This window comes from Bacillus fungorum (assembly GCF_002746455.1).
GTDB lineage: Bacteria > Bacillota > Bacilli > Bacillales > Bacillaceae_G > Bacillus_A > Bacillus_A fungorum.
In genome coordinates this window covers 57,672-115,342 of record NZ_NWUW01000013.1, presented here as the reverse complement: position 1 = coordinate 115,342, position 57,671 = coordinate 57,672, and the positions used below count along the sequence as shown (strand labels likewise).

Sequence of the window (57,671 nt, the reverse complement as noted above, 5' to 3'; positions counted from 1 at the left end):
AACAAATAATTTTGTAAGGGAGTGAAAGAGATGTCACAAGCGAATATCCCTAATATTACACCAACTATCACTATCGGATTGGAAGACGCTATTAACTTATTATTAGTTTCTGTTGCACTTGAGGAGTTAGGTGTAAGTCATATCATTAACGCAGAAGCGGAAAAACTTCAATATACACTTGGAACGATACCTGGAATAAGTACACCTGCTACGATAAGTGATTTGCTTGCAATAAATAGTAGTATTAAAGATACAATTGTAGAATCTATAAAATTAGAAATCGTTTTAGAGAAGAAATTAGAAGCAGTATTAAATACCCCATTAAAAGGAGCAACGGGAGCAACTGGGGCAACCGGGACAACAGGAGAGACGGGTGCAACGGGAGCGACAGGAGTAACAGGGGTGAGTGGAGCAACGGGAGCAACGGGAGCAACGGGAGCAACGGGAGCAACGGGAGTAACAGGAGCAACGGGAGCAACGGGAGCAACGGGAGCAGCAGGAGCAACAGGAGCAACGGGAGCAACGGGAGTAACAGGAGCAACAGGAGCGACAGGAGCAACGGGAGTAACGGGAGTAACAGGAGTAACAGGAGTGATAGGAACAACGGGAGCAATAGGTCCAACCGGAGTATGTCCTTGTGTAACGGGGCCAACGGGCTCAACGGGTGTAACAGGTGTCGGAGCAACGGGAGCGACGGGAGCAACGGGAGCAACGGGAGCGGCTGGAGCAACGGGAGCAACAGGAGCAACAGGAGTAACGGGAGCAACGGGAGTAACTGGAGCGACAGGTGTACAAGTAACTTTCAATAATGCTTTTTTCCGAACACCAGGTACTACTTTGGTAGATTCTGGAGCACCGATTCCTTTTGCTGAGAATTTTACGCTAAATGGAAATGCGATTACTCATCAAGCAGGATCTCCAGATATTTTACTTGCACCAAATCAAACCTATTACATCACATATCGTACAAAAGACGAATTGTTAACACCAGGGTCTATTACTGGTCACGTACAATTACAATTGAATGGTGTGCCAATTCCTGGTACAGATTCACTCATGGATTCTTTACCGGGAGCACCACAAGCGATTACATCGCTCATTTCAAATACAATTATTAATACGACTGGTAATACACCAAGTGTGTTAAACTTAGTAAATCTAGATCCGACAGCACAAAGCTTTGATCAAACTACTTTAACAGTCGTTAAATTACAATAAATTTTATGTTGATTACAAGACAATTTTTTAGATAGAAAGGTGAGAATTATTATGGCAAGTAATGCTGATTTTGGATGTGCTGGAGGTTGTGGCTCTATAGCCTCAGGTGGATCACCAGCAATACTTTCTACGATTGTAAGGAATGGAACAACGATTAGTTTGCAGGGGGGATCAAATATTTTACTCGCCCCAAATCATACCTATTTTGTGGAGTACAATGCTGAGTTTGGTTTGCCAGCCCCAAATCAAGTCGTGTCTGTATCACTCCGCTTAAATGGAAGGACTGTTCCAGGGTCTCAAACAACGTCCTTCCCGTCAGAAACAGGTAATCTTGTAACGGGTGTGTCTGGTGGTGCTATATTTAATACCCCTGCTAGTTCTAATCCTAGCATCATGCAGCTTTTTGTATTTCCCCCCTCTGGTGTAAACGGTGTGAACTTTAATAGTGCTAATATTCGAATCTCGGATTTAAGTGATATAGGAAATCTTCCAATTACAAAAAACAACGCTGCTGTAGCTGGTTATGGATATGTAAACGTTGAATTTGATAAACCTGTTCCTTTTGTAGAGGATGAAGTAAATAATGGTAGTGGTATTATTTTCTCTTCAGTTAACCCCACTTATATTGAATTAGCCCCTAATGCCACTTATTTTGCCTCCTATAATTTTATTGAATGCCCATTGGAAGCTAATTTACCTGTTTTAGTACAATTAACCTTAAATGATGTGCCTTTAGAGCAAAGTTTATCAGTCGCGCCTCCTCTTACGGATGGTACATCTAGATCCGGTGGTGCTGGATCTGCTGTGTTTAATACAGGAACTGGTCCTAATTATTTAAAATTAGTAAATAAAACACTAAAGGAAATCAAATTTGTTGCGGCAAACATTAATATTATGCAGATTGGGTAAAGAGCGGTCTGGTTAAAAATGGATAAGGAAGAGTGAGGAAATAGAGAATATATATTGGATATGGAAGATTAACTTTCGAACTAAGAGTAACAGTAAATTATGAAGCCGAGGAAATTGTTTAAAAAATAAACGTAACCGCTCAGCCACCTTATGAAAACGAAAGGTAACTATATGTACCTGCTACTAAACTGCTAAATTAAGGGTATGGCTGAGTAGTTACAAAAATTTAAGGTAAAGATAATATTTATTTGTATTATTGAGTGCAGTACCTAAAGACAAAACAAAAAAGCCCACCTCGATTCGTGTAAAATAGAAGTTACCACACAACCTTTTACAAGGAGGATAAGTATGAGCTAATTCCATTTTACTACTTTTGAACGTGGACAAATAGATAACTAGTAACCACTTGAATCTGAATAATGTAAACTTTTACAACATACAATTGTTAAAGTTCGATTACTTTTCACAGTTTGATCAAGGCAAAAGGTAACTTCTGCTGTATTCGAAATAAAACACTAGTTACCTACATCTTTAACATTGAATTGAACGGTACGAGTTTCACTAACAGCGAGTGTTTCAATGTCTATTCTCGCATTTGGGTCGGCTCCCGGCTGTAATATACCACCAACAAAGACATTCGGAATCCCAGGTTCACCACGATTTAATATTCCATTACCGTTGAAATCATTAAATACAGTTCCTGATATGGAAGCTGGCATATTCTCACTCCTTTTTTGTATGAAATCATAAACGAATAACAAAATATACATATGGTGTTGTATGAAGAGGCGAGTATCTTAATCTGTTAGGTAGTATTAGGATATTAGTAGTATGTTGGACAGCACTTTAAAAGATATGTTCCTTGCGTAAAAATATCTCCTTCTTGTTTTATAATAATTCTGGTCATATTTTCAAGAACACGTGTGACTGTGTTTCCAGGGGGAACGATAAATTCAATAGGTGGGCATTCATGTCTCGTAAATCCCTCTGTTATTTTTTAATCATAATTAGCGAAAGCGATTTAAGAAGTTATCTTGGTCACAATTCAGAACGATGCTTGTGTACAAGGGACAGTGATATAGGAAAAAGTGGTCGTGGTGTCCAAAACCTTCGCTAGCTCTCAACTTTGTTCACAATGGGGCAATAAAAATAAAGACGTGAAAAATCTGGACCTCTGTGAATAGAAGTCCTCTTCTTGTGGTATGTATTATGATAGAGATGTGAATGCAGGGGGAGATTTGAGAAAAGAGGCCTTAAGGCTTCTAACCCTAGGGGCTACGGAAATTGCCTACTTATAAAGCTGAGGAATGCTTCGGTCTTTCTCCAACTTTAAACAGTTCGTTAGCATGTTAAGTGGGGGGAGCTCAAATCTAGCTTTAATAAAATCTGTTAGTAATTAATACAATAATAGAAGTTAGCTTCAAATGAACTTGAACAAAATGTAGCAGGAGTATCTCCTAAGCAATTATACTAAATGAGCTAGACATTATTTGCAGCTACAGCGATAGAACAATTCGGTGAAATGGTATATGGGAGTAAGGTTCCTCGCTCATCTGTTACAAATAAGTTTATGGTACATGTTGCACTTATATTAATAAATTTTTATATATTAAAATCTCATGTGATTATATATTTTAATTATGTATGGGTTCCATCATAAGAGTTCTACAAATTTTTAAATGTAGATAAAAGCTTTTCTATTCTCTAAGATTTTAATTCTCTTTTACTCCTCACAAAAGCAATAAATTCGATTATTTCATCAGTTGAAAGTGACTCCCCGTCTATTGAGAGTGTTTTGTCTGGATTTTTCATGAGTTCTGTAATCTCGATAATATCCTTACTCCGTGCATCATCAGTCCGACCTAAAATATAATCTACCGATGTATCAAATAAATCTGCTATCTTTGACAAAGATTGTAATGAAGGCCACCTGTAACCAGTTTCATATCCAGCATAGGTACTTTTGGCAATCCCAAGTTGATCTGCTGTATCTTGTAAGGACCACTTTTGATTTTTTCTTAATTCAGATAATCGTTCCAACATTTGTCTCATACCCCATCTTTTTTATTGAATTAATTATAACATAGAGAAATAGATAAGAATAGGTAAAAGAGTACGCGTATTGAATACAAAACCTTGATTATTATAAATTTAGTTCTATAATAATTAATATAAATACGCATTTAGCGAATGAAAGTCGAGTATGCACTGTATGGAGGTGTTGTGAATGAAGGACTTGTTCCGGGGTTATCTGCTGAAGAATTATTACATTATTTCCCTAAGTCATCCCTAAATATAGAAATAGATTGCAAAATTTTAATGAATATGGACAGTACTAATATGCAGCCTGAGCACTGGATAGAAATGGCTAATGCAGTTTTTAATCATTATGATAAATATGATGGCTTTGTAATTACACATGGTACAGATACCTTGGCTTATACATCTGCCGCGCTGTCCTATATGCTACAAGGTCTAAGTAAGCCAGTTGTTTTAACAGGATCCCAAGTTCCTATCAGTTTTAAAAAAACGGACGCAAAGAAAAATGTAGCTGATGCCCTTAGGTTTTCTTGTGAGGATATTGGTGGTGTGTTTATTGTTTTTGATGGACGGGTCATAATTGGGACAAGAGCCGTTAAAATGCGAACAAAAAGTTATGACGCGTTCGAAAGTGTGAACTCGCCATATGTTGCTGAAGTAAATGAAAATGAAGTTAAATATCATTGGAAGCCAATGTCTACTAGTGATAAACTTTCAATAAATACTAGCTTATGTACAGATGTTTTTCTTCTGAAATTGTTTCCAGGTACAAAGCCAGAGATATTTGATTGTCTAAAAGGTTTGTATAAAGGGATCATTATTGAAAGCTTTGGTAATGGCGGATTACCTTTTGAAGGAAGGAACTTGCTTTCTAAGATGCAAGAGCTGACTGAAGAGGGAATTGCTGTAGTAATTACTACTCAATGCTTGGAGGAGGGGGAAGATATACTTCTTTATGAAGTGGGACGGAAAGTGGCGCAGCATCAAGTCATATTATCAGGTGATATGAATACGGAAGCCATCATGGCTAAACTGATGTGGACACTTGGACAAACCAATAAATTAAAAGAAATCAAAGAAATTATTGAAACTCCTTTAGCAAGTGATTTAACGATTCTATCTGATAAGGATAGGTAGAAAAAAAGTGTGGGGTTCGTTAAAGAGGTTAATCTTTATATTGAATAGGAACTTACTGTTAGAATTGCCAGAGGAGCAATTCTGAATAAGCTTCGATAAGAGAACGGTTCCTAAAATATAATTTGTTAACTGAGTAGGCGTTAGTTTTATTTTAGACTCATACGTAATCCTACAGGTTGCGGATAGAGTTCAATAACATATAAGAATAATATTGAAACGATGAATCAATTTAAGTGTCTGCAAAATTACATTCCTATATGTAAAAGTATAAAATCTTGTTTTAAATTCAAAACATTTATATTATACTAAAATAATACTTAATACATCAAGGAGATAACATAATGGATTTAGAAGAAAAAAACAAAATTATTCAGAGTATTCCACAAAAAGGATTTTTAGGCCATCCTAAAGGTTTATTTACTTTATTTTTCACAGAATTTTGGGAGAGATTTTCTCATTATGGAATGAGAGCCCTTTTACTTTACTATATGTATTATTCGATCTCAAAAGGTGGATTAGGCATTGATCAAGCTACTGCCACTTCAATTATGGCAATTTACGGATCCTTGTTATTTATGTCCAGTGTTATTGGAGGTTGGATATCAGATCGTCTACTTGGTGCAAGTAAAACCGTATTTTGGGGTGGAGTTTTAATTATGATTGGCCACCTGATTCTAGCGTTACCTGGTAGTATTATTACTTTATTTATTTCTATGTTATTTTTAATACTCGGAACAGGTTTATTAAAACCAAATATCTCAAGCATGGTTGGGAATTTATATAGTGAGTCAGACACGCGTCGAGACTCTGGATTTAGTCTTTTCTATATGGGTATTAATTTAGGTGCGCTTGTGGCTCCTTTGGTTGTCGGTACATTAGGTCAAGAATATAATTTCCATCTTGGTTTTGGAGTCGCGGCAATTGGTATGATAATAGGTTTAACGTTATTTGTTTTTACGAAAAAAAAGAATCTTGGTTTAGTTGGTACCCAAGTACCGAATCCTTTAACGGATATCGAAAGAAAAAAAACTGTTAAACTTTTTAGCATAAGTTTAGCCGTAATAATTATTTTATGTGCTATTACAATACCGACAGGTTTATTGACTATTAATCGTTTCACTTTTTTAATTAGTATCTTAGGAATTATTATTCCTACTTGTTACTTCATTTACATGTATCGTAGCCCAAAAACTACTAAAGTTGAACGTTCTCGTCTTCTTGCTTATATCCCGTTATTTATTGCAGCTACCATATTTTGGGCTATACAAGAACAAGGTGCAATTATTTTGGCAACTTATGCTGATCAAAGGACTCAATTGCAATTTGCAGGATTTAAGATACATTCTGCATGGTTCCAATCATTAAGCCCTATATTCATAGTTACACTTGCACCAATATTTGCATGGATTTGGGTAAAGCTGAATAAAAATCAACCTTCTACTACTAAAAAATTTGCTATTGGATTATTATTTGCTGGATTCTCGTTTTTAATTATGATTTTACCGGCTTATATAAATGGCACGGATTCTCTTGTGAGCCCTATTTGGTTAGTTCTTAGCTTTTTATTAATAGTAATTGGTGAAGTTTGTTTATCACCTGCAGGGTTATCCATAACAACAAAATTAGCTCCGGCTGCTTTTTCAGCACAAACAATAAGTTTATGGTTTTTATCTACTGCATCTGCACAAGCTATAAATGCACAGGTTGTGAAATTATACGATCCTGCTACAGAAATAATTTATTTTGGCGTTATTGGAACTTTATCTATATTAGTAAGTATAGTCTTATTTATGCTATCAACAAAAATTCAAAGTTTTATGAAAGGACTTCAGTAAGAAGTTTTTACGAAATTCTGGTAGTGTCAATCTAAAAAAGATGTTTATTTTATAAAAAGCAAGAAGCTTGTATTATGAAGTGACCCTGTCAAGTAGACAGTATTAAAAAAGCGCAACTAAGCAACCTGAGTTCTATACTTACATGGACTCAGGTTATTTAATTTAAAGGGACAAGTAGTGTGTGTTTCATAAGAAAATAAGCTTATGTCAAAAAATCTTGAATTATATATTCTTGTTATGTTGTTCCAAAGAATTATTATTTTGATGGGCGTTTTTTAAAAATTTTATTATTATATTTATCAATCCAATTTCGATCTTTGTTCTCCACAAATTGGAGTAATTCATCAGCTGATTTTTTCATATTTTGTTTAGGCCACATTAGGTCACCATAAGCACTTTGAGTACCTTGAGTAATAGCGATTCCTCCATCAACAAGAGGAAGAAGAGTTACTTGACCAAAATGCTGTGGCGGAGGAGTCTGGGGGCAACTGCAGTTGGTACAGGCTTAAATGCAGATCCAGAATATATTGAAGCCGTTGTAACACATTTTAGCTACAATTAGTGGATTACCGCTTGTTGGTGCAGAAGATTTAGTAGATGCGACGCAAAATACGGATGCTTATACAGAAGTATCAGCAGCACTTAAAGTATGTATGATGAATATGTCTAAAATTGCGAATGACCTTCGCTTAATGGCATCAGGTCCACGTGTTGGTTTAGCAGAAATTATGTTGCCAGCTCGTCAACCAGGTTCGTCTATTATGCCAGGGAAAGTAACCCCTGTTATGCCAAAAGTTGAAGAGTTACGTAATATCTCGGAAATGGTTGCAATTGAAGTAGCGAAAGTTGCCGTTGCAGAAGGTGTTGCAAGAGAGAACTTAAATGATCACGATATTATGTACGATGGCAGTGAAAGAAGCGATGTGGAAGCCGGAGTATCGCCAAATAAAAGCGATAGAGAAGGTTAGAATAAAAAATAAAGCCCGTTTATAATTATAAGCGGGTTTTCATTTATACTATTGAAAAAATGCATAGGAAGTGGCAACTTTGAATTGGAATCAATTATGGAAGAATGATATGTCCCTTTTAATTATATTAATGGTCGTTGTTCCGATTGCTGGAGAGCTTAATTTTCATCCTTTTAACGACACGTTTCGTGTTAGCTTTGGGACACCGCTATTTTTCTTTTTATTACTATTTTTAAGAAGAGTACCAGCAGCAGCTGCAGGTATTCTTATTGGTATATCAGTAGTCTTATTCCGAGTATGTCTTGACTGGGTATTGCAAGGTTCATTCCATATGACAGAATCATTTTATTTGCGTTATCCTGTATTCTTTTATTATTTTATTTATGGAACTCTTTTTTCGCTTTGTAGGGTAAATAAATTTCACCAGAAGCCAATAGTCGTTGGATGTCTTGGAATTTCAATTGAAATTATCGCAAGTATGTCAGAGCTAACGTTTTATCATATGTTAGTCCTTGGGACAACGATAACAGTTTCTGAAGTAAATAAATTAATTATTATTGCTATTTTTCGCAGTTTCTTTGCACTTGGATTTTTAAATATGATGAACTTATATGAAACAAAATTAAAAGAATCCCAAGTTCGAAAAGAAAATGAAAATATGTTAATGCATCTTTCTAATTTATATGTAGAATCTGTTCATTTGAAAAAAACGTTACAAAATGCGGAATTAATTACACAAGAAGCGTATCAATTATATCGGAATTTACAAGTAATCGATGATTTGAATGGTAAATCAGCATTGAAAATAGCAGGGGAAGTACATGAAATAAAAAAAGATAATCAAAGAATTTTTGCAGGGTTGTCCAAATTATTATTAGATAAAAATGTGGCTGAGTACGTAGAAGGACATGAGCTTACGGAAATGATTGTGAGAATTAATGAGAAGTATGCTGGAATGTTAGAAAAAGATATACGATTTTCTAAATATATAGAAGGTGAGCACGCTGCATATCACGTCTATACAGTCTTATCAATCTTTAATAACTTAGTTGCCAATGCAGTTGAAGCAATTGAGGATAGAGGTCTCATTAATATTAAGTTATATAAACGAGATCAACATGTAATCTTTGAAGTAATTGACGATGGCCCTGGTATTACACAAAAGTATAAGAAATTAGTGTTTAAGCCCGGATTTACTTCAAAGTATGATCAAACGGGAACACCGTCCACAGGAATTGGACTTTCTTACATACACGAAATGGTAACAGAGCTCGGCGGAGAAGTAAGATTAGAAGACAATGAAACTGGAAAAGGGTGTAAGTTTATCGTTTGTTTACCGGAGTGCAGTTTAAAGCGGGAAGGGGAATAGGTTTGTTTTATTATATCGTAGATGATGATGAAGTTTTCCGTTCGATGCTTTCGCAAATTATCGAGGGTGGCGATCTTGGGGAAGTAATTGGAGAATCAGAAGATGGAGCGTTTATTGAAGCAGAACAGTTAAATTATAAAAAAGTGGATATATTATTTATTGATTTATTAATGCCGATGAGAGACGGCATTGAAACAGTTCGTCATATAGCGTCTTCATTTACTGGGAAAATTATTATGATTTCCCAAGTTGAATCGAAACAACTCATTGGTGAGGCGTATACACTTGGTGTGGAGTATTATATTACGAAACCATTAAACAAAATTGAAGTTGTATCTGTCGTACGAAAAGTAATGGAACGGATTCGCTTAGAGCGTTCCATACATGATATTCAAAAATCATTGAACAACGTATTTCAGTGGGAGCAACCGCAAATGCGCAATGAGCCAGTGAAAGAAGGAAAAAAGATATTAGATTCAGGACGCTTCTTACTATCAGAACTAGGTATTGCGGGAGAGAACGGAAGTAAAGATTTACTTAGTATGCTGGAATATTTATATGGGCAAGAAAAGGTGCAAACATTTGAATTTGGATTTCCTGCGTTAAAAGATATCTTTCACCAAATTACACTGAAAAAATTAGGTGATATAGCTTCAGATGCAGATATAGATAAGGAGAGAAAAGCGTCTGAACAACGTGTAAGAAGAGCGATTTATCAATCATTGAATCATTTAGCTTCCCTCGGACTAACAGACTTTTCAAATCCGAAATTTGAAAGCTATGCTCCGAAGTTTTTTGATTTCACTGTAGTTAGAAAACGGATGACAGAAATGACAAAGGATGAAATAGCAACTTCTGGTCATATACGAATTAATACGAAGAAATTTATTCAAGTGTTGTATTTTGAGGCGAAACGGCTGATGGAGATAGAGTGAAAAGGTGCTTACAAATAAGCATCTTTTTTTGTTAAATCTACATTTTATATTTTCTTGTAGAGCATGTAAAATGTTAGTTAAGAGAAACTGGTTTTAAATTAAGGAAGTGTAAAAAATGGGTTTTGCATTAAATAAATCGATTATAAAAGAAGTATGCGGAGAGACCTCATATAAAAGAGGAGAAGCTTATTATAAAGCAAATAAAGTAATCGTGAATCATTATGATGAAACTAAAGAAATTTGTGAGGCGACGGTAAAAGGAAATGAAGATTTTCATGTTACAGTAGAAAAAGCTAAAAAAGGTGATGTTGTTGCGAGATGTAGTTGTCCTTCATTAGCATCTTTTCAAACGTACTGTCAACATGTTGCGGCCGTACTTATACAAATAAATTATAATCAGCAAACGAGCGGCATGCTCCCTGCTAGTAGTGAAAATATGGGCGAAAATGATCCATTAACGAGCGGGATGTTTCAGTTGTTTGCAGAAAAACCACTGCGACCCAAAAGTAAACAACACCGTTTTGATACACGTGAAATATTAGATATTGCGTTTATATGTTCACCAGTAGCGACGAAAAGCGGCGGTGCCCTTCTTGGAATTCAGTTAAAACTTGCGAAAACATATTTTATAAATCATATTAGAGAATTTCTTTCTAAAGTGGAGAAAAGAGAGGCTTTTCATTGTTCTAATGAATTTACATACACACCAGATATACATAGCTTCAGGCAAGAAACGGATGCGGTTATTCAACAGCTTATTAAAATGTATCATAATGAAAAAATGTATGAAGATGCGTTAGAAGTACATGCGAAACAAGATGAAAGTATGATATTCATACCGCCAGCTTCGTGGGAAGATATGCTCTCTTCACTTTCTAGAGCCGAGTATGTACAGCTGAAACAAAATGAGCAACTGTTTCATGGGTTACAAATGTCAAAAGGTTTATTGCCATTACATTTTGAGTTTACGAAAGGAAATAATGGTGGGTTTACACTTCATATAGACGGCCTAAATCGTGTTCAAGTTATGGAAATGTATAACAACGCTCTTTACGATGGGAAATTATATCATTTACCTATGGAAGATTGTATGAGACTTATTGAACTACAAAAGATGATGAGTCGCTCAAATAGTAATCAGTTTTATATTCCTGAAAATAAGATGGAACATTTCGTAGCGAAAGTTGTACCAGGATTAATGAAACTTGGAACTGTTCGCATTGATGATATAATATCAGATCGTGTTGAAACGCCGTCGCTAAAAGCGAAATTGTATTTAGATCGCGTGAAAAATCGTTTGTTAGCAGGTCTCGAATTCCATTATGGAAACGTCGTGATTAATCCGCTAGAAGAAGATGGGCAGCCGTCTGTTTTTAATCGTGATGAAAAAAAGGAGAAAGAAATTTTAGACATTATGAGTGAAAGTGCCTTCGCGAAAACAGAAGGTGGTTACTTTATGCATAATGAAAAGGCTGAGTATAATTTTTTATATCATGTCGTTCCAACGTTAAAAGGCTTAGTCGATATTTATGCGACGACAGCAATTAAATTACGCATTCATAAAGGGGATACAGCGCCTCTTATTAGAGTAAGAAGAAAAGAAAGAATTGATTGGTTGTCATTTCGTTTTGATATAAAAGGAATACCGGAAGCGGAAATTAAAGGTGTATTAGTGGCTCTTGAAGAGAAACGTAAATATTACCGATTAGCGAATGGTTCTTTATTATCACTAGAGAGCAAAGAGTTTAATGAAATTAATCAGTTTGTAAAAGAATCAGGTATTCGAAAAGAATTTTTACATGGGGAAGAAGTAAATGTTCCGCTTATCCGGAGTGTGAAATGGATGAACGGACTTCACGAAGGTAATGTTTTAAGTTTAGATGAGTCTGTTCAAGATTTAGTTGAAAGCATTCAAAACCCGAAGAAATTAAAGTTTACAGTGCCGCAAACTTTAAATGCTGTAATGAGAGAGTATCAAGTATACGGATTCGAGTGGATGAAAACACTCGCCTATTACCGTTTTGGCGGTATTTTAGCAGATGATATGGGACTTGGAAAAACGCTGCAAAGCATCGCTTTTATAGATTCTGTTTTGCCTGAAATTAGAGAGAAGAAAATGCCTATATTAGTCGTTTCACCGTCCTCGCTTGTTTATAATTGGTTTAGTGAATTGAAAAAATTCGCCCCGCATATTAGAGCGGTTATTGCAGATGGAAATCAAATAGAGCGCCGAAAAATCTTAAAAGACGTAGCGGAATTTGATGTCGTAATTACGTCATATCCATTACTGAGGAGAGATATAAGATCGTATGCGAGGCCATTTCATACACTATTTCTTGATGAAGCACAGGCGTTTAAAAATCCTACAACGCAAACTGCAAGAGCAGTGAAAACAATTCAAGCTGAATATCGTTTCGGACTAACGGGAACGCCTGTAGAAAATTCATTAGAAGAGCTATGGTCTATATTTCATGTCGTATTTCCAGAATTATTACCAGGAAGAAAAGAATTCGGTGATTTAAGGCGTGAAGATATTGCGAAGCGCGTAAAACCTTTCGTATTAAGACGATTAAAAGGGGACGTATTACAGGAGCTTCCAGATAAAATAGAGCACTTACAGTCATCGGAATTATTACCAGATCAAAAGAGACTATATGCTGCTTATTTAGCGAAGTTAAGGGAAGAAACGCTAAAGCATTTAGATAAAGATACGTTACGTAAAAATAAAATTAGAATATTAGCTGGCTTAACGAGATTGCGACAAATTTGTAATCATCCCGCTTTATTCGTTGATGATTACAAGGGGAGTTCGGCTAAATTTGAGCAACTGCTAGAGATACTAGAGGAATGTAGAAGTACTGGTAAGAGAATTTTAATCTTTTCTCAATTTACGAAGATGCTGTCCATTATTGGTCGTGAGTTAAATCGTCAAGCGATTCCATACTTTTATTTAGACGGAAATACACCTTCTCAAGAACGAGTAGAGCTATGTAATCGGTTTAACGAAGGAGAAGGGGATCTATTTCTTATTTCTTTAAAAGCTGGTGGTACGGGTCTTAACTTAACAGGGGCCGATACGGTTATATTATACGATTTATGGTGGAATCCAGCTGTTGAACAACAAGCAGCCGATAGGGCATATCGAATGGGACAAAAAAATACGGTACAAGTTATTAAGTTAGTGGCTCACGGAACAATTGAGGAAAAAATGCATGAACTGCAAGAGAGTAAGAAAAATTTAATCGCTGAAGTGATTGAGCCGGGAGAAGAGAAATTATCATCCATCACGGAGGAAGAAATTCGAGATATTTTAATGATCTAATATAAAGTGAAACTTTAATCAGTGGGGGATTCATCCCCCACTGATTATTAGTTGAACCAATCGGGCTTTTACGGACAGTTGATCCCCCATCTAACTTCTTTGCTCTCGCTGAATTTTGAGGTGGGGGTCTTACTGCCCGTTAATGCGGGATAAAAAAGCTATGCCTTCAAATGTATGAGGGCATAGCTTTCTTGTTGTAATAATTATATTTTGTTTTGTACAGAGTAAAGAAATCAAATATTATTTAGATTATTTCTTTGTACCTTTACTTTTGTATGGCTTTGCAGCTTTCTTTTTCTTTGCACTTGATTGCCAACGGTTCCACCCTTTACTTCCTGTACCTTGTCCTACACCTTTTTTCGGTTTTGCTTTCGTTTTACTCATATGATCACTCCGTTATATAAAAATCTAATTTGATAATAGTCAATGATTTAGAAAATACTCTTTATAAATGACTATGTTTGCTTTAAGGAAAAACAAACTGCTTGAATGCTATAGTATATCATGAATTTGCAAGTAAACTGAAAGGAATTACAAAGAAAATGAAAATAATACGAAATACTGCCGATTCTATATTTCGAACGATTACATTAATTATTGTTTATACGTTAGTTTCGATTAGTGAAACGTTTTTTGGATTGACGAGGCAAAAGAAGTGAAGATGTTATATTGAAAACAATCAATTAAGCCGAAAAATAAAGAATTGAAAAATATTTTAAAACTTTTTGTTGACTTTCTTTATTTTTTGTATAGAATAATCATTAATAAAATGTTTCAGAGATGTGACAACAAAACGACTATGAAAGGACGAGTAGTAGTAGGACGTAGTCTAAGCGAGTCAGGGGTGGTGTGAGCCTGATACGAAGCCTATTATGAAGAACCTCCTGGAGTTGCTAACCGAAATCCTTTACAGGAAAGTAGACTTAGCCGGGAACTTCGCCGTTACAAGAAGAACAGTATCGAGATATTTCATCTCCGTACTGTATAAGTGAGCAACCTCTGTTGCTAATTTGGGTGGTACCGCGGAACCAAAGCCTTTCGTCCCAGTTTTTTGGGGAAGAAGGGCTTTTTTTGTTGGCTTCTTTTCACAACATCCAAACATTTTAGGAGGAAACCACCATGTATCAATCATTAATGACAGTAAGAGAGACTCAAATCGCAATTAAGGAAGTTAAAACATTTTTCGAGGATCAATTAGCAAAACGCCTTGAACTATTCCGCGTATCCGCACCATTATTCGTAACAAAAAAATCAGGATTAAACGATCACCTAAACGGTGTAGAACGTCCAATTGAATTTGATATGTTACATTCAGGAGAAGAATTAGAAATTGTTCATTCACTAGCGAAGTGGAAACGATTTGCACTGCATGAATATGGATATGAAGCTGGTGAAGGTTTATATACAAACATGAACGCGATCCGTCGTGATGAAGAACTTGATGCAACACATTCCATTTACGTTGACCAATGGGATTGGGAAAAAATTGTTCAAAAAGAATGGCGTACTGTAGATTACTTACAAAATACAGTACAAACAATTTATGGAATATTCAAAGATTTAGAAGATCACTTATTTGAAAAATATCCATTTCTCGGAAAATATTTACCAGAAGAAATCGTGTTCATTACTTCTCAAGAACTAGAAGATAAATATCCAGAATTAACGCCGAAAGATCGTGAACACGCAATTGCGAAAGAACACGGTGCAGTCTTCATTATCGGAATTGGTGATGCACTTCGTTCAGGTGAAAAGCATGATGGACGCGCAGCTGATTATGATGATTGGAAATTAAACGGTGATATTTTATTCTGGCACCCAGTACTACAATCTTCATTTGAATTATCATCAATGGGAATTCGTGTTGATAGTAAATCACTTGATGACCAGTTAACGAAAACAGGTGAGGACTTCAAACGTGAGTATGATTTCCATAAAGGCATTTTAGAAGACGTACTACCATTGACAATTGGCGGTGGTATCGGACAATCGAGAATGTGCATGTACTTCTTACGTAAAGCACATATTGGTGAAGTTCAATCTTCTGTATGGCCTGATGATTTACGTGAAGCTTGCAAGAAAGAAAACATTCATCTGTTTTAATAGAAGTAAGAGAGGATAACTCAAAGAGTTATCCTCTCTTTTTATTGTGTAAACGAGTGGTTTACAGCGGGTTTTACCAATAGTTTCTTTCTTTTTCATCTCCCATTATCTCATAATTTGTTAAAGGAGGGGATGTTATGAGCTTAGGAGAGCAGTTAAAAACTAAGAGAGTCAAAGGGATTTTCACAAGAGGATGTTGCTAAAAAGATTGGTGTGACGAGGCAGGCGGTATATAAATGGGAAAATGATAAAAGTTATCCTGATATTGATAATTTAATTTTACTGAGCGAAATGTATAATGTTACGCTAGATGAGTTGATAAAAGGGAATCAAGATTTCAAAAAGAAAATACATAGTGATGCAGAAGATGAGGATTTTGAGAAAGGAAATGAATTTGGTTTTTATATTGGATGTGGTTTGCTAGTTTTAAGTGCTTTCGTTGATTATGAAGGAATGCAAGAAATCTTATTAGGAATAGCGCTATTCATGATAGTCTTTTACTCTGACTTGAAGAAAGTTATTTTGAATGAGTTCAGATCGTTTTTTAAAAGAAAAGATATATATGATAAGAAGTGAGAAGAATCAGTTATATTTCCTAGGAAAGAGTAAAAGAAGTAATTGAATTGTTTTATAATGATTTAAGGATATTGATAGTGTGTTAAAAAGTTCAAACAAGCATAACCCCGTTCTCAAGCTAGGACGGGGTTCAAAATCTAAGTTTTATGAAGCGAGAATTTCTTTCAAATATTTTTACTTTAGTAAAGACTTCTTATAAAACATTACTTATTTATTACCGAGTTCTTCCGCTAAACCGATTAAAATGCCTTCGGTTCCTCGAATGTAGCAGAGCCGGTATGAGTTCTCGTACTGAACTACTTCGCCAACGAGCTCTGCACCATGCTTAGTCAGCCTGGACACCATTTCGTCAACGTCTTCAACGGTGAACATGACGCGCAAATAACCGAGTGTGTTTACAGGAGCTGTCCGGTGATCTGCTATAGTAGGTGGGGTGAGAAATCGCGAAAGTTCAATTCGGCTATGGCCATCTGGCGTAACCATCATAGCAATCTCTACGCACTGAGAACCGAGTCCGGTTACGCGACCAGCCCATTCACCTTCGACAGTGGCTCTCCCTTCGAGTTTCAAACCAATCTCTTCGAAGAAAGAGATTGCGTCATCAAGGGATTCTACAACGATGCTGACATTGTCCATTCTGAGTAATTTGTTTTTTGTCATTGTCTGTATCTCCTTATATGTAAAAGTGTGTTTTCTAATTATCTCCATAATTATACTATTAAAAGGTTACAAACTCCTTCTAAATAAAAAACAGCTTGTCACAGTATAGGGAAATGTGACAAGCTGTTTTTAAGTATGTCATATAGTATCTTGTTAACAAACAATACTGGGACTTCCCCACAAAATATTTCTACCTTGTAAGTCATTAAATGGTCCGATTGTTGAATAGAATGACTTATATTTTTTAAATGACTTTATTTTAATGTAAATAACTTTCTTGTCATACAATGCAAACAGCTTTCTATTTATATAGGAAGGAAATAGATTCATATAATTTGTTTAAAGTTTTACCGGTGAAAATTAACTCATTTGTACTAAAGGCACAACTTTCGCCATAAATGATTGATGCAGCGCCTCAACACCTGTTACTAAATGAAGGCGGTCAATAACGACAGACACTTTAATTTCTGATGTACTTACCATTTTAATATGAATATCTTCTTCTTTTAAAGTAGTGAACATATTCGCAGCGACACCAGGATTAGATACCATACCAGATCCTACGATTGATACTTTTGCTAAGTGATTTTCATGTTCTACAGATTCATAGAGAAGTGCTTCTTGATTTTGCTCTAATACTTCTAAAGTTTCTCTTAAATCATTTGAGTGAATCGAGAAGCAGAGGTGAACAGTTCCTTCATTTGTAATACTTTGAATGATAATATCTACATTAATATGTGCCGCTGCTAATGTAGAGAAAACAGTTGAAAGTGAGCCTTGTTCCAATCCTTTCACTGTGATGCGTGTAATATTATCTTCAAATGCAATACCTTTAACGATTGATTGTTTTTCCATGTTACATTCTCCTTTTACACTTGTTCCATTTTCTTGTTCCATACTTGAGCGAACTTCTAAAATGACATTATGATTTTTAGCAAACTCAACAGCACGCGGGTGTAATACACCAGCACCGAGGTTTGCAAGTTCTAACATTTCGTCATAAGAAATTTCATCTAATTTATAAGCATCTTTTACAACTCGTGGATCCGTCGTATATACGCCTGTCACATCTGTGTAAATATCACATTTTTTAGCTTTCAGTGCAGCAGCTAATGCAACCGCAGTTGTATCAGAACCGCCTCGTCCAAGCGTTGTAATTTCAAGATCTTTACTGACTCCTTGGAAACCAGCTACAATAACAATGGTACCTTTAGTAAGGTAAGACTGAATTCGATCCGTATGAATGTCAGTAATCCGTGCACTATTATGTACAGATTCTGTCGTAATACCAGCTTGCCATCCTGTTAATGAAATCGCGTTATAACCTTTTGCTTGTAATGCCATCGTTAATAATGAAATAGTCACTTGCTCTCCTGTTGATAGAAGCATATCCATTTCACGTTTACTCGGATTTTCTGTAATAGCGTTAGCAAGTGCTACAAGTTCATCTGTACTTTTTCCCATTGCCGAAACGACAGTGACGATACTATGTCCTCGTTCATATTCTTCAATAATTAAATTTGCTACATGTTGAATACGCTCAACACTTCCGACAGAAGTGCCACCAAATTTTTGTACAATCGTTTCCATTACGAATTCCTTCTTTCATCCATTTTTAAGAATAGATTAGGACATATATAAATCCCAATATTCCTGTAGCTACCAGAGAAAAACAAAAAACACCATCTCAAATAAGTGAGGATGGTGCTGTTACAGGAAAAGGGAAACAGAAAACGGAGCTAATAAAAAAACCGCCAAAAAAGGAATACCATAAAAATGGTATCTCTTTTTTGTAGATAGCTCTTCATACATACACGTCTGTACATATGACAGTTCTGTTTCTATTCGAAAACAGCCCCAATCGATACATACAGAGAAATATATCGATTTCGGCAATACTTCCTTTCATCTAATTTCATAGACATCTCTGTGTCTCCATTAGAATACTCATAAGTATCGCAACCTCTATCTCACGTTTTAGGCGAGAGTGTTTGATTTATGAAGTTGTTGGTAACATTTGTTTTATAATAATTTAAATTTTTCGGGGAATCAAGTGTTTTATATATATTTTAAAAATTCTTTCTTTTTCTTAGAAAGTTTGTGAAAAATGTAGCAAAATAAATCCAATGCATGTACATTAAACTTATAATGCATTGGAGGTGGAAGAATGAAGGGGAAAAAGCCTATTTATGTTTCGACAGAAATGAACACAACAATGGAGAAATTATGGGAATACACGCAAGAACCACATATACATACAGAATGGGATGCTCGCTTTACTGAAATTTCGTATTTAGAGAAAAAAGAAGGAGAACCACAGAAGTTTTTATATAAAACAAAGATTGGATTTGGACTTGAAATAGCTGGGGAAGGGGAATCGATAGGTGAAATAAGAAAAGAAACAGGAGAACGGATTTCTTCTTTGAAATTTTGGACGGATAATACATTATCTCTTATTCAAATAGGGCGTGGTTATTGGAAGTATACACCCCGTAAAGAACACATTCATTTTGAGACGCAATATGATTATGATACGAGGTTTGGTCGTATAGGGAATGTAATAGATTTCTATATTTTTCGGCCTTTATTAGGCTCTGCGACTGCTTGGAGTTTTGATGCTTTAAAATTATGGTTAGAAAAGGGGCTTCATCCTAGGTTGCTAATGAGAAGAACAATGACATATTGGCTCGTATGTTTTTTATTCGCTTTTGTATGGCTATATCAAGGGATTGTACCGAAAATAATCTTTACCCATCCAGAAGAAGTGAAAATGCTTTCGGTCATAATTGGTTCAACTGAAAATAGTATTTTTATTCTTAAAATAATTGGGCTGTTAGAAGTGATTTTTGGAGTCGTATGGTTACTTCCATTTCCAAAACGAAAAGTATTTATAGTACATGTTTTTATGTTAATAGCCTTAACGATAGCGGCAGAATTTACGAATATCACAAGTTTTACAGAGCCGTTTAATCCAATTACATTAAACATTCTACTAATGGGGTTATCGATTGTCGGTTATATAAATAGCACTAATTTGCCAAGCGCAAAAAATTGCAAGAGGAAGAGAAAGGGATAATGTATGACTAATATTTATGAAAGACTATTAGGGGATTCTTATAAAAAACTACATCCAAAATTACAGAAACGCTATGAGATTACAGAAGAAACTAGCTTTATTGGAGAAGGAAAGATGGATGAAATTTACGGTGGCTCTTTTCTTGTTAAATTGATTTTAAAGATTGCATCGAAGTTTCGTATGTTTTTCTCTGAGCGGGGGAAGGAAGTACCATTTACAATACATAATACCGCTGAGCGAGATGAACATGGAAATGAACTTGTGCGGTGGAATCGTACTTTTTATTTTCATGATAAGGAAAGATATTTTAATGCGGTAATGAAACTTGATAAAAATGAAATTGTAGATTATTTTGGTGAACCACATTTACTTGTCTCTACATTAAATTTTCATATTGATGAGATGGGAGCAATGCATATTTCTTCGAAGAAACAATGGTTTTATATGTTTAGAATAAAAGTACCGTTACCTAGGTTTTTATATGGGGAAGCAAAAATTGTTGAAAGTTATGATGAGGAACTACAATGTTTTCGAATTCATGTACAAGTACGAAATCCGTTAATGGGTTCGCTATTTTCATATAAGGGAACGTTTGTGGAAAGGAAATAAACGATATGAGAAATATAATATTTGGTCTTGCTTGTTATATTGTTTTTCTAATATGTGAGTGGCCCGATGTAAATCCTGTTGAAGCAATTATATTATTATCTATTTTGTTATGTATACCAATGTCTTTTTGTATTATTGATAAAAGAGCAAGAAATGGATCATATGTATTATTTTATAAATCCGTATCGTTTTTATATCCAATAGCAGCGATTTGTGCAATGTTAGCTTTTGTAACAAATCAATATATCTTTGCGATAATTTGGTTTGTATATACGGGGGTCGTTGCGTTATTTGGTATAAATAGATTACTAGAAAGAGGATGGAAACCGTTAGAAGAAACGGCTATTGATAGTGCGTTTATTTATTTGTTTTTAGGTGGATTCTGGTTTTTTGCTTCTGTAGCAAAGATTTCGATTATGCAGTTTACTTCTGACATTGTTTTACTCACAGCTGCACACTTTCATTATTCGGCGTTTCTATTGCCATTATCAGCTGGTTTAATAGGGCGGAAGAGAGAAAAGAGCAGTAAAGTATATGATGCAATTATGTTTATTATAGTCATTTCACCGATGACAGTTGCGATTGGAATTACGTACTCAAGGGTATTTGAATTTTTTGCAGTGTTCCTATATTTATGCGCTATTTATGGTTATGGGATTTATGTTTGGCGCACGAAATTTAATGCTATCAGCGCAAAGATTCTCCTGATCATATCGTCTAGTACACTCATGGTAACAATTATGTTTTCACTTATATATTCGTATGGGAATTTGAAATATGTAATGACGATTACAATTGCCCAAATGGTTTGGATTCACGGTGTTGTTAATGGAATTGGAGTAGCGTTACCGGCATTTGTCGGTTGGATGATTGAAAAGAGTGTTCCGAACTATAAATATTACGGCAAACCAATGAGTAGATTAAGAGGAAAGGCGACAGTTGGTGAAGCATTTTTACATAACAGAAATGTAATAGATAGCAAGGAGTACAACGGTTTAGTTGATAAAATGAATGATTTTCATAGTGAGGCATTTGATACGGCGAAGATTCCTGTAAGCATTATTCGTTTTTATGAAAATACAACAGCGTATAAGTTACAATCGCATATTAAATGGACTCGTTGGTTCCGCCCGTTCGCATTTTGTTATGAGAAAATGAGTAAGCGTGTAGGACAAATACATTTAGGAATGGGCGGCAAGTGGGAAACAATGCATGGCTCTATCATAGGGGTAATGGATGAGAAGGATGGAAGAGAGAATGTAAGGGCTTGGCTAAGAAAAAATGAAACAGGGGAGTCTATTTTTTTAGCCTTGTATTCAATGCATACATATAAGAGCGATACATATATGAATATCGCATTGCCTTTACCATATTCGAATATGACGGGGATTTTGAAATTATGTAATAAGAGTAATAATTTAATTATTACTAGTAAGATGAGAAGAAATGGTAAGGGAGATGAGGGGATCTATTTACATACTCGTTTCTTTACAATCCGTTTACCGTTAGCTGAGACGTTTATTATTAAAGAGGGTGCAAATCAAATGTTAGAAGCTAACCATAAAATGTGGATATTCGGAGTTAAGTTTTTAGAAATTGATTATGAGATTAAGAAAATAGAGGAGAAGTAAGAAAAGCTTGGAGAGATTCCAAGCTTTTTTACGTATGGGTAATAGTCATAGCAACTTGTTTATCTAAGTCATTGTCCCAAATACGTTGAATTTCAAACGTACCTTTTTCAAAAAATAATGGAAATCTTTCTTTAAACCAATCTTGCATAGGGAGATGTAGTGCTGTATCGATTGGTACCCATAATAATTCACCTTCAGGAGGGTTCATAAGAAGCTCACCTTCAAATGAATCTGTCCAATAGTTGAAAACCATATAGCGAACATTTTCTTTCGGATTTACGTATTCATCTAATCCCTTAAAAGTTAAATTTGAAACAAGTAATCCAGTTTCTTCTTTTACTTCTCGTTTAGCAGCTTGAACGATACTTTCTGGAAAATCTACTTTACCGCCAGGAGCGATGTAACCAGGGAAGCCTAGATGATCGGGGCGCTGTATTAGCAATACTTCGTTATTCCGCTGAATCATACACATTGTATACATACGATGTTCTATATCTTTCCAATTCTTGCTCATACGAATCTCTCCTCTTATAAAGTGAAACTTTAATCAGTGGGGGGTTCTTCATCCCCACTGATTATTAGTTGAACCAATCGGGCTTTTACGGGCAGTTGATCCCCTATCTAACTTCTTTGCTTTCGCTGAATTTTGAGGTGGGGGTCTTACTGCCCGTTAATGCGGGGTAAAATAAGAATCTTATAGTTTTTAACTATAGTTGTTTATGCCAAAAAATACAATAATAATACAAAATTATACAAAAACCAATTGACTATTATTAATTTTCAGAACTATAATTAGTCTGTTACATAAAAACATTGTACTTGAGAGGGGAATATATTCTATGAAAAATAGAATAATCGCAGCAGGAGTAATTGCAGCTAGTATATTATCTTATTCATCTAGTAGTTTCGCACAAACAAAAAAGTTTCCAGATGTTCCGATTAAATACTGGGCAGAAGATTCTATTAACTATTTAGCAGATAAAGGCGCAGTTACAGGTAACGAGAAAGGAATGTTCGAGCCTGGAAAAGAAATCACTCGTGCAGAAGCAGCTACAATGATGGCTAAAATCTTAAACTTACCATTCGATAAAGATGCTAAACCATCTTTCGGTGATTCTCAAAACCAATGGTATACTCCATTCATCGCAGCTGTAGAAAAAGCTGGCGTTGTTAAGGGTAAAGGTGAAGGCGTATTCGATCCAAATGGAAAAATCGACCGTGTTTCAATGGCATCTCTTCTTGTAGAAGCTTACAAATTAGAGTCTAAAGTAAGTGGTACTCCAGCAACTAAATTCAAGGATTTAGAAACATTAAACTGGGGTAAAGAAAAAGCTAACATTCTAGTTGAATTAGGGATTTCTGTTGGGACTGGTGACAAATGGGAGCCGAAAAAAATTCTAACTAAAGCAGAAGCAGCGCAGTTTATTGCAAAGGCGGACTCACTTAAAGTAGGTAACCCTTTAGTAGAACAGGTGATTATTATTGATCCTGGTCATGGAGGAACAGATCCTGGGAAGGCAACACAAGGGTTACATGAAAGTGATATTGTATTAGATACATCTAAAAGATTACAAAGTTTACTAGAGAAAAATACTCCATTCCGTGTGATGTTAACGCGTGAAACAGATATCCGTCTTGGTGAAAAGCAAGGTGAAGACCTTAAAAATCGTGTGGATTTCGCGAAAGAACATAATGGAGATATTTTTGTAAGTATCCATGCAAATGCTTCTCAAAATCATGATGGATACGGAACAGAAACTTATTATTATAAAGGATCTGAAAAGAAAGAATTAACTGAGCGTGAAAAAGATAGTTATATGTTAGCCAATAAAATACAAAAGAGATTAGTTAAAGCTCTAGATACAAGAGATCGTGGTGTGAAACCAGAAGACTTTTATGTACTAAGAGAAAATGAGATGCCTGCAGTATTAACTGAACTAGCATTCTTAGATAACAGCACGGATTATGAGAAGTTAGCTTCAGAATCTGGAAGACAAATTGCTGCTGAGGCAATTTATGCGGGTATTTTAGATTATTATGAGTGGAAAGGCTTTGATGTTTCAAAATCTCGTTTAACGAAATAACAATGTTGATTGCTAAGTCCATCATCTATATAGAGGTGGGCTTTTTTTGTAAGTTTGTGTAATTTTGTATCGGAATAAAAAGATATATCGTATTATGCTGATTATGAATAAAATAATGGTAGATTAGTTTATTTTTATCACGTATACTTTTACTGTTGACTAATTAAGAGTTTGTTAGTTTAATAGGGAAAATTATACGATAAAGGGAGGCAAGTTAACACGGGACAAACATATACATAACGTGTTAAAAAATTTATGAAAAAAGTTATTTCTAATGTGTTAGCAGTGACAGTCGCACTTCAAGTAGTGATGGCTCCAGCAACTTCGTTTGCATCTACAAAAGAATTTCCAGACGTTCCGAAAAATCATTGGTCACTTGAAGCGATTACTGATTTAACGTCAAAAGGGGTTATTGCAGGGTACGATAATGGTAAATTTGGCTTTGGAGATGTTGTAACTCGTGAGCAAGTAGCAGCATTAATGTATCGTGCGTTAAAACCAGAAGCAAAAAACGCTTATAAAAATCCATATTCTGATATTAGTGCAGGAACGACAATGTTCCAAGAAGAAATTTTGGCACTAACAGATATGGGGATTTTCGTAGGTGATGGTAAAGGGACGTTTAGACCGAAAGAGTCGTTAACTCGCGCTGAGATGTCTGTTATTTTGCAAAAAGCATTTAAATTAGAAGTGAAGGCACCACATACATTTAATGATATAGATGCAACACATTGGTGGGCAAAAGAAGCAATTAGTGCATTGCAATCTAATGGTGTAGCGGCAGGGAATAACCTTGGAGGATTTGACCCATCAGGTGTATTAACACGCGAAAGTTATGCTCAACTATTATATAAAGCGATGCAAATAAAAAATGATGTTCCTGTTGAACAGCCATCGTATATTAATCTAGATGTGACATTACCATCTAACATAACGGCACTAGAGATTGATAATTTCATAAAAAAATCTCACCCTGACAGTCCTCTTATTGGAACTGGAAAAGATTTTATTCAAGCACAAAATGAGTACGGTGTGAGCGCACTATATTTAGCTGCTCATGCAATCTTAGAATCTGGTTACGGTAAATCAGAAATTGCATATCGTAAACATAATCTATTTGGGCTAAAGGCATTTGATTGGGATCCATTTGCATATGCAAAATATTTACCATCGTACGGGCAAAGTATTTCGTACAATGCTGATTATGTAAGAAAGAACTATTTAGAAGAAGGTGCTAATCATTTCAATGGTTACACATTACCTGCTATGAATATTAAGTATGCAACAGATAAAGAATGGGCTGGCAAAATAGCTAATATTATGGAGCGTATTAAGCCGTTTAACAAGAAAGATTATGAAAATGTAAAACGATTACCGAAAAATCCTAATACATTAAATGTAAATACATTAGGCGAAGCGATTCCATATAAAGATTATGCAAAAGATGCAACAGCTACTGTTCAATTAGTAGGCTCTTACTATCAAGTGCCATATCCATTTGGCTATACAATTAAGAGTGTACCAAATGTTACACAAAATGAAGTTGGAAAATTAGAAAATGGTAAGAAAGTAAATGTATATCGTGAAGATCCAAACGGCTTTGTAGAATTTTCATTTGAAAATGCTCAAGAAAAGTATTGGACATTGAAGAAGAACTTAAAATTATAAATAAAAAAGGTGTTTTCATTTATGAAAACACCTTTTTTATTTATATTCATCACGTAATATTCCGTAGTATGTAATATCCATAGATTCACCAGATTTTACAACATGTTGTTTAAACGTTCCTTCATGTTTCATTCCGATTTTCTCCATAATTCTCCATGAACCAGGGTTATTTGAAAAAGCTGCTGCGAATATTTTATTTAAATGTAGCTCGTTGAATCCATAGTGTAGTAGTGCTTTCGCCGCTTCAGTACCAAATCCATTTCCCCAATAAGGTCTTCCAATCCAATAGGCCAGTTCGCCACGTTTATGGATAGGATCTAAATTTAAATTAATCACACCTAATAATTCTTTATTATTCTTACCTAATATAGAAAAAATTACAACTTTTTTATCAGTTTCTGCTTGTAGCATGTGCGTAATAAAATCTTTTGCAGAGCCTTTTGGATATGGGTGTGGAATAGATAGGGTTGTTTTAGCGACATCATAATCGCCAGCTAATTTTTCGATTACTAGAGCGTCGTCTAATTGTAATGAGCGTAGTATGAGTCTATCTGTCTCAATTGTTTTCATATAATGTCTCCTTTGTGTTTTTGATAATATTACCATAAATTTAATGATTTCATATATAATTAAATGGAAAATTATTAAAATTCAAAGATTTATTTTAGATGATTTAGCTATTTGAAAAGAGGTGAGAGACATGCAAGGAGAATTACAAAAGGAGAAAAGTCTAGGTTATATCGGTAAATTATTATTACCAGTGAAAGTATCACCACACTTTAAGTTTTTATGGATTGGACAATTACTCTCGACTTTAGGTAGTTCGATAACGATGGTGATACTGCCAGTCGTTGTGTATTCATTAACTGGTTCAACAGTTGTAATGGGGATGACTATGGCGATGTACATGCTTCCTAATATTCTTGCGTTACCGTTTGCTGGATTAGTCGTAGATCGAATTGATCGGGTGAAAGTAATGTTATTTACAGATATAATTCGTTGCATAATAACGCTATTACTTGCAACACTTATATTTATGGACGTTTTAACAATTCCACTTCTATATGTACTCGTAGCATTATATGGGTTTATGGAAGGGATATTTCAGCCGGCATATGCGGCTGTAAGAGCGAAAGTATTTGTACCGGAAATTCGAAATGCAGCTAATGCATTAACTCAAATGAGTAATCAAGGTATACGACTAATTGGACCGGCTCTTGGAGGATTGATTGTTTCAGTTGCATCTGCTGGAATAGGGTTTGGACTGGATGCAGTAACGTATTTGCTATCATTTTTATGTTTATTATTTTTAAGAGAAATAAAGTTTAAAAAAGTAAAACCTATTGAAAAGAGTAAGGTCGATTATAAACAAGAGTTTATGGAAGGGGTTTTAGTTCTAAAAAGTCATCCGTGGTTATGGATTACAATTTTAGTCTTTTCTTTCATAAATATTTGTTATGCAGGAATTATTGTTGTATTAATTCCATGGTTGTTTAATGTTCATCATCATTTTGAAGCTTACGTGTATGGACTAGGTATGGCATCTTCTGGTGGTGGAGCTGTAATTGCCGCGCTAATATTTGGCGGGAAAGAGCGGTGGCGTAAGCGGGGATTACTTGCCTATGGTTGAGTTTTAATAAGTGGCTGTGCGCTTTTAATGATGCCGTTTATTACTTGGGCGCCTGCTTTAATTGCATTAATGGCAATCGAAGGGTTTGGTATGATGATATTTGGACTCATTTGGGAAACAAGTTTGCAAGAACTTGTACCGGAAGAAGCCTTTGGGAGGGTAGCAAGCCTTGATATGTTAGGTTCATTCGCTTTATTACCATTAGGATATGTAGTTGTTGGCTGGTTAGCAAATGTAATAGGTGGTGAGGTAACAATAATTACACTAGCAATTTTAGTAATCTTAACAATTGGAGTAGCATTGTCTGTACCGAGTATTCGACGATTGGATTGATGATATGAGGAGAAAGAGGACGATTTATATGACTATAGAAAACTTGAAACATATAGTAGTAAAGGAATTGGAAAACCAATACACTTTGAAAGAAAAAGTCTTTGAAGCGAGAAACTTTACAGTCTATATTGCTACCCCTAGAGAAAACAAGCTCACATATAATCAACTAGTATTAATAAAACATCTTTATAATGAAAAGCCTTTTGTACATATTTGGCACAAGAAAATTAGTATGGCAGCAACAGAACTGGAAATCACAAAAGAAGTGACAGAAGCGATACAAGCTGGTTTCAAAAGGAAAGAGTAAGCCCTAATCAAATTAGGCCTTACTCTTCATTAAACACAAATGTTTGTTTCATTTTTTTACTTTCATTTACTGGATGACCGTTGTAAGAGAAATTCTTTTCTTCCCAAGTAATGACGACTTTGAAATTATGGCTATTAAAGTCTAATGGAAATACCATGTAGTCCAAGCTTGTATGATTTTTTGAAACGTTGTTATTTAATGTAGTAGGATTAAAAGTAGCTTTAGATGTAGGAGTGTTATCAAGTATTTCCACAGCTACGTTTGATACATCATTACCGATGTTTTTTACGAGTAACCTATATGTATCATATACACCCTGTTGTGACTGCACTGCTTGCTTGTTTGCGTTATGAAATTTGTTAATTTCGATATACCACTGTTTAGACTTTGACGCAATTGGTAGTGATTGAAATGTGTATGCACTAGCTTGTATTGGTAGTGCTAAACATATTAGTGCAAAGAGAGAAAATATTTTTCGTTTCATCTTTAAAGTACTCCCATTCTGTAACGGATTTATTTATTATTATCTTCTCTTTACGTTAGGATATACCATATAATGTAAGGTGATATGTATGACACTCATGAATGTAATTTACATTTTAAATGCAAAAATTGGTTTTAATATTCCGTTGAACACATCTTATATTGTAGGTGCGGTTATTACGGTTATATTAACCGCTGTATTCTTTATGAAAGCTGTGAAAAATAAAAATGAGAATATTAAAGTAGATGTGCAATTAGAGAAGGAAGCTGTGTAGAGATTTTTCTACACAGTTTTTTAAATAGGAAATTTTTCCAATGATATGTTAAAATAGCATTGTCAGACAACAAGGGGGATTTGTTTTATGGAAAATGGACATCTTGCTAAAGTAGATGTAACAAAAAGAATTGAATCGAAATCTAAGTACAATAAGAAACTTGAAAAATATCAAAGGCGCTTATTAGCGTTGCAGCAAATTGTAAAAGAAGAAAAAATCGCAGTTATGCTCGTTATGGAAGGTTGGGATGCGGCTGGAAAAGGCGGAGCGATTAAACGAGTGACGGAACACCTTGATCCGCGTGGTTTTCAAGTAAATCCAATTGGAGCACCAGCGCCTCATGAAAAACGGTACCATTACTTGCAACGTTTCTGGCGGAAACTTCCTCAGTACGGGCAAATTACTATTTTTGATCGCTCATGGTACGGCCGTGTGTTAGTTGAGCGTGTTGAAGGTTTTGCTACAAAGGAAGAGTGGACGAGAGCGTATGATGAGATTAATGACTTTGAAAAACTATTAACAGATGACCATTATATAATTGGGAAGTTTTTCTATCATATTAGTAAAGATGAACAGTTAAAGAGGTTTAAAGATAGAGAGAAAAATCCTTTGAAAAAATGGAAAATTACAGACGAAGACTGGCGTAATCGTGAAAAATGGGACGAGTATGTTGAAGCAATGGAGGAAATGTTTGAAAAAACGAATAAACCAAATGCGAAATGGCAAATTATCGCAAGTAACGATAAATTATACGCTCGTTTGAAAACGTTGAAAGTGATTATTTCATTAATTGAGGATTACCTTTTAGAACATAATATAGAATTACCTTCGTACTATTATGAAATAAAAGAGGGAAATACAGAAGCCTTTGAAACTAATCAAGATGTGGTTGTAAAATAGTACGAAACTTGCATATGAAATATAAAGTAGAGCCACCCTGTAATTTTGAACAACAAAATTACAGGGTGTTTTTTATTTAGAAACATTTTACAATTAACGGAATAAAGTATATAATCAATAATCATATTAACATTGTTAATATGATTATTGATTATATACTATGTGGGGGTCTTATTTTGAAGGGAAGAGATGTTGTTTTAGGTTTATTGATGGAAAAAGAATTGTCTGGTTATGATATTAAAATTGTGTTCGAAGACGTATTTACTCATTTTTTTGATGGGAGTTTTGGAATGATTTATCCAACGTTACGACAGTTGGAAAAAGAGGGGAAGATAAAGAAAGAGGTTATTATGCAAGAAGGGAAACCGAATAAGAAAATGTACTTTATTACAGATGAAGGGCGTGAAGAGTTTTATCAATACATGCAAACGGATGTAGAGAAAGATGTTTTACGTTCAGATTTTTTAATGAGGATGTATTTTGGTAATTATAGCGATGACAAGGCGATAAAAAAATGGATTGAGGACGAAATTGAAAGGAAAGAGGTATACATTGCGGATCTTCGTTTGAAATATGAAAAGTGGAGAGAAGGTATTACTTTTGTTGAGGAAATTTCACTCGATGTAGGAATCGCATCGTATAGTGCTCAAGTAGAGACGTTGAAAAGAAAACTAGAGCAACTAGAAGCAAAAGAACACAATAAAATGGAAGAATGAAAAACCCGTTCATAATAAATAAATAAATAAAGGGGGAGATGAACATGGAGCAATCAAAGGGTATTAAGATTGTCTTTTTAATGTGTCTAGGCATCTTTCTTTGTATGATTGATACGACAATTATGAATATAGCTTTACCGGCAATACAATCGAGTGTAAATACTTCATTAGAAAAGATGTCTTGGGTATTAAATGTATATACGATGACGATTGCAGTACTTGCCATTCCGTTAGGACGGATAGCTGATATTTTTGGAAAAGCAAAGATGTATATTTGGGGTCTGGTGATTTTTGGTGGTGGATCAGTATTTTGTGCTTTTGCTAATACAGGAGATTTTCTCATTTTTTCTCGTTTTATACAAAGTATTGGGGCGGCAATTTTATTTCCAACAAGTATGGTAATTGGTGTATCAGCTATGCCATTAGCTAAGAGGCATGTTGCACTTGCGATTTTAGGAGTAACACAGGGATTGTCAGCTGCGATAGGACCGGTAATAGGCGGAATTATTACGCAAAATTTAGGTTGGAGATGGGTGTTCTTCGTTAATGTTCCAATTTGTATTCTTGGAATCATATTATGCTGTATTATGCTACAAATAAAAAATGAAGAACGTATTATCTCAAAAATAGATTGGGTAGGACTACTATTAAGTAGCACAGCAATTTTTTCTTTTACTCTCATATTAGTAAAAGGAAATACATGGGGATGGCAAAGTAATATAGCTTTGTCTTGTTATGCAATTAGCACTATTTCTCTTATTCTATTTGTTCTAGTGGAACGAAAGATTCATAATCCGATGGTGAATTTAAATTTATTTAAAGATCGAATGTTTGTTGGAGCATCTATCGTTGTAATATTAAGTAATTTATTTTTAATTGGAGTAACTGTATTACTTCCAACGTTTTTGACGAAAATACAAGGTCGAACAGAAATTGAAGCAGCTTTTTTAGTGACACCTATTTCAGCAATGATATTTTTTGTCTCACCAGTTGCAGCAACATTAATTAAAAAGCTTGGCAAAGTAACTATTATTTTGTCAGGATTTCTTGTTATGGGTCTATCCTATTATTGGTTGCAAATGATTGATGTTAATTCAACAAATATAGAAATTATTATCCCATGTATGATATTAGGTGTTGGGTATGGTTTAGTAGTAGGACCAATTACGGTTTTAAGTGCTTCTTCATTTGAAGGGGAATTATTAACTGCTTCTCAAAGTGTTGTCTCGATGTTACGGCAAGTAGGAATTGTATTAGCAGTTGCAATATTTGTATCTAACTTAACGCACAATTTAGCTGTAAATAAAGAGAATGTATATCGTTATGCAGAAGGAAAAGTGCGTAATATTCATGTGAGTGGTGCCCAGCAAGCGGAGATATTACAAATAACAAAAGGAAAAATAGAGAATAAAAGTATAGAAACAAATGTAGAAAAACATAAAAATGAAACATTTGTAGAGTTAAATAAAGAAAAAAAAGATGCATTAATTCACCAAAAAGTGGATGAAGTATTAAGAGAAATTCCAGTAGAATATAGAGATATAAAAAGAGAAGAAGTTATGAATCAAGTGACAAAAGAAGTTGAAAAACAAGAGGAAAGTATAAAGAAAGAGGTACTCGCATTTTCGAATGATGTGAATCACTATGCTCAAAATCAAATGGCTATGAGTTTTACAGATTTATATAAAGCAAGTGTGCCGATTATATTAATTTGTGCTGTAGTAAGTTTGTTGTTTTTGGAAGGAAAGACGTTGAGTAAAAAGAGAAGGGAAAGAGTAGTAGAGGAAGTGTAAAAAATAGGCTAATAGCAGCCTGTTTTTTTATTGTTTTCCCCCTGCATATTGTGAATAGTAGTATTTTTAATATAGCATGGGAGAAGACGAGTATTGTTAGAAAGTTTTTTAGAATGAAAGATATGAATGGAAATGCCATTGAATATGTAATGTGAAACATAGTACATTAACAAGGGGATTTCATTTCAAAGGGAGGATGAGGAATTGTTAGATGGGGCGGGGGCTTTAAAAAGTAATCGTATATATACAGAAGAACAACAAAAAAAATTATACAAACGAACATTGATAATCGTAAGCATTTCACAAATGTTCGGCGGGGCAGGGTTAGCTGCTGGAATTACAGTAGGGGCACTTCTTGCGCAGCAAATGCTTGGAACAGATGCATATGCAGGATTGCCGGCTGCTATGTTTACAATGGGATCTGCGGTAGCGGCTTTCTTTGTTGGGAAGTTGTCGCAAAAATATGGTCGCCGCATAGGGCTTGCAGGAGGTTTTATAGTAGGTGGACTAGGGGCTATTGGAGTTGTGGTGGCAGCTTTAACAAATAGTATTATTCTTTTACTAGTTTCTTTACTTATATATGGCGCGGGCACAGCTACGAATTTACAAGCGCGTTATGCTGGAACGGATTTAGCGAATAAGAAGCAAAGAGCAACTGCTATTAGTATTACGATGGTAATGACGACTTTTGGTGCAGTCGCAGGTCCAAATTTAGTAGGTGTAATGGGAAGGTTTGCTCATTCAATTGGAATTCCTGAACTTGCTGGTCCGTTCATATTATCGGCAGCAGCATTTATACTTGCGGGTATTGTCTTATTTGTTATGCTTCGTCCAGATCCGTTACTTATTGCTAATATGATAGAAACATATAAACAAGAGCATACATATAAAGGGCAAGCAGTAACAGAAGAAGCGACAGAAAATAAACGAGGTATTACTGTTGGAGCTATTGTAATGATACTTACACAAATCGTGATGGTTGCGATTATGACGATGACGCCAGTTCATATGGGGCATCACGGTCATGGATTAAGTGCAGTAGGACTTGTGATTGGTTTTCATGTAGGTGCAATGTATCTTCCATCTCTCGTTACAGGAATGTTAATTGATAAAATTGGAAGAACTACGATGAGTATAGCTGGCGGAGTAATTTTACTAGCAGCAGGTGTCATAGCTGCAATAGCGCCGAGTGATTCTTTAATACTATTAATTGTTGCTTTATCTTTACTTGGATTAGGATGGAACCTCGGTTTAATAAGTGGAACGGCTCAAATTGTTGATGCAACTATACCTTCCACACGTGCAAAAACACAAGGGAAGATAGATGTGTTTATTGCGTTAGCTGGAGCTTCAGGTGGAGCGATGTCAGGAATGGTAGTGGCGAATTCGAGTTATGCGGCATTGTCATTAGCTGGAGGGGTGTTAGCTTTCATGCTGATTCCTGTTGTTATATGGTCTCGGACAGGTAAATGAAATTAAGATAAAAGAAGCTGCGTTCAAAGGGAGGTAATCAATCTTTGAATGCAGCTTTTTTGTAGTTAAGTAATCGTTCATATGATTTCATTTACCGTAATGTTAGTTTAATTCCCACTCCACAATAAGCCTTAAATGAGTAAGACCACCACCAAACCCATACAGTAAAAGTGTGTCTCCATTATTTAATTTTTCTGCTTTTCTAGCTCAGTCTAGAGTAAGTGGAATAGAGACGGCAGATGTATTCCCCATATATTCCACGCTCGTTAATGTTTTTTGTATTGGAATTTGAGATTTTTCACAAATAGATTCGATCATTCGTAAGTTAGCACTATGAGGAATGAACCAGTCTATATCATCTATTTGCATATTTGCGGTATGTAATAGTTCTTTTATACCTGCTGGTACTGTACGTGTTGCCCATTTATATACCTCTCTCCCATTTTGAACGATTTTTTCATTTGTTTGCAGTGGTGTGCCATTCATAGTAGCTATTGTGGTTTTTATCGTGAGAAGAACTCGCAAAAAATAGCGATTAAAGTAAATATATAAAGAATTTCTTTCTGTTTCTATAGGTGGTTTAATCTTGTGAAAGCGAATTACTTATGCTACACTTTATGTAACTTAAAATGAACGGAGGGGCTTCCTTTGATCTTAATCAGATTACGTCTCAACACTTTGTGCCAATAATTGAATAGCGCTCAAAGGCTCTGTCTGTGTGCAGAGTGAACGGGATTGGTCTGCCTATTTTAAAGGAACCCTTTATTAAGCTTATATGTGAAAAAGAGGGAGGGACGAATACGCCCTCTTTTTGTTTTGCCTTTATAAATAGAATGGGATCGTATAGGTGAACACTTATTGTGGATACGTATACGATCTTGGGACTTTTTGACTATGAGATAGGATGAAAGCACAGCTTTCTTCTATTTCTTTGGTGAACCCTTATCCGTTTACGAAAACACAGGCAGCGACCTGTGTTTTTTATTTTACGTAATCGAAATGGAGGAATAAATATATGGAAGAATTATTACAAAGAGCAGTTTTAGTTGGAGTAAATTTAGGTAACGAAGATGATTTTGCATATTCAATGGAAGAGTTAACGAATCTTGCAGAAGCTTGTGATGTAGAGGTAATTGGGCAAGTGACGCAAAATTTACAACGAGTAAATCCGTCACATTATATTGGAAAAGGAAAGATTGAAGAAGTAGCAGCTTATGTAAATGAAGTAGATGCGAATATGGTAATCTTTAATGACGAATTATCTCCTTCACAAATTCGAAATTTAGAAGCGGATTTAGATTGTAAAGTAATTGATCGTACGATATTAATTTTAGATATTTTTGCGCAACGTGCGAAAACGAAAGAAGCACAGTTGCAAGTAGAAGTAGCCCATCTTCAGTATATGATGCCTCGTTTAATCGGTCTTCGTGAATCGTTAGGAAGACAGAGTGGCGGCGTTGGTACGAAAAATAAAGGTGTCGGTGAGAAGAAATTAGAGTTAGATCGTCGTAAAATTGAAGAGCAGATTTCAGTTTTAAATAAAGACCTAGAAGCACTTGTTGCGCAGCGCCAAACGCAGCGAAAGCAACGTAAGAAAAATGAAATTCCTGTTGTTGCACTAGTAGGTTATACGAACGCAGGAAAGTCAACGACGATGAATGCAATGCTTGAAATTTACAATGGTACAGAAGAAAAACAAGTATTTGAAAAAGATATGTTATTTGCGACGCTAGAAACATCGGTTCGAAATATTGATTTGCCAGATAATAAATCATTTTTATTAACGGATACTGTTGGATTTGTAAGTAAATTACCACATCATCTTGTGAAAGCGTTCCGTTCAACGTTAGAAGAAGTAGCGGAAGCAGATTTACTTATTCACGTTGTAGATTACGCAAATCCAAATTATGAACAGTTAATTGATATTACAAATGAAACGTTAAAGAAAATTGGGGTGGAAAATATCCCAATCATTTATGCTTATAATAAATCAGATATGGTAGAAGTTGAAATTCCGAAAGTACAAGAAAATCGCGTTTATTTATCAGCGAAGAAACATATTGGAATAGAAGAGCTTGTCGAAATGATTCGCTCACACATCTATAAAGAGTATACGAAGTGTGAAATGTTAATTCCATATGATCAAGGACAGGTAGTTTCTTATTTCAATAATCATGCGCACGTTTTATCTACGAGTTATGAAAACGAAGGTACGAAACTAGAAGTAGAATGTAAGACGAGCGATTACGAAAAATATAAGCGTTTTGCAATTTAATAAAAAAGGCGATCCTAATATGTTTTAGGATCGCCTTTTTCTTATTCTGTAATAGAGGCCCACTTATAAGAATAAATTCCTGCAAATGGACGAACAACAACATCTTTTACTGTTGGACGTTCTAAATATACAAGTCCTGATTGGAAGATTGGAGCGATAGCTGCATCATCTTCAAGTAAGATTTTCTCGGCATCTTGGAACGCTTTCCAACGTGCTGGTAAGTCAGTTACTAAAGTAGAGCTCGTTTTCTCGATTAATTCGTCGTATTGTTTGTTAGAATAATTCATTTTATTAAACGGTCCGTCTGTGACGAACATATTTAAGAATGTTGTGGGATCAGGATAATCTGGTCCCCATGTGGAAAGTGAAATTTCAAAATCGCCACTTCCTTCACGATCTAAAAATGCTTTTACTGGAAGTGGTTGTAATGTGATTTTTAATCCAGGTAAATTTTTCTCCAGTTCACCTTTTAAAAACTCACTAATTTTTTTATCGTTAGATTCATCAGTTGTTATAATTGAAAGAGAAGCATTTTGTAAGTTTGTTTCTTTTTTCGCAGTTTCCCATAGTGTTTTAGCTTCTTTCACATTTGTTTCTACTTTTACATTACTTGTACTGCGAAAATCTTTATTGTCAGGTCCTTTTACGAATCCTTTCGGAACGAATGCATTCGCAGGTATAGAACCATTATTTAAAATCGTTGTTGCGATTCCTTGTTTATCAAAAGCAATCGAAATAGCTTTACGAGCATTTTTGTTTGCTAATAAAGGATTCTTTTGACTAAATCGGAAAAACGTCACAGAAGGACGTTCCATTTTTTTTAAGCTCGGATCTTTTTGATATTTATCAACAAACTCTGAATTTATCGTAATACGGTCTACTTGTTTACTTTCAAATAAATTAACAGCTGTTGAAGTATCTTTTACGATATTTACATTAATTTCATTTAATTTCACATTTTTATTATCCCAGTAGTTCGGGTTTTTCTTCATTTTGTAACTTGTATCATGTTTCCATTCACTTAATTGGAACGGCCCATTATAAACTACATTTGCAGCTTCAAGTCCGTAATTTTTCCCTTGTGTTTCTACAACCTTTTGGTTTTGAGGATAAAATGTTGCAAATCCCATTAAACCTAAAAAGTATGGAACAGGGTGTTCTAACTGTACTTCAAGGGTTTTATTATCAATCGCCTTTACACCAAATGAATCAATTGGTAATTCTTTTTTATTTATTTTTTCAGCGTTTTTAATATCGAACATAATATGTGCGTATTCAGAAGCAGTTTCTGGATTAACGGCACGTTTCCATGCATATTCAAAATCATGGGCGGTAACTGGATCACCATTTGACCATTTTGAATCGTGTAATGTAAATGTATATGTTTTTCCGTCTTCGCTCAGTTTGTATGATTCAGCTGCCGCAGGAACAGGCTTGTTATCAGGACCAGGCATATATAATCCTTCCATTACGTTGTTTAAAGCAGCGTAAGAAAACCCATCGGTTGCGATAGATGAATCAAGTGTAGAAATTTCCCCAGCTTCTACAATGTTTAATACTTGTTTTGAAGATTCTTTTTTCTTTTCTTCGGTAGTTGTTGACTCTTGCTTTTGACCACAGGCTGTTAAAAACATAGATAATGTGATTGAGAGTGCAACGATTCCTTTTGTTTTTTTCTTCATAGTTGTCATCCTTTCCTTCATCTCTGTCCTAGTATAAAAGAAAATATAGAAAATTTCTATAAATAAACCCGATAAAACATATAGAAAAAATATATTATGTAAGAAGTGATATTTCTGGAAAAAGAAATGAAACCAGTATAGAATAGAAATGTTTCAAAAGTCAGAATTTATTAGGGTTGAAGTTTTACTTTATTACACTAACTGTAATAAATATATATTTTGTACAGGAAGGAGAAATACATATATGCAGGCAGTTTCGCAAAAAAACACAGTAGAAACACCGACGATATATCGAATACTATTTGCGATTAGTTTCGGTCATTTTTTAAATGATTCGATGCAAGCAGTTGTGCCCGCGTTGTTTCCTATTTTGGAAAAAACGATGAATTTATCCTATATGCAAGTAGGGTGGATTGCGTTTGCGTTAAATATGACATCATCGATTATGCAACCGGTTTTTGGTATGTATTCGGATAAGAAACCGTCACCATTTTTATTACCGCTCGGTATGTTTTCGAGTATGCTTGGGATGATTGGACTCGCGTTTGCACCGAACTTTATTATTGTTATCATTTCTGTTTTATTTATCGGCTTAGGCTCCGCAGTCTTTCATCCAGAAGGTGCCCGTGTTGCTTATATGGCGTCCGGTGCAAAGCGAGGTTTAGCGCAAGCGATTTATCAAGTAGGAGGAAATACAGGGAACTCCTTAGCTCCTATTTTTACAGCGTTAATTTTCGTTCCGCTCGGCCAAATTGGTTCTTTAGGTTTTACCGCATTTGCAGCGGTAGGAATTGTGTTATTAATTTTCGTATCAAATTGGTATAGGAATGAATTAGCAACTGGCGCTGTGAGAAGAAAAAAGAGGGCTGCGCTTGAGGCAGAAAATGCGATTGTCAGTACACATATTAAATTTGTTATTATACTTCTTGTTTTCCTTACTTTTGTACGATCTTGGTACGGTGCTGGTATCGGGAATTTCTATCAATTTTACTTAATTGAGCATTACGGTTTATCTATAAAAAATGCCCAGTATTTCGTATTCGCATTTATGATTGCTGGTGTATTAGGAACTTTCTTTGGTGGTCCACTAGCAGATCGATTTGGAAAGAAAACAATTATTGTATTTTCGATGCTAGGTTCGGCACCACTTGCACTTTTGCTACCTCACGTGTCGCTCGTGTGGGTTGTACCGTTATTTTTATGTATCGGTTTTATTAGTTCAAGTAGTTTTAGTGTAATTGTTGTTTATGCGCAAGAGCTTGTTCCTGGAAAAGTAGGAATGGTATCTGGATTAATTGTAGGGCTTGCGTTTGGACTCGGAGCTTTAGGATCTGTAGTCCTTGGGAAATTGGCTGATATATATAGTCTACAATTCATTATGTTACTATGTAGTTGTCTACCATTAATTGGACTTACTTCTTGGTTATTACCAAGTGATAAGAAAACGATAGAATAGGGGATGCGCTATGAAATTATGTGAAAACGTAACAGAATTAATAGGGGATACACCTGTCGTCCGATTATCTAAATTTATTCCAGAAGACGCAGCAGATGTGTATGTAAAACTGGAAATGTTTAATCCGTCACGCAGTGTGAAAGACCGTGCTGCCTATAATTTACTGCACGTTGCAGAAGAGAATGGTCTCATCAAACCAGGAGATACAATTATTGAACCGACAAGTGGAAATACAGGAATAGGCTTAGCGATGAATGCAGCTGCTAAAGGGTATAAAGCGATTTTAATTATGCCAGATAATATGTCAAAAGAGCGTATAAATTTATTGAAAGCATACGGAGCAGAAGTAGTTTTAACACCAGCAGAACAAAGAATGCCAGGAGCGATTGCGAAGGCATTAGAACTGCAAAAGCAAATTCCAAATAGTTTTATTCCGCAACAATTTGAAAACCCAGCAAACCCGAATATTCATCGTTATACGACTGCGCTTGAAATTTATGAACAAATGGATGGAGAGCTTGATGCATTCGTAGCAACGGCGGGAACAGGCGGAACTATTACCGGGACTGGTGAAACGTTAAAAGAGAAACTACCAAACTTATATATTGCAGTAGTAGAACCGAAAGGATCTCCCGTTTTATCAGGTGGTATTCCAGGTCCTCATAAACTAGTAGGAACAAGTCCAGGATTTATTCCAAAAAACTTAAATACAGAAGTGTATAACGAAATTATTCAAATTGCAGACGAAGAGGCTTTAACGACAATGAGAAACTTAGCTAGGCAAGAAGGTTTATTAGTAGGGCCGTCTTCTGGAGCTTCTGTTTATGCAGCGATTATGATTGCAAAACGATTAGGCGCTGGTAAAAAAGTTTTATGTATTGCACCTGATACAGGTGAGCGTTATTTAAGTATGGGATTATTTGAATGAAAATGATAGAAACACCTTAATCGTGAAATTGTCACGATTAAGGTGTTTGTTTTAGGTTGGAGAGAGGGGAGAATGACAATGAAACTATTAAAACCAACAAATGAATATAGTGAACAAATTTTGGAGTACCGGGAGGCATTTTTACATACGGATGAACAACCACACGGTAGTAGTTCTTTACAAAATTTTGATTCTCTCGATGAATGGTTTGAAAAAGTGAGTATACAAGAAGTGGGAGAAAACTTACAAGCTAATCGAGTACCATCTAGCCAATTTTTAAGTTTTGAAAAAGGGGAACTTATAGGTTTTGTGAATATTAGACATCGATTAAACGAAGAATTATTGCGGGAAAGTGGTCATATTGGATATAGTGTCCATCCGAATAAGCGTCGCCAAGGTTACGCGACAAAACAATTAAAACTCGCATTAGATGAAGCGCAAAAGTTAGGGCGCAGAAAGTGTTAATAACTTGTGATAAAGTTAATATCGCATCGGCTAAAACGATTCAAAAGGTTGGCGGTGTGTTAGAAGATGAAGTGGTTTCTTCTCATACAGGTGAAATTGTTCAGCGTTATTGGGTAGAAATATGATTTAGCAGGAATTTGAAAAGGTAATATCAAAATAGATAAATGAAAAAGTAATGATGTACTGCAATTTTAGGGGGAAATGAAGTGGGATTAAAAGAAAAAGCAATAGAAATGTCGGAGATTTATAGGCAAAATCCTAAAGTGGAGGCTATTATTTTAGCGGGCTCAGTAGCTAGAAAGCTAGAAGATGAACATTCAGATATTGAGTTACATATTTTATGGTCAGCGCCACTAGAGGATGAGGATCGAAAAGGGCCTATTAACCATATTGGTGGAACAATTTTGTCATATCATCCTTACGAGGACGAAGAATGGTCGGAAACGTATTTGACGAAAGAAGGAATTAAATTAGAGATTAGTAACTTTTTAACAGAAACAGTAGAGAAAGTTATTTCTGATGTGGTGGATCAATATGATATAAGTTATGAAAAACAATGTATCGTATCATCCGTTCATGACGGTGTTAGTTTGTATGGAGAAGAGAAAGTACATGAATTAAAAGATAAAGTGGTAGCATATCCAGAAGATCTAGCGAAACGGATGATTTCAGAAAACCTTTGGTTAAGCAATCGTTGGCATAATCGGGAGGCTCTTTTAAAACGAAAAGATTGGCTTATGCTATATGATGTTATTTGTGAAGTACAAAGAAATATATTTGGGGTCTTATTTGGTCTAAACCGAATGTATGTACATCATCCTGCATTTAAATGGATGCCGCATAATGTGGAACGAATGAATATTAAGCCTGAAAACTTATATGAGCGTATGGCGAATACATTAATAGGGAAACCGGAGTATAGTGTACAGGAGTTAGAAGTGTTAATCGAAGAACTATTACATTTAGTAGAACACCATGTTCCAGAATTACATATTGCTGAACAACAAAAGCGTATTCAATATGCGAAGTAAAAAGAAGGGATGTAACAATGAGTTACATCCCTTCTTTCTTTCTTTTTATTTAATTAATTTACCTAGTACGGGTAATCGTTGAATTCTATCACCGAGAATATGTGAAGCAAGTCCGCTCGTTAGGACGAATAAAAGGTAAACAATTCCTCCTACAGCGCCACATATAACAACAATGAGAAGCGATTCCATATAAGATTGTCCAGGAATAACCCATTTTAAAATCGCCTTTAAAGCAATTACAACAGCAGACATTGCTGCGGAGTAAATCGTAATAAGAAGTACTGTTTTTGCAGTCTCGCCAATTTTAAATTTCGCAAACTTAATGATGCAGTACAACATAATAACATTGGAAACGAGGTATCCAAGAATTGTTCCAAGTACAGCACCGTGCCCGCCAAATAAATGTAAGAGCGGTGTATTTACTAAAACTTTAACGAGAATCCCGGCTGAGAATGCAATCATCGTTTTTTTTTGATAATCAATTCCTTGTAATATAGCTGCTGAAACTGTGAAAATCGCACTTAATATAGCAGACGGTGCAAATGAAATTAAATATTGTGATCCACCAAGTGCAATTTCAGGATTTACATAAACCATGCGGAATGCATCGTAAGCGATGCTAGCAAGACCGAATGCAGCTGGGATGGTGAAGAATAACAATACTTGAAATATCTTTGAAATTTGTTCTTGTAATTCTTCTAGTTTCCCGCTTGTATAAGATTTCGTTATAGCAGGAATGATCGTTAAGGAGAATCCAGTTGCAAGTGAAGCTGGAATCATAATTAACTTTTGTGCATAGTTCGTTATATAAGCGAACACTGCATTCGCTGTTTCTAAAGGTTCTCCCATCGCTCTAAGGACATCAGCTACAGTATATTGATCTACTAACGTATAGAGCGGAATTGCAATGCCAACAAATACAATTGGGATTGCATATCGAAGTAATTCTATATAAATATTTTTTAATGGAATATTCGATGCTCTTGACTTTAATTCGCCTTCGGGAGGTTTTAACCCATTATATTTTTTCCAGTACATCATTAAAATAGAGACGCTGGCAAGTGCTCCGATAACAGCCCCAAACGTAGCAACCGCAACAGAGGAAGCTACTGAACCCCCTAATAGTTTTGAGACGATAAAACTACCAACTAAAATGAAAACAACGCGTGCAATTTGTTCTACCACTTGAGAAACAGCACTTGGTTTCATATGTTGAAATCCTTGGAAATAACCACGTGTAACGCTCATAGCTGGTACGATAATAAGCGCGAAACTTAATGCTCGCATCGTAAGTGTTACATCGGCGATAAATTGTGGATCTGGCGTTTTCGAGCGAATAATAAATTGTGATATGTATGGTGCTCCAATAAATAAAATTAAAAATCCTAAAAAGCCCATAAACAACATTAATTTTACGCTAGAGTTGTATAACTTTTTGCTTGTACTATAATCACCAAGTGCATTATGTTTTGCAACAAATTTGGAAACGGCAATAGGAATACCGGCAGTTGAAAAGCTTAATAAAATACCGTACCAAGAGTATGCATATCCATATAAAGCGACCCCTTGTGTTCCGACTAATAGTTGAAAAGGGAAGAAGTATATAAAACCTAATATACGTGAAATCATTGTCGCACCGCTTAATAAAGCAGTACCTTTTAAAACTTTTGAAGTAGACAAAATTCTTTCCTCCTACTCGTGCTGTCTTGCATTCATCGTATACTACTATAAACCGGTTAACGAAGTTAATACAGTATAAACCGTAAATGTTCTAATACTATTCATTTAAAAGTCATATTTCGAATTTTTTTTAAAAAGTAATACATAAAAATTCAAAATATAAGTTGACACTATTTTTAATGTGTGATAAAAATGATAGTAATCAATTCGGAAAATAATATTTGGGCAATGAAAGGGTATAGTAGTGAATATCTCCCTATTTCAGAGAGCTGGTGGTTGGTGTGAATCAGCATATAGATTATTCATGAAGTTCGTCCTGGAGCATCTTTCATAAATCTCACATTGTGAGGAAATGAAAGACGGTAGTTTATACCGTTATCAAATAAAGTGGTGAAGATTGTTTCACAACTAGGGTGGTACCGCGATATTTATCGTCCCTACGTATTTACGTAGGGATGTTTTTTATTTAGGTCCTAACTTTGTTGTGGCTTCATAACTAGGGTGGTACCGCGATATTTTATCGTCCCTACGTATTTGCGTAGGGGCGTTTTTTTATTTAGGTCCTAACTTTGTTGTATCTTCATAACTAGGGTGGTACCGCGATATTTTTGTCGTCCCTACGTATTTGCGTAGGGGCGTTTTTTTATTATTAGGGAGGACGTGAGCGTATTAGAAAAGAGTTTGGATAGAACAATATAAATACTGAATTGTAAAACAGAAAAAGATAAAGAGAGGAGATTAACAGATGAATTCACAGCAATGGACATCGAAATTAGGTTTCGTATTAGCCGCAGCAGGTTCAGCAATTGGTCTAGGGGCGATTTGGAAATTCCCATATATGGCCGGAATTGGAGGGGGCGGTGCATTCTTTCTTATTTTCATCGGTTTCACATTATTAATTGGTTTACCGCTATTATTAGCTGAATTTGTTATCGGAAGAAGTACACAAAAAGAGGCCGTTGATGCATATAGAGAAATCGCACCAAAAACATTATGGCCGTGGTTAGGGAAATTAGGGATTGTAACATGTTTCATATTACTTTCTTTCTACAGCGTTGTAGGAGGATGGATTATATTATATTTATGGAATGCAATTACAGGTCGACTCTGGGAAGGAAATGGGGCATACGAAGCTACGTTTGGTGAAATCATTTCCAATCCGTATTTAGCAGTTGGATCACAGTTATTATTCATCCTTATTACTATTTTCATCGTAAGTAAAGGTGTACAAAATGGTGTTGAAAAAGTAAATAAATATTTCATGCCAGCATTATTTGTTTTATTCTTTGTTTTAATCGTTCGTGCACTTACATTAGACGGTGCTGGAGAAGGCGTTCGTTTCTTCTTACAACCTGATTTCTCACATGTAACATCAGAAATCATATTATATGCAATGGGACAATCGTTCTTCTCACTATCTGTCGGTGTAGCAGTAATGGTAACGTATAGTTCATACTTACCGAAAGAGGAAAGTTTACCGCGTTCAGCATTTTCTATCGTAGCTTTAACGCTTGTAATTACATTACTTGCAGGGCTAGCGATTTTCCCAGTAGTGTTCGCATTTGGAATGGAACCATCTCAAGGACCAGGGCTATTATTTATCGTACTACCAGCTATTTTCAGTAAAATGGCATTCGGAAAATTATTCTTCATCGTTTTCTTATTACTATTCTTTTTTGCGACAATTACATCAGCGATTTCAATGTTAGAAATTAGTGTTGCATCTTTAACTGCAAAAGGTAAAGGGAAACGTGAAAAAATGGCGTTAATCGTCGGATTATTAATCTTCGTTGTTGGAGTGCCATCAGCATTATCATTTGGTATATTAAGTGATCTGAAGATTTTCGGAAAGACAGTCTTTGATTTAGCAGATTATGCAGTTAGTAACGTACTAATGCCACTTGGTGTTCTATTAGTTTCCATCTTTGTTCCTTTAAAAATGAAGAAAGATGTATTAATGAAAGAGTTTGGTGTAAGTAAAAATAAAGGCTATAAACTGTTCGTATTATGGTTATTCTTACTTCGCTTTATCGCACCAATTGCGATTATTATCGTATTCTTAAATGTACTTGGCATTATTTAAAAAGAAAGTAGCTTTCGCATTGTATTTATCTAGTAGTGGTAATATTTGTTTTACATTGTTCGTGGGACCGTCATCAAAAGTTAAAGCAACCACTTTTTCATTTGTTTCTACGCGATTTGTTAAATCTCTAAATAATTGAAAGCTTCTTGCGTTCATCAATTTATACGTTCCGAATAACGCTACAGTAATAATGAATAATGTAACGATTATAATGATTATTTTCTTTTTCATAATGCAACCTCACTATACTTTTTGATTAGACTAAAAAGTATTATATCAAACTAAGTAATTTCATACTTTAAAAAGGATGTGGATGCAAGGGGAAGGAATTTATCATATAATAAAATACAAAAGGTATATTAGGAGGTGTTTATATGGCGATTATAATTCAATTGCCAGACACTGCAACGTCTCATGCAAAGCCAAGTATGGAAATGGCGATACTTTGCGTGAGGTAGACAAGTAATATACAATCGCCTACATGAGCTCGTATCATTTTTTATATTTGGCTTTGCACCTTATTGAAATGAACCATAAAAAATAAGGGGCGAGCAGAAATGAAATACGTAAAAGCTGCGGCAGTTTTACCAGAAAGTTTAATTACTGAAATTCAAAAGTATATACAAGGTGAAACAATTTACATTCCAAAACAAGAAACGAAACATTATAAATGGGGGACACGATCTGGAGGAAGAAAACAATTAGATGAAAGAAACAAAGCTATTAAAGAAGCGTTTAAAAGCGGAATTTCCATTCATCAACTTGCAGAAGAATATTTTCTTTCCGGAGAAACGATTAAAAAGATTGTGTACTCTAAATGAAAATAAAAGAGTCTAGTTCAATTATTCAATTGAACTAGACTCTTTTTGCTTTGTATCTATTGGGTATGAATGGGCATGATAATAGCAATATTGTGCCGTTTTTTTACTAAATAGGCTACATAGCATTTGAGTGAAAGGCAGAAAGGTGAGCATCTATGAATCATATTGGACAAATAACGATAGAGCTTTTAATTGGTTTCTTTGTTCTATTAATTGCTACGAAAATATTAGGGAAAACACAAATATCTCAGCTCACGCCATTTGATTTTATTTCTGCTATCGTTCTTGGTGAGCTTGTTGGAAATTCAATATATGATCCTAAAATTAAAGTGTGGTCTATTTTATATTCAGTATTTGTATGGGTAATTTTAATTTATTCTATAGAAGTGATAACGCAAAAAATAAGAGGAACAAGAAGGTTTTTTGAAGGGTATCCTTCTATTATTATCCGTAATGGAAAGATTGATCGTGAACAATTAAGTGTAAATCATTTGGACATTAACCAATTACAACAAATGCTTAGGCAACAAAAAGATATATTTTCAATCCGAGAAGTTGAATATATGATTTTGGAACCTAATGGGAACATAAGCGTTTTGAAAAAAAGTAAATACGAATCTCCTACTATAAATGATTTAAGTTTAAAACATAAGCCTGTATACTTACCAATTTCATTAATTAGTGATGGAAAAGTAGTTAAGGATAATTTGAGGGAAGCGGGCTTTGATGAAGGGTGGTTGTATAAGCAAATTAAGCAAAAAGGGATTACTAAATTTGAAGACGTATTATATGCAGAATGGAAAACAGATGATGGTTTCTTTTGTCAGGAAATGAAGCGATAGAATATAATCGATGTATGTAATATTCTTTTCTAAGTTATCTTTTACATATCAAAAAGCTGAATCATTGTATACAATAAGACTAGATCAACAATTTGTATGGAGTGATAAAGATGGAAGCTTTTATTAGAAGTGATCAATATAATTTTATAAAATCACAAGCTTATATTTTAGCAAATGGGCACGCAACGGCAAATGATAGAGGTGTAATTCAAGCGTTAAAATCACTAGCGATTGAAAAGATAATACATGTATTTGAGAATTTAACGGATGAACAGAAAGCGTTAATCGATACGGTATTAACAGTTCAAAATAGAGAAGACGCAGAATCGTTCTTAATGAAAATAAATCCGTATGTCATTCCGTTTCAGGAGGTTACAGCACAAACGTTAAAAAAATTATTTCCTAAAGCGAAAAAATTAAAACTGCCTGATATGGAAGAAATGGACATGAAAGAAATATCCTATTTAAGCTGGATTGATAAAGGATCAAGCAGGAAATTTATTATAGCGAAAAATGATAAAAATAAGTTTGTTGGTTTGCAAGGAACGTTCCAAAGTTTAAATAAAAAAAGTATTTGTTCATTATGTCATGGACATGAAGAAGTTGGGATGTTTTTAGTTGAAATTAAAGGTGATGTACCAGGTACTTTCGTTAAAAAAGGGAACTATATTTGTAAAGACGGTATAGCTTGTAATCAGAATATGAAATCACTTGATAAATTGCAGGATTTTATTGAGAGATTAAAGAAATAAAATGGAAGACCTCTAGTGCTTAAACTGGAGGTTTTTATTTTTTGAAAAAGTAATAATGGGCTGCATAATGAAATTTGATAAAAACATTTATTTAGATATAGTTGCTTATATGCAAGGAGGTAAAACATGACTTACATTTCACCGAAAGAAGCGGTGTTAAAAGTGAAACGGTGGCCTAAAAATACGATAGCGGCGGGTCGTGGTCATACCGTAGCTCTTAAATCAGATGGCACCGTTGTGGCAGTAGGTGATAATACATACGGTCAATGCAATGTAAGTAGTTGGCACAACATCCGATTGCCCGGTAATTAGTTTTTAATAACGATTTGTTGATGTGGAATGAAAATGGTTGCTTTACAATAAATCACTAGTAATAATATTTTATTTTAGGAGTAATTATGGAATAGGATGTGTAGAAAATAATCAAACTTACATCTGTTGAATAAGAATTCCTTTTTAAAAAGGGATTCTTATTCTTTTTCCGTAAAATGAGTGTCTGAATGGAATTTTTGAACAAGCTTTATTTCAAAGCTACAGTAGAAGAGATAAATAAAGCATAGGAGAGCTGAAGAAATGTTTAAAAGGTTTTTACTTTTTTTACCGGACCTTTCACTTGTGTGTATCGTTCTCTATATAACATACACAACTTCTCTTAATTTTGGACAGATGTTAGTAATTTCAATTGCAATCGGAATAATAGGTGGCGTTATTTTAAGAATATATAAGGATTTATTTACTTTTATTAAGTGGACAATTAAACAACGGAAGTCTTGACTATGTTTAATTGCTACTAGGAGGAGATGAAATGACTAAGAAAAAGAGTAGAGTGAAAAATGAAATAGCGCTTTGGGTATTAACAGCGGTTGTTCTCATCATTGTATGGCACTTTTACCAAAAATAAAAACGCATCGTACTAAAAAGCACGATGCGTTTTTATTATTTCTTTTGCCAATTTTCTTTTATAAAGTCTTCACGGCCAGATTCTTTTTGCTCAGTAGCATATTTCTCTGGGTTCTTTTTATAGAAATGTTGATGGTATTCCTCTGCTTCATAAAAAGGTGCAGCCGGGCGAATTTCAGTTACGATTGGCTCTTTAAACATACCGCTTTCTGCAAGAGCTTGTTTTGATTTTTCAGCAAGCTCTTTTTGCGTTTCAGTATGATAAAAAATAGCAGTGCGATAAGATGGACCACGGTCAAAAAATTGTCCGCCATCATCAGTTGGATCGATTTGTGGCCAATATAAATCTAGTAATTTTTCATATGGAAAAATAGAAGGGTCGAATGTGATTTGTACAACTTCTAAATGTCCTGATGTTCCAGCTTTTACTTGTTCATATGTTGGGTTTTCTACATGACCACCTGCATAGCCAGAAAGTACTTTATGAATTCCAGGTAGTTCATCAAATGGCTTTACCATGCACCAAAAGCAACCGCCTGCGAAGGTTGCGAGTTCGTATGTTTTTTCAGACATTACTGTAATCCTCCTAAATGTATATGTTTTATATAGTATTATACAAAAAGTTTTATTGCGCAATAAAAAAGATTCGAAAATATATGTATTATTAAAAATAAATTCTGAAAATATATTGACAATGAAAAGAACAACGTCCTATAATACGTTTAACAAATGAAAGTTAATTAAGAATTTTCGAACTTTATATGTTGTATATGCAAAGAAGAGGAAAGTAGATGATTATGATCGTTTCAGAGAGCTGCTCCAAGGCTGTGAGAGTAGTAACAATCGAATCATTGAAAATCACCTCAGAGCATCGCTTGCGAAAGGGAAACTGAGTAGAGGGCGGCGGCATCGTCTCCGGTAAAAGGACGGGGGTCTAATTGGACCTACAGAGCTTATATTTCGCGAGAAATATAAGGAAGCTGAGTGGTACCGCGAAACTCTCGCCTCAGCAATCAAAGCTACTAAATTGTAGTAGTTGATTGCTGAGGCGAGAGTTTTTATTTTAAAAAATAGAATAAGAGAATGCGTAGAAGAGGAGAGTAAATGATAGGCATTGTTTCAGAGAGCTGCCCCAAGGCTGTGAGGGTGGTAACAATCGAGTCTTTGAAAATCACCTTGGAGTACTACTTTTGAAACTAGTAAAAAGTAGCGGAGTTGTTTCCGATAGAAAAACAAAAGTCTAATTGGACTTGCAGAGCTTATATTTCGTGAGAAGTATAAGGAAGCTGAGTGGTACCGCGATTCCCTCGTCTCAGTAATGGATTGCTACAAGTATGTAAGTAATCGATTGTTGAGACGAGTATATTTTAAAAATTTATATACTGAATATTCTGTTAAAATACTCATCTCAGCAATCGATATAGAAATAGATTGCAAAAATAGAGAGAAAAAGAGGAGCGATGTGAGATGGGAAATCAGTACATTTATATGAATGGGGAATTTGTAGAAAAAGAAAAGGCAGTTGTTTCAGTATATGATCACGGTTTTTTATACGGAGACGGTGTATTTGAAGGGATTCGTAGTTACGGTGGAAATGTATTTTGTTTAAAAGAACATGTAAAACGATTATATGAATCGGCAAAATCTATTTTACTTACAATCCCGCTGACGGTTGAAGAAATGGAAGAAGCAGTTTTACAGACACTTCGAAAAAATGAGTATGCTGATTCCTACATTCGCTTAATTGTTTCAAGAGGAAAAGGTGACTTAGGACTTGATCCGAGAAGTTGTGTGAAATCGAGCGTTATTATCATTGCAGAACAATTAAAGTTATTCCCGCAGGAATTTTACGATAATGGATTAAGCGTTGTATCTGTTGCATCAAGACGTAACACGCCAGATGCATTAGATCCACGCATTAAGTCAATGAACTACTTAAATAACGTCCTTGTAAAAATAGAAGCGGCACAAGCAGGAGTGCTAGAGGCCCTTATGCTAAATCAACAAGGGTATGTTTGTGAAGGTTCTGGAGATAATGTTTTTGTTGTAAAAGATGGAAAGGTGTTAACACCTCCTTCTTATTTAGGAGCGCTAGAAGGTATTACGAGAAATAGTGTTATCGAGCTATGTGAGCGACTTAATATTCCGTGTGAGGAAAGGCCATTTACTCGCCATGATGTATATGTAGCAGATGAAGTATTTTTAACAGGAACGGCAGCAGAATTAATTCCAGTTGTAAAAGTTGATTCAAGAGAAATTGGAGATGGGAAACCAGGAAGTGTAACGAAACAATTGACAGAGGAATTTAAAAAGTTAACGAGAGAAAGAGGAGTACGTGTTCCAGGATTGGCGGAAAGCTTACGGTAGGTAGGGAGAGGAGTTAATTAAAATGAAGCAGCATACAACACGTGAGAAATTACAGTGTGAAGAAGTGACAGGTGCCGGACACGTTATTCAATGTTTAAAGAAATTAGGCGTAACGACTGTTTTCGGATATCCGGGCGGAGCGATTTTGCCAGTATATGATGCGCTATATGAAAGTGGATTAAAGCACATTTTAACTCGTCATGAACAAGCTGCTATTCATGCGGCAGAAGGATATGCGAGAGCTTCTGGAAAGGTCGGGGTAGTCTTTGCTACCTCTGGCCCAGGGGCGACAAATTTAGTTACGGGCTTAGCGGATGCTTATATGGATTCGATTCCTTTAGTTGTCATTACAGGGCAAGTTGCAACACCACTCATCGGAAAAGACGGGTTTCAAGAAGCGGATGTTGTTGGAATTACAGTACCTGTAACGAAGCATAATTACCAAGTTCGTGAGGTGAATCATTTATCACGCATTGTACAAGAAGCTTTTTATATCGCCGAAAGCGGGCGGCCGGGACCAGTATTAATTGATATTCCAAAAGATGTTCAAAATGAAAATGTAACAAGTTTTTATAATGAAGTAATTGAGATTCCAGGATACAAACTAGAACCTATGCCAGACAGTATGAAGGTTAGAGAGGTGGCTAAAGAAATTTCAAAAGCGAAACGCCCACTTCTTTATATTGGAGGAGGTGTCATTCATTCGGGTGGATCTGATGAACTCATCAAATTTGCGAGGGAGAATCGCATTCCTGTCGTTTCCACTTTAATGGGGCTGGGTGCGTATCCGCCGGGAGATTCGTTATTTTTAGGAATGCTCGGCATGCATGGAACGTATGCTGCAAACATGGCAGTAACAGAATGTGATCTACTACTCGCTTTAGGTGTTCGCTTTGATGATCGTGTAACAGGAAAATTGGAACTCTTTTCTCCGCATTCGAAAAAGGTACATATTGATATCGATTCTTCGGAATTTCATAAAAATGTAACTGTGGAATATCCGGTTGTTGGTGATGTGAAAAAAGCGTTACACAAGCTGTTACATATGCCGATTTGTACACAAACAGATGAATGGCTTACGAAAATTGAGGAATGGAAAGCGGAATACCCTCTTTCCTACAATCAAAAAGAAAGTGAGTTAAAACCACAGCATGTTATTAGCCTAGTAAGTGAATTAACGAATGGTGAAGCGATTGTTACGACAGAAGTAGGACAGCATCAAATGTGGGCTGCGCATTTTTATAAAGCGAAAAACCCGCGGACTTTTCTAACATCTGGTGGATTAGGAACGATGGGATTTGGCTTCCCGGCGGCAGTTGGTGCTCAGCTTGCAAAAGAAGAAGAACTTGTTATTTGTATTGCAGGTGATGCTTCTTTTCAAATGAACATTCAAGAACTACAAACAATTGCTGAAAATAACATCCCTGTAAAAGTATTTATTATAAATAACAAATTTTTAGGGATGGTAAGGCAATGGCAAGAAATGTTTTATGAAAATCGTTTATCAGAGTCGAAAATTGGATCGCCAGATTTTGTGAAAGTGGCAGAAGCTTATGGAGTGAAGGGATTAAGGGCGACAAATTCAACAGAGGCGAAACAAGTGATGTTAGAAGCATTTGCTCATGAAGGTCCTGTCGTAGTTGATTTTTGTGTAGAAGAAGGTGAAAACGTATTTCCGATGGTTCCGCCACACAAAGGAAATAACGAAATGATTATGAAGAGGTGGGAAGAATGAGTCATACTTTTTCACTCGTTATTCATAACGAGCCAAGCGTCTTATTACGTATAAGTGGAATTTTTGCTCGGCGTGGTTATTATATTTCTTCTTTACATTTAAATGAAAGAGATACTAATGGTGTTTCTGAAATGAAACTCACAGCAGTTTGTACTGAAAATGAAGCGACATTACTTGTTAGTCAGTTGAAAAAATTAATTGATGTTTTGCAAGTAAATAAATTATGAGGAGTGTATGGAATATGAAAACGTATTATGAGAAAGATGCAAATTTAGAGTTATTACAAGGGAAAACAGTTGCAGTAATTGGTTATGGATCTCAAGGTCATGCGCAGGCACAAAATTTACGTGATTCTGGTGTGGAAGTTGTAGTTGGTGTTCGACCTGGTAAGTCTTTTGAAGTAGCAAAAGCAGATGGATTTGAAGTGATGTCTGTTTCAGAAGCAGTTCGAACCGCACAAGTTGTACAAATGTTATTGCCAGATGAACAGCAAGCGCATGTGTATAAAGCAGAAGTAGAAGAGAATCTCCGTGAAGGACAAATGTTACTTTTCTCACATGGATTTAATATTCACTTCGGACAGGTTAATCCGCCAAGTTACGTAGATGTAGCAATGGTCGCTCCCAAAAGTCCAGGTCATCTCGTTCGCCGTGTATTCCAAGAAGGGAATGGTGTTCCGGCATTAATCGCAGTACATCAAGATGCAACAGGCACAGCACTAAGTGTAGCACTTGCGTATGCAAAAGGTGTAGGTTGTACACGTGCAGGTGTAATTGAAACGACATTCCAAGAAGAAACGGAGACAGATTTATTCGGAGAGCAAGCAGTACTTTGCGGCGGAGTAACTGCACTTGTGAAAGCTGGTTTTGAAACATTAACAGAAGGCGGATATCGACCTGAAATTGCATACTTTGAATGTTTACATGAATTAAAGTTAATTGTTGATTTAATGTACGAAGGTGGATTAACGAACATGCGCCACTCTATTTCAGATACGGCAGAGTTTGGAGATTATGTAACAGGATCGAGAATTGTTACAGATGAGACGAAGAAGGAAATGAAGCGTGTTCTGACAGAAATCCAGCAAGGAGAATTTGCTAAGAAATGGATTTTAGAAAATCAAGCTGGGCGTCCAACGTATGATGCAATGAAAAAAGCAGAGCAAAATCATCAGTTGGAAAAAGTAGGAGCAGAGCTACGTGAAATGATGAGCTGGATTCAAGCGCCGAAAGAATTAGTAAAGAAATAGAGTATGAGAGTATAAATGACAAATACGTAAGAGGGGATTTGACAAGATGAGAAGTGACATGATTAAAAAAGGTTTTGATAAAGCTCCGCATCGTAGTTTATTAAAAGCAACTGGTTTAAAAGATGAAGATTTTGATAAACCGTTTATAGCGATCTGTAATTCTTTTATTGAAATTATTCCAGGGCATAAGCACCTGAACGAGTTTGGGAAACTTGTAAAAGAAGCTGTTCGTGCGGCCGGTATGGTACCGTTTGAATTCAATACAATTGGAGTAGACGATGGGATTGCGATGGGTCATATCGGTATGCGATATTCGCTTCCAAGCCGTGAAATTATTGCAGATTCAGTAGAAACTGTTGTAAATGCACATTGGTTTGACGGCATGATTTGTATTCCAAACTGTGACAAAATCACACCCGGTATGATGATGGCTGCACTTCGTATTAACATTCCAACTGTATTTGTTTCAGGTGGACCGATGGCGGCTGGAAAAACGTCAAAAGGGGACGTTGTCGATTTAAGTTCTGTTTTTGAAGGCGTAGGAGCTTATCAATCTGGGAAAATTTCAGAAGAAGAATTAAAGGATATTGAAGATCATGGCTGTCCATCTTGTGGTTCTTGTTCTGGTATGTTTACAGCGAACTCTATGAACTGTTTATGTGAAGTGTTAGGTTTAGCTCTTCCTGGTAACGGAAGTATTTTAGCCATCGACCCAAGACGCGAGGAATTAATTAAACAAGCAGCCGAAAAATTAAAAATTTTAATTGAAAGAGATATTAAACCACGAGACATTGTAACGGAAGAAGCAATTGATGATGCGTTCGCGCTTGATATGGCGATGGGCGGTTCAACAAATACAGTGTTGCACACATTAGCACTCGCACATGAGGCAGGACTAGATTATGATATGAGCCGTATTGACGCAGTTTCAAGACGTGTACCACATTTATGTAAAGTAAGCCCTGCGTCCAATTGGCATATGGAAGATATTGATCGTGCAGGCGGAATTAGTGCAATTTTGAAAGAGATGAGCCGGAAAGAGGGAGTACTTCATTTAGACCGTATTACTGCTACAGGGCAGACGTTAAGAGAGAACATTGCTGAGGCAGAGATTAAAGATAAGGAAGTTATTCATTCTCTTGAAAACCCTCATAGTGAAGAAGGTGGATTACGTATATTAAAAGGAAACCTTGCGAAAGATGGGGCAGTTATTAAAAGCGGGGCAACTGAAGTAAAACGATTTGAAGGACCTTGCGTTATTTTTAATTCACAAGATGAGGCACTTGCGGGCATTATGCTTGGTAAGGTTAAGAAAGGGGATGTAGTTGTTATTCGCTATGAAGGACCAAGAGGTGGCCCTGGTATGCCAGAAATGTTAGCACCAACGTCAGCGATTGCTGGTATGGGATTAGGTGCAGATGTTGCGCTATTAACGGATGGGCGTTTCTCAGGTGCTTCACGTGGTATTTCGGTAGGGCATATTTCACCAGAAGCAGCTGCGGGCGGAACGATTGCACTTCTTGAACAAGGGGATATTGTTTGTATCGATGTTGAGGAAAGATTGTTAGAAGTAAGAGTTAGTGAAGAAGAATTAGATAAGCGTAAAAAAGAATGGAAACGACCAGAACCGAAAGTGAAAACTGGCTGGCTTGGACGTTATGCGCAGATGGTAACATCGGCGAATACAGGTGCAGTCCTAAAAATCCCGGATTTTGATTGAGCCAATTTAAAAGAGATAAGGATGATATATAATGGTGCAGAAGGTAAAGGAGAGAGTGAAAATTGAAGATATCTTAATGGCTCATAATTGCATGAAAGATATCGTTATTAAAACACCGTTACAACGTGATACAGTTCTATCTGAGAAATATGATTGTGACGTTTATGTAAAACGAGAAGACTTACAATTGATTCGCTCTTTCAAAATTCGTGGTGCGTACAATTTAATTCAAAGTTTATCAAAAGAACAATTACAAAACGGTGTTGTTTGTGCAAGTGCTGGTAATCATGCACAAGGAGTTGCTTATACGTGTAATTTATTGAAGATTCCTTCAAAAATCTTCATGCCGACAACGACACCCAAACAAAAAGTATCGCAAGTACAATTTTTCGGTGGTGATTTTGCAGAAATTGTATTAGTTGGTGATACATTCGATAGCTCTTTCCAAGAAGCACAGCGCTATTGTGAAGAAAATAGGATGACGTTTGTTCATCCGTTTGATGATCCGTATGTAGTCGCCGGTCAAGGGACAGTTGCAGTTGAAATTATGCATGATATGGAGAAACCAGTGGATTATATCTTTACAGCAATTGGCGGCGGTGGGTTAGCATCAGGTGTTGGTACATATGTAAAAGGTGTTAGTCCTACTACAAAGGTCATTGGTGTAGAGCCAATGGGAGCTGCATCTATGAAAGAGGCCTTTCTTCAAAATGAAAATGTCGCATTGGAGAAAATAGATAGTTTTGTTGATGGAGCAGCTGTTAAAAAGGTAGGGAAGTTAACATTTGAAACGTGTAAAGATGTAATTGATGACATTATTTTAGTACCAGAGGGGAAGGTTTGTACGACGATTTTAGAACTGTATAAGAAAAATGCAATTGTAGCTGAACCTGCTGGAGCACTCTCTATTGCAGCGCTTGATTTATATAGAGATGAAATTAAAGGGAAAATAGTTGTGTGTACGCTAAGTGGTGGAAATAATGATATTGATAGAATGCAAGAAATGAAAGAACGTTCTCTCATTTATGAAGGATTAAAGCATTACTTCATCATTGAATTCCCGCAGCGTTCAGGTGCGTTAAGAGAATTTCTTGATAAAGGATTAGGGCCAGAAGATGATATTACACGATTTGAGTATATTAAGAAACATAATAAGGAAAATGGCCCAGCACTAGTCGGTGTAGAATTAAAACATAAAGAAGATTATGAGCAATTAATTACTCGCTTTAAAGAAAATAATATTCAATTTGTGGAACTTAATAAAAATCCTGTTTTGTTTGATTTGCTTATTTAATAGAAGGAAAGAGTTAGTATCCAAATAAAAAAGATAGATACAAGTGGGGAAATATAACGCTTGTTCTATCTTTTTATAGTTAAACTAGATACTCATTAAATTCAAGAAGAATAAAGCTAGCTAACCAAAAAAATATTGCAATACGAATGATTACATACATAGTAAATTCAAAGGTAGTAAGTTTTCGTTCTCGTTTTAGTTTTTTTAGAAGTCTAACAGAGAAAAGTGAACATAAAAGTAGAACGGCTATAGAAACTTTATAAATGTTCTCTAACAAACTTACATTTTCTAATAAGTCTTTCAGCATGTTCATCACCTATTCTGTAAAATATGTTACAGAG

At 35.5% G+C, this 57,671-nt stretch carries 46 protein-coding genes, 8 pseudogenes, 1 riboswitch and 4 other annotated features; of the genes and pseudogenes, 40 read left to right on the top strand and 14 right to left on the bottom strand.

The features are described 5' to 3' along the window. The first annotated feature begins 30 nt into the window (after positions 1 to 30). Positions 31 to 1,218, top strand: a complete 1,188-nt coding sequence (locus CO726_RS18715; RefSeq protein ID WP_169513048.1) for an alpha-helical endospore appendage domain-containing protein — start codon at positions 31 to 33, stop codon at positions 1,216 to 1,218. Between the two features lie 51 nt (positions 1,219 to 1,269). Beyond that, complete coding sequence (locus CO726_RS18710) at positions 1,270 to 2,127, top strand: hypothetical protein (protein WP_099685256.1); 858 nt, start codon at positions 1,270 to 1,272, stop codon at positions 2,125 to 2,127. 515 nt (positions 2,128 to 2,642) lie between these two features. Here CO726_RS18710 and CO726_RS18705 read toward each other — a convergent pair. Both CO726_RS18705 and CO726_RS18695 read right to left on the bottom strand, forming a co-directional pair. Beyond that, complete coding sequence (locus tag CO726_RS18705; RefSeq protein ID WP_099685255.1) at positions 2,643 to 2,846, bottom strand: hypothetical protein; 204 nt, start codon at positions 2,844 to 2,846, stop codon at positions 2,643 to 2,645. A gap of 985 nt (positions 2,847 to 3,831) precedes the next feature. Beyond that, positions 3,832 to 4,170 carry a helix-turn-helix domain-containing protein gene (locus CO726_RS18695; RefSeq protein ID WP_098762399.1) on the bottom strand — a complete coding sequence of 113 codons (339 nt, stop codon included), beginning with the start codon at positions 4,168 to 4,170 and terminating at the stop codon, positions 3,832 to 3,834. A 180-nt stretch (positions 4,171 to 4,350) separates the two neighbouring features. Between CO726_RS18695 and CO726_RS18690 the strand changes: the two genes are divergently transcribed. The 6 genes and pseudogenes from CO726_RS18690 to CO726_RS18665 all read left to right on the top strand — a co-directional run bounded on the left by CO726_RS18690 (position 4,351) and on the right by CO726_RS18665 (position 13,733). Beyond that, entirely contained in the window at positions 4,351 to 5,304 is a 954-nt protein-coding gene (locus tag CO726_RS18690) for an asparaginase (RefSeq protein ID WP_245916682.1), read from the top strand. 341 nt (positions 5,305 to 5,645) lie between these two features. After that, positions 5,646 to 7,139 carry a peptide MFS transporter gene (locus tag CO726_RS18685; RefSeq protein WP_099685253.1) on the top strand — a complete coding sequence of 498 codons (1,494 nt, stop codon included), beginning with the start codon at positions 5,646 to 5,648 and terminating at the stop codon, positions 7,137 to 7,139. Between the two features lie 478 nt (positions 7,140 to 7,617). Next, positions 7,618 to 8,132, top strand: a pseudogene (locus CO726_RS31840) (lyase family protein); the annotation flags it as partial. Between the two features lie 45 nt (positions 8,133 to 8,177). Next, on the top strand, positions 8,178 to 9,476 hold the full coding sequence (locus tag CO726_RS18675) for an ATP-binding protein (protein ID WP_099685252.1): 1,299 nt from the start codon (positions 8,178 to 8,180) through the stop codon (positions 9,474 to 9,476). A gap of 2 nt (positions 9,477 to 9,478) precedes the next feature. Beyond that, complete coding sequence (locus CO726_RS18670) at positions 9,479 to 10,411, top strand: response regulator (protein ID WP_099685251.1); 933 nt, start codon at positions 9,479 to 9,481, stop codon at positions 10,409 to 10,411. Between the two features lie 115 nt (positions 10,412 to 10,526). Then, positions 10,527 to 13,733 carry a DEAD/DEAH box helicase gene (locus CO726_RS18665; RefSeq protein ID WP_099685250.1) on the top strand — a complete coding sequence of 1,069 codons (3,207 nt, stop codon included), beginning with the start codon at positions 10,527 to 10,529 and terminating at the stop codon, positions 13,731 to 13,733. Positions 13,734 to 13,982: 249 nt separating this feature from the next. On the opposite strand, the gene CO726_RS18655 is transcribed toward CO726_RS18665, so the two are convergent. After that, entirely contained in the window at positions 13,983 to 14,117 is a 135-nt protein-coding gene (locus CO726_RS18655) for a DUF3934 domain-containing protein (RefSeq protein WP_000047591.1), read from the bottom strand. A gap of 101 nt (positions 14,118 to 14,218) precedes the next feature. Here CO726_RS18655 and CO726_RS31835 point away from each other — a divergent pair, with 101 nt between their 5' ends. The 3 genes and pseudogenes from CO726_RS31835 (at position 14,219) to CO726_RS18635 (ending at position 16,412) form a co-directional block, all read left to right on the top strand. Continuing rightward, positions 14,219 to 14,392, top strand: a complete 174-nt coding sequence (locus CO726_RS31835) for a hypothetical protein (RefSeq protein ID WP_099685249.1) — start codon at positions 14,219 to 14,221, stop codon at positions 14,390 to 14,392. Positions 14,393 to 14,523: 131 nt separating this feature from the next. Then, positions 14,524 to 14,782 (top strand) — a binding site (T-box leader). A 70-nt stretch (positions 14,783 to 14,852) separates the two neighbouring features. After that, the gene (gene asnA / locus CO726_RS18640) at positions 14,853 to 15,836 is read left to right on the top strand and encodes an aspartate--ammonia ligase (protein WP_099685247.1); all 984 of its coding nucleotides are present in this window, start codon (positions 14,853 to 14,855) and stop codon (positions 15,834 to 15,836) included. 137 nt (positions 15,837 to 15,973) lie between these two features. Continuing rightward, a pseudogene (locus tag CO726_RS18635) lies at positions 15,974 to 16,412 on the top strand (helix-turn-helix domain-containing protein). 207 nt (positions 16,413 to 16,619) lie between these two features. On the opposite strand, the gene CO726_RS18630 reads toward CO726_RS18635, so the two are convergent. Both CO726_RS18630 and CO726_RS18625 read right to left on the bottom strand, forming a co-directional pair. Next, positions 16,620 to 17,072: a VOC family protein gene (locus CO726_RS18630; protein WP_099685245.1), complete on the bottom strand. Its 453-nt coding sequence runs from the start codon at positions 17,070 to 17,072 to the stop codon at positions 16,620 to 16,622. Positions 17,073 to 17,432: 360 nt separating this feature from the next. Beyond that, the gene (locus tag CO726_RS18625) at positions 17,433 to 18,662 is read right to left on the bottom strand and encodes an aspartate kinase (protein ID WP_099685244.1); all 1,230 of its coding nucleotides are present in this window, start codon (positions 18,660 to 18,662) and stop codon (positions 17,433 to 17,435) included. Positions 18,663 to 18,861: 199 nt separating this feature from the next. Next, positions 18,862 to 19,048, bottom strand: a riboswitch (Lysine riboswitch). A 191-nt stretch (positions 19,049 to 19,239) separates the two neighbouring features. On the opposite strand from CO726_RS18625, the gene CO726_RS18615 reads away from it, so the two are divergent. From CO726_RS18615 to CO726_RS18605, 3 genes are read left to right on the top strand one after another with little or no spacing between them, the layout of a single operon-like run. Beyond that, positions 19,240 to 20,148 carry a DoxX-like family protein gene (locus tag CO726_RS18615; protein WP_099685243.1) on the top strand — a complete coding sequence of 303 codons (909 nt, stop codon included), beginning with the start codon at positions 19,240 to 19,242 and terminating at the stop codon, positions 20,146 to 20,148. A gap of 3 nt (positions 20,149 to 20,151) precedes the next feature. Then, positions 20,152 to 20,757: a DUF4166 domain-containing protein gene (locus tag CO726_RS18610; RefSeq protein ID WP_099685242.1), complete on the top strand. Its 606-nt coding sequence runs from the start codon at positions 20,152 to 20,154 to the stop codon at positions 20,755 to 20,757. 5 nt (positions 20,758 to 20,762) lie between these two features. Further along, positions 20,763 to 22,388: a YndJ family protein gene (locus CO726_RS18605; protein ID WP_099685241.1), complete on the top strand. Its 1,626-nt coding sequence runs from the start codon at positions 20,763 to 20,765 to the stop codon at positions 22,386 to 22,388. Between the two features lie 28 nt (positions 22,389 to 22,416). On the opposite strand, the gene CO726_RS18600 is transcribed toward CO726_RS18605, so the two are convergent. Continuing rightward, positions 22,417 to 22,902: an 8-oxo-dGTP diphosphatase gene (locus CO726_RS18600; protein WP_099685240.1), complete on the bottom strand. Its 486-nt coding sequence runs from the start codon at positions 22,900 to 22,902 to the stop codon at positions 22,417 to 22,419. 325 nt (positions 22,903 to 23,227) lie between these two features. Between CO726_RS18600 and CO726_RS18590 the strand changes: the two genes are divergently transcribed. Next, complete coding sequence (locus tag CO726_RS18590; RefSeq protein ID WP_099685239.1) at positions 23,228 to 24,472, top strand: N-acetylmuramoyl-L-alanine amidase; 1,245 nt, start codon at positions 23,228 to 23,230, stop codon at positions 24,470 to 24,472. Between the two features lie 255 nt (positions 24,473 to 24,727). Then, a complete protein-coding gene (locus tag CO726_RS18585; protein WP_099685238.1) occupies positions 24,728 to 26,140 on the top strand; it encodes an S-layer homology domain-containing protein in 1,413 nt (470 codons plus the stop codon). Positions 26,141 to 26,176: 36 nt separating this feature from the next. Here the strand turns inward: CO726_RS18585 and CO726_RS18580 are convergent, their stop codons facing one another. Next, a complete protein-coding gene (locus tag CO726_RS18580; RefSeq protein ID WP_099685237.1) occupies positions 26,177 to 26,710 on the bottom strand; it encodes a GNAT family N-acetyltransferase in 534 nt (177 codons plus the stop codon). A 130-nt stretch (positions 26,711 to 26,840) separates the two neighbouring features. Here CO726_RS18580 and CO726_RS18575 point away from each other — a divergent pair. Next, positions 26,841 to 28,103, top strand: a pseudogene (locus CO726_RS18575) (MFS transporter). Between the two features lie 28 nt (positions 28,104 to 28,131). After that, complete coding sequence (locus CO726_RS18570) at positions 28,132 to 28,410, top strand: hypothetical protein (RefSeq protein WP_099685236.1); 279 nt, start codon at positions 28,132 to 28,134, stop codon at positions 28,408 to 28,410. 19 nt (positions 28,411 to 28,429) lie between these two features. Here CO726_RS18570 and CO726_RS18565 read toward each other — a convergent pair whose 3' ends face one another. Beyond that, positions 28,430 to 28,894, bottom strand: a complete 465-nt coding sequence (locus CO726_RS18565; protein ID WP_099685235.1) for a hypothetical protein — start codon at positions 28,892 to 28,894, stop codon at positions 28,430 to 28,432. A gap of 82 nt (positions 28,895 to 28,976) precedes the next feature. Here CO726_RS18565 and CO726_RS18560 point away from each other — a divergent pair. The 5 genes and pseudogenes from CO726_RS18560 to CO726_RS18540 form a co-directional block, all read left to right on the top strand. Then, positions 28,977 to 29,168: pseudogene (locus CO726_RS18560) on the top strand (carbon starvation CstA family protein); the annotation flags it as partial. A gap of 87 nt (positions 29,169 to 29,255) precedes the next feature. Next, positions 29,256 to 30,068 carry a polyphosphate kinase 2 family protein gene (locus tag CO726_RS18555; RefSeq protein ID WP_099685234.1) on the top strand — a complete coding sequence of 271 codons (813 nt, stop codon included), beginning with the start codon at positions 29,256 to 29,258 and terminating at the stop codon, positions 30,066 to 30,068. A 176-nt stretch (positions 30,069 to 30,244) separates the two neighbouring features. After that, positions 30,245 to 30,784 carry a PadR family transcriptional regulator gene (locus CO726_RS18550; protein ID WP_073517948.1) on the top strand — a complete coding sequence of 180 codons (540 nt, stop codon included), beginning with the start codon at positions 30,245 to 30,247 and terminating at the stop codon, positions 30,782 to 30,784. 44 nt (positions 30,785 to 30,828) lie between these two features. Continuing rightward, the gene (locus tag CO726_RS18545) at positions 30,829 to 32,577 is read left to right on the top strand and encodes an MFS transporter (RefSeq protein WP_099685233.1); all 1,749 of its coding nucleotides are present in this window, start codon (positions 30,829 to 30,831) and stop codon (positions 32,575 to 32,577) included. 204 nt (positions 32,578 to 32,781) lie between these two features. Next, on the top strand, positions 32,782 to 34,050 hold the full coding sequence (locus CO726_RS18540; protein ID WP_099685232.1) for an MFS transporter: 1,269 nt from the start codon (positions 32,782 to 32,784) through the stop codon (positions 34,048 to 34,050). Between the two features lie 102 nt (positions 34,051 to 34,152). On the opposite strand, the pseudogene CO726_RS18535 reads toward CO726_RS18540, so the two are convergent. After that, positions 34,153 to 34,539, bottom strand: a pseudogene (locus CO726_RS18535) (3-oxoacyl-[acyl-carrier-protein] synthase III C-terminal domain-containing protein); the annotation flags it as partial. A 526-nt stretch (positions 34,540 to 35,065) separates the two neighbouring features. Here CO726_RS18535 and hflX point away from each other — a divergent pair. After that, entirely contained in the window at positions 35,066 to 36,325 is a 1,260-nt protein-coding gene (gene hflX, locus CO726_RS18530) for a GTPase HflX (RefSeq protein WP_099685231.1), read from the top strand. Positions 36,326 to 36,366: 41 nt separating this feature from the next. Here the strand turns inward: hflX and CO726_RS18525 are convergent, their stop codons facing one another. Further along, positions 36,367 to 38,007: a peptide ABC transporter substrate-binding protein gene (locus CO726_RS18525; protein WP_099685230.1), complete on the bottom strand. Its 1,641-nt coding sequence runs from the start codon at positions 38,005 to 38,007 to the stop codon at positions 36,367 to 36,369. Between the two features lie 244 nt (positions 38,008 to 38,251). Between CO726_RS18525 and CO726_RS18520 the strand changes: the two genes are divergently transcribed. The 4 genes and pseudogenes from CO726_RS18520 to CO726_RS18505 all read left to right on the top strand — a co-directional run bounded on the left by CO726_RS18520 (position 38,252) and on the right by CO726_RS18505 (position 41,887). Continuing rightward, entirely contained in the window at positions 38,252 to 39,463 is a 1,212-nt protein-coding gene (locus CO726_RS18520) for an MFS transporter (protein WP_099685229.1), read from the top strand. 10 nt (positions 39,464 to 39,473) lie between these two features. Further along, on the top strand, positions 39,474 to 40,391 hold the full coding sequence (cysK, locus tag CO726_RS18515; protein ID WP_099685228.1) for a cysteine synthase A: 918 nt from the start codon (positions 39,474 to 39,476) through the stop codon (positions 40,389 to 40,391). 78 nt (positions 40,392 to 40,469) lie between these two features. Beyond that, positions 40,470 to 40,981: pseudogene (locus tag CO726_RS18510) on the top strand (GNAT family N-acetyltransferase). An 81-nt stretch (positions 40,982 to 41,062) separates the two neighbouring features. Beyond that, a complete protein-coding gene (locus CO726_RS18505) occupies positions 41,063 to 41,887 on the top strand; it encodes a DUF4037 domain-containing protein (RefSeq protein ID WP_099685227.1) in 825 nt (274 codons plus the stop codon). Between the two features lie 45 nt (positions 41,888 to 41,932). Here CO726_RS18505 and CO726_RS18500 read toward each other — a convergent pair whose 3' ends face one another. Next, entirely contained in the window at positions 41,933 to 43,567 is a 1,635-nt protein-coding gene (locus CO726_RS18500) for a putative polysaccharide biosynthesis protein (RefSeq protein ID WP_099685226.1), read from the bottom strand. 219 nt (positions 43,568 to 43,786) lie between these two features. Then, positions 43,787 to 44,009 (top strand) — a binding site (T-box leader). 303 nt (positions 44,010 to 44,312) lie between these two features. Between CO726_RS18500 and CO726_RS18495 the strand changes: the two genes are divergently transcribed. After that, a complete protein-coding gene (locus CO726_RS18495; protein WP_099685225.1) occupies positions 44,313 to 45,650 on the top strand; it encodes a sodium-dependent transporter in 1,338 nt (445 codons plus the stop codon). Here CO726_RS18495 and CO726_RS18490 read toward each other — a convergent pair. Next, positions 45,648 to 45,881: pseudogene (locus CO726_RS18490) on the bottom strand (polysaccharide deacetylase family protein); the annotation flags it as partial. The gene CO726_RS18495 and the pseudogene CO726_RS18490 sit on opposite strands and share 3 nt — an antisense overlap. 326 nt (positions 45,882 to 46,207) lie before the next feature. Here CO726_RS18490 and CO726_RS18485 point away from each other — a divergent pair. From CO726_RS18485 to CO726_RS18460, 5 genes and pseudogenes are all read left to right on the top strand, one after another. Continuing rightward, the gene (locus CO726_RS18485; protein WP_099685224.1) at positions 46,208 to 46,471 is read left to right on the top strand and encodes a CD3324 family protein; all 264 of its coding nucleotides are present in this window, start codon (positions 46,208 to 46,210) and stop codon (positions 46,469 to 46,471) included. A 155-nt stretch (positions 46,472 to 46,626) separates the two neighbouring features. Further along, positions 46,627 to 47,313, top strand: a complete 687-nt coding sequence (locus CO726_RS18480; protein ID WP_098761257.1) for a DUF421 domain-containing protein — start codon at positions 46,627 to 46,629, stop codon at positions 47,311 to 47,313. Positions 47,314 to 47,423: 110 nt separating this feature from the next. Continuing rightward, positions 47,424 to 48,065: a FusB/FusC family EF-G-binding protein gene (locus CO726_RS18470; protein WP_099685222.1), complete on the top strand. Its 642-nt coding sequence runs from the start codon at positions 47,424 to 47,426 to the stop codon at positions 48,063 to 48,065. A gap of 126 nt (positions 48,066 to 48,191) precedes the next feature. Continuing rightward, positions 48,192 to 48,359: pseudogene (locus CO726_RS18465) on the top strand (RCC1-like domain-containing protein); the annotation flags it as partial. A 279-nt stretch (positions 48,360 to 48,638) separates the two neighbouring features. Next, on the top strand, positions 48,639 to 48,839 hold the full coding sequence (locus CO726_RS18460) for a hypothetical protein (protein WP_099685220.1): 201 nt from the start codon (positions 48,639 to 48,641) through the stop codon (positions 48,837 to 48,839). A gap of 162 nt (positions 48,840 to 49,001) precedes the next feature. Here CO726_RS18460 and msrA read toward each other — a convergent pair whose 3' ends face one another. Beyond that, positions 49,002 to 49,538: a peptide-methionine (S)-S-oxide reductase MsrA gene (gene msrA, locus CO726_RS18450; protein WP_001291871.1), complete on the bottom strand. Its 537-nt coding sequence runs from the start codon at positions 49,536 to 49,538 to the stop codon at positions 49,002 to 49,004. Between the two features lie 193 nt (positions 49,539 to 49,731). Beyond that, positions 49,732 to 49,977: a binding site (T-box leader), on the top strand. A 67-nt stretch (positions 49,978 to 50,044) separates the two neighbouring features. After that, positions 50,045 to 50,283, top strand: a binding site (T-box leader). A gap of 149 nt (positions 50,284 to 50,432) precedes the next feature. On the opposite strand from msrA, the gene ilvE reads away from it, so the two are divergent. The 6 genes from ilvE to ilvA are packed head-to-tail and all read left to right on the top strand — an operon-like array spanning position 50,433 to position 57,330. Next, on the top strand, positions 50,433 to 51,332 hold the full coding sequence (gene ilvE / locus CO726_RS18445; protein ID WP_099685218.1) for a branched-chain-amino-acid transaminase: 900 nt from the start codon (positions 50,433 to 50,435) through the stop codon (positions 51,330 to 51,332). A gap of 22 nt (positions 51,333 to 51,354) precedes the next feature. Next, entirely contained in the window at positions 51,355 to 53,067 is a 1,713-nt protein-coding gene (ilvB, locus tag CO726_RS18440) for an acetolactate synthase large subunit (protein WP_099685217.1), read from the top strand. Then, positions 53,064 to 53,294, top strand: coding sequence for an ACT domain-containing protein (locus CO726_RS18435; protein WP_000019912.1), 231 nt, complete (start codon positions 53,064 to 53,066; stop codon positions 53,292 to 53,294). Before ilvB ends, CO726_RS18435 begins: the two co-directional genes overlap by 4 nt. A 14-nt stretch (positions 53,295 to 53,308) precedes the next feature. Further along, positions 53,309 to 54,316, top strand: a complete 1,008-nt coding sequence (gene ilvC / locus CO726_RS18430; RefSeq protein WP_099685216.1) for a ketol-acid reductoisomerase — start codon at positions 53,309 to 53,311, stop codon at positions 54,314 to 54,316. A 46-nt stretch (positions 54,317 to 54,362) separates the two neighbouring features. Then, positions 54,363 to 56,036 carry a dihydroxy-acid dehydratase gene (gene ilvD, locus CO726_RS18425; RefSeq protein ID WP_099685215.1) on the top strand — a complete coding sequence of 558 codons (1,674 nt, stop codon included), beginning with the start codon at positions 54,363 to 54,365 and terminating at the stop codon, positions 56,034 to 56,036. A 31-nt stretch (positions 56,037 to 56,067) separates the two neighbouring features. After that, positions 56,068 to 57,330 (top strand): threonine ammonia-lyase IlvA, encoded by a 1,263-nt coding sequence (gene ilvA / locus CO726_RS18420; RefSeq protein ID WP_099685214.1) that lies wholly within the window; start codon positions 56,068 to 56,070, stop codon positions 57,328 to 57,330. A 79-nt stretch (positions 57,331 to 57,409) separates the two neighbouring features. On the opposite strand, the gene CO726_RS18415 is transcribed toward ilvA, so the two are convergent. Continuing rightward, entirely contained in the window at positions 57,410 to 57,637 is a 228-nt protein-coding gene (locus CO726_RS18415) for a hypothetical protein (RefSeq protein WP_099685213.1), read from the bottom strand. Positions 57,638 to 57,671: the final 34 nt, after the last annotated feature.

Excerpts from the sequence above, each read along its gene's own strand:
- CO726_RS18715 (WP_169513048.1), top strand. The coding sequence starts at position 31 with ATGTCACAAGCGAATATCCCTAATATTACACCAACTATCACTATCGGA.
- CO726_RS18710 (WP_099685256.1), top strand. The coding sequence starts at position 1,270 with ATGGCAAGTAATGCTGATTTTGGATGTGCTGGAGGTTGTGGCTCTATA.
- CO726_RS18705 (WP_099685255.1), bottom strand. The coding sequence starts at position 2,846 with ATGCCAGCTTCCATATCAGGAACTGTATTTAATGATTTCAACGGTAAT.
- CO726_RS18695 (WP_098762399.1), bottom strand. The coding sequence starts at position 4,170 with ATGTTGGAACGATTATCTGAATTAAGAAAAAATCAAAAGTGGTCCTTA.
- CO726_RS18685 (WP_099685253.1), top strand. The coding sequence starts at position 5,646 with ATGGATTTAGAAGAAAAAAACAAAATTATTCAGAGTATTCCACAAAAA.
- CO726_RS18665 (WP_099685250.1), top strand. The coding sequence starts at position 10,527 with ATGGGTTTTGCATTAAATAAATCGATTATAAAAGAAGTATGCGGAGAG.
- CO726_RS18655 (WP_000047591.1), bottom strand. The coding sequence starts at position 14,117 with ATGAGTAAAACGAAAGCAAAACCGAAAAAAGGTGTAGGACAAGGTACA.
- asnA (WP_099685247.1), top strand. The coding sequence starts at position 14,853 with ATGTATCAATCATTAATGACAGTAAGAGAGACTCAAATCGCAATTAAG.
- CO726_RS18630 (WP_099685245.1), bottom strand. The coding sequence starts at position 17,072 with ATGACAAAAAACAAATTACTCAGAATGGACAATGTCAGCATCGTTGTA.
- CO726_RS18625 (WP_099685244.1), bottom strand. The coding sequence starts at position 18,662 with ATGGAAACGATTGTACAAAAATTTGGTGGCACTTCTGTCGGAAGTGTT.
- CO726_RS18615 (WP_099685243.1), top strand. The coding sequence starts at position 19,240 with ATGAAGGGGAAAAAGCCTATTTATGTTTCGACAGAAATGAACACAACA.
- CO726_RS18610 (WP_099685242.1), top strand. The coding sequence starts at position 20,152 with ATGACTAATATTTATGAAAGACTATTAGGGGATTCTTATAAAAAACTA.
- CO726_RS18605 (WP_099685241.1), top strand. The coding sequence starts at position 20,763 with ATGAGAAATATAATATTTGGTCTTGCTTGTTATATTGTTTTTCTAATA.
- CO726_RS18600 (WP_099685240.1), bottom strand. The coding sequence starts at position 22,902 with ATGAGCAAGAATTGGAAAGATATAGAACATCGTATGTATACAATGTGT.
- CO726_RS18590 (WP_099685239.1), top strand. The coding sequence starts at position 23,228 with ATGAAAAATAGAATAATCGCAGCAGGAGTAATTGCAGCTAGTATATTA.
- CO726_RS18585 (WP_099685238.1), top strand. The coding sequence starts at position 24,728 with ATGAAAAAAGTTATTTCTAATGTGTTAGCAGTGACAGTCGCACTTCAA.
- CO726_RS18580 (WP_099685237.1), bottom strand. The coding sequence starts at position 26,710 with ATGAAAACAATTGAGACAGATAGACTCATACTACGCTCATTACAATTA.
- CO726_RS18570 (WP_099685236.1), top strand. The coding sequence starts at position 28,132 with ATGACTATAGAAAACTTGAAACATATAGTAGTAAAGGAATTGGAAAAC.
- CO726_RS18565 (WP_099685235.1), bottom strand. The coding sequence starts at position 28,894 with ATGAAACGAAAAATATTTTCTCTCTTTGCACTAATATGTTTAGCACTA.
- CO726_RS18555 (WP_099685234.1), top strand. The coding sequence starts at position 29,256 with ATGGAAAATGGACATCTTGCTAAAGTAGATGTAACAAAAAGAATTGAA.
- CO726_RS18545 (WP_099685233.1), top strand. The coding sequence starts at position 30,829 with ATGGAGCAATCAAAGGGTATTAAGATTGTCTTTTTAATGTGTCTAGGC.
- hflX (WP_099685231.1), top strand. The coding sequence starts at position 35,066 with ATGGAAGAATTATTACAAAGAGCAGTTTTAGTTGGAGTAAATTTAGGT.
- CO726_RS18525 (WP_099685230.1), bottom strand. The coding sequence starts at position 38,007 with ATGAAGAAAAAAACAAAAGGAATCGTTGCACTCTCAATCACATTATCT.
- CO726_RS18520 (WP_099685229.1), top strand. The coding sequence starts at position 38,252 with ATGCAGGCAGTTTCGCAAAAAAACACAGTAGAAACACCGACGATATAT.
- cysK (WP_099685228.1), top strand. The coding sequence starts at position 39,474 with ATGAAATTATGTGAAAACGTAACAGAATTAATAGGGGATACACCTGTC.
- CO726_RS18495 (WP_099685225.1), top strand. The coding sequence starts at position 44,313 with ATGAATTCACAGCAATGGACATCGAAATTAGGTTTCGTATTAGCCGCA.
- CO726_RS18485 (WP_099685224.1), top strand. The coding sequence starts at position 46,208 with ATGAAATACGTAAAAGCTGCGGCAGTTTTACCAGAAAGTTTAATTACT.
- CO726_RS18480 (WP_098761257.1), top strand. The coding sequence starts at position 46,627 with ATGAATCATATTGGACAAATAACGATAGAGCTTTTAATTGGTTTCTTT.
- CO726_RS18470 (WP_099685222.1), top strand. The coding sequence starts at position 47,424 with ATGGAAGCTTTTATTAGAAGTGATCAATATAATTTTATAAAATCACAA.
- CO726_RS18460 (WP_099685220.1), top strand. The coding sequence starts at position 48,639 with ATGTTTAAAAGGTTTTTACTTTTTTTACCGGACCTTTCACTTGTGTGT.
- msrA (WP_001291871.1), bottom strand. The coding sequence starts at position 49,538 with ATGTCTGAAAAAACATACGAACTCGCAACCTTCGCAGGCGGTTGCTTT.
- ilvE (WP_099685218.1), top strand. The coding sequence starts at position 50,433 with ATGGGAAATCAGTACATTTATATGAATGGGGAATTTGTAGAAAAAGAA.
- ilvB (WP_099685217.1), top strand. The coding sequence starts at position 51,355 with ATGAAGCAGCATACAACACGTGAGAAATTACAGTGTGAAGAAGTGACA.
- CO726_RS18435 (WP_000019912.1), top strand. The coding sequence starts at position 53,064 with ATGAGTCATACTTTTTCACTCGTTATTCATAACGAGCCAAGCGTCTTA.
- ilvC (WP_099685216.1), top strand. The coding sequence starts at position 53,309 with ATGAAAACGTATTATGAGAAAGATGCAAATTTAGAGTTATTACAAGGG.
- ilvD (WP_099685215.1), top strand. The coding sequence starts at position 54,363 with ATGAGAAGTGACATGATTAAAAAAGGTTTTGATAAAGCTCCGCATCGT.
- ilvA (WP_099685214.1), top strand. The coding sequence starts at position 56,068 with ATGGTGCAGAAGGTAAAGGAGAGAGTGAAAATTGAAGATATCTTAATG.
- CO726_RS18415 (WP_099685213.1), bottom strand. The coding sequence starts at position 57,637 with ATGCTGAAAGACTTATTAGAAAATGTAAGTTTGTTAGAGAACATTTAT.